General features: G+C 70.1%; 48 protein-coding genes (1 of these 48 only partly in view). 28 read left to right on the top strand and 20 right to left on the bottom strand.

What is annotated here, in order from left to right; translation table 11 throughout:
• Positions 1-167 carry the 5' portion of a hypothetical protein gene (locus ACFV9G_RS14845; protein WP_378728238.1) on the bottom strand. 157 nt of this gene lie to the left of the window's left edge, so the window shows 167 of its 324 coding nt (coding positions 1-167); the start codon lies at positions 165-167; its stop codon lies beyond the left edge, outside the window.
• Between the two features lie 188 nt (positions 168-355).
• Here ACFV9G_RS14845 and ACFV9G_RS14840 point away from each other — a divergent pair, with 188 nt between their 5' ends.
• Both ACFV9G_RS14840 and ACFV9G_RS14835 read left to right on the top strand, forming a co-directional pair.
• Positions 356-658 (top strand): hypothetical protein, encoded by a 303-nt coding sequence (locus ACFV9G_RS14840; RefSeq protein ID WP_378728236.1) that lies wholly within the window; start codon positions 356-358, stop codon positions 656-658.
• Complete coding sequence (locus ACFV9G_RS14835) at positions 655-1638, top strand: TerC/Alx family metal homeostasis membrane protein (protein WP_378728235.1); 984 nt, start codon at positions 655-657, stop codon at positions 1636-1638. The genes ACFV9G_RS14840 and ACFV9G_RS14835 overlap by 4 nt, the downstream gene beginning before the upstream one ends.
• Positions 1639-1650: 12 nt before the next feature.
• Here the strand turns inward: ACFV9G_RS14835 and speB are convergent, their stop codons facing one another.
• From speB to ACFV9G_RS14820, 3 genes are read right to left on the bottom strand one after another with little or no spacing between them, the layout of a single operon-like run.
• Complete coding sequence (gene speB / locus ACFV9G_RS14830) at positions 1651-2598, bottom strand: agmatinase (protein ID WP_378728234.1); 948 nt, start codon at positions 2596-2598, stop codon at positions 1651-1653.
• Between the two features lie 40 nt (positions 2599-2638).
• Positions 2639-4192, bottom strand: a complete 1554-nt coding sequence (locus ACFV9G_RS14825) for a purine-cytosine permease family protein (protein WP_378728233.1) — start codon at positions 4190-4192, stop codon at positions 2639-2641.
• A complete protein-coding gene (locus tag ACFV9G_RS14820; RefSeq protein ID WP_378728232.1) occupies positions 4189-4614 on the bottom strand; it encodes a nuclear transport factor 2 family protein in 426 nt (141 codons plus the stop codon). Before ACFV9G_RS14820 ends, ACFV9G_RS14825 begins: the two co-directional genes overlap by 4 nt.
• 193 nt (positions 4615-4807) lie before the next feature.
• Between ACFV9G_RS14820 and ACFV9G_RS14815 the strand changes: the two genes are divergently transcribed.
• Positions 4808-5737 carry an Lrp/AsnC family transcriptional regulator gene (locus tag ACFV9G_RS14815; protein ID WP_378728231.1) on the top strand — a complete coding sequence of 310 codons (930 nt, stop codon included), beginning with the start codon at positions 4808-4810 and terminating at the stop codon, positions 5735-5737.
• Between the two features lie 31 nt (positions 5738-5768).
• Here ACFV9G_RS14815 and ACFV9G_RS14810 read toward each other — a convergent pair whose 3' ends face one another.
• Both ACFV9G_RS14810 and ACFV9G_RS14805 read right to left on the bottom strand, forming a co-directional pair.
• Positions 5769-6122, bottom strand: coding sequence for a YciI family protein (locus ACFV9G_RS14810; protein ID WP_378728230.1), 354 nt, complete (start codon positions 6120-6122; stop codon positions 5769-5771).
• A 131-nt stretch (positions 6123-6253) separates the two neighbouring features.
• Positions 6254-7156, bottom strand: a complete 903-nt coding sequence (locus ACFV9G_RS14805) for a sulfite exporter TauE/SafE family protein (RefSeq protein WP_378728229.1) — start codon at positions 7154-7156, stop codon at positions 6254-6256.
• A 565-nt stretch (positions 7157-7721) separates the two neighbouring features.
• On the opposite strand from ACFV9G_RS14805, the gene ACFV9G_RS14800 reads away from it, so the two are divergent.
• From ACFV9G_RS14800 to ACFV9G_RS14790, 3 genes are all read left to right on the top strand, one after another.
• Positions 7722-9029 carry a DUF222 domain-containing protein gene (locus ACFV9G_RS14800; RefSeq protein WP_378728228.1) on the top strand — a complete coding sequence of 436 codons (1308 nt, stop codon included), beginning with the start codon at positions 7722-7724 and terminating at the stop codon, positions 9027-9029.
• Between the two features lie 109 nt (positions 9030-9138).
• Complete coding sequence (locus tag ACFV9G_RS14795; protein ID WP_378728227.1) at positions 9139-9474, top strand: DUF1048 domain-containing protein; 336 nt, start codon at positions 9139-9141, stop codon at positions 9472-9474.
• 185 nt (positions 9475-9659) lie between these two features.
• On the top strand, positions 9660-10547 hold the full coding sequence (locus tag ACFV9G_RS14790; RefSeq protein WP_378728226.1) for a bile acid:sodium symporter family protein: 888 nt from the start codon (positions 9660-9662) through the stop codon (positions 10545-10547).
• Between the two features lie 4 nt (positions 10548-10551).
• Here ACFV9G_RS14790 and ACFV9G_RS14785 read toward each other — a convergent pair whose 3' ends face one another.
• Positions 10552-11121, bottom strand: coding sequence for a TetR/AcrR family transcriptional regulator (locus ACFV9G_RS14785; protein WP_378728225.1), 570 nt, complete (start codon positions 11119-11121; stop codon positions 10552-10554).
• A gap of 61 nt (positions 11122-11182) precedes the next feature.
• Between ACFV9G_RS14785 and ACFV9G_RS14780 the strand changes: the two genes are divergently transcribed.
• A complete protein-coding gene (locus tag ACFV9G_RS14780; protein WP_378728224.1) occupies positions 11183-12334 on the top strand; it encodes an alcohol dehydrogenase catalytic domain-containing protein in 1152 nt (383 codons plus the stop codon).
• Between the two features lie 21 nt (positions 12335-12355).
• Here the strand turns inward: ACFV9G_RS14780 and ACFV9G_RS14775 are convergent, their stop codons facing one another.
• A complete protein-coding gene (locus tag ACFV9G_RS14775) occupies positions 12356-13852 on the bottom strand; it encodes an MFS transporter (RefSeq protein ID WP_378728223.1) in 1497 nt (498 codons plus the stop codon).
• A gap of 283 nt (positions 13853-14135) precedes the next feature.
• Between ACFV9G_RS14775 and ACFV9G_RS14770 the strand changes: the two genes are divergently transcribed.
• The 10 genes from ACFV9G_RS14770 to ACFV9G_RS14725 are packed head-to-tail and all read left to right on the top strand — an operon-like array spanning position 14136 to position 23911.
• Positions 14136-15101, top strand: a complete 966-nt coding sequence (locus ACFV9G_RS14770) for an ABC transporter ATP-binding protein (protein ID WP_378728222.1) — start codon at positions 14136-14138, stop codon at positions 15099-15101.
• Positions 15098-16099: an ABC transporter ATP-binding protein gene (locus ACFV9G_RS14765; protein WP_378728221.1), complete on the top strand. Its 1002-nt coding sequence runs from the start codon at positions 15098-15100 to the stop codon at positions 16097-16099. The genes ACFV9G_RS14770 and ACFV9G_RS14765 overlap by 4 nt, the downstream gene beginning before the upstream one ends.
• A gap of 4 nt (positions 16100-16103) precedes the next feature.
• Positions 16104-17066, top strand: coding sequence for an ABC transporter permease (locus ACFV9G_RS14760; RefSeq protein ID WP_378728220.1), 963 nt, complete (start codon positions 16104-16106; stop codon positions 17064-17066).
• Positions 17063-17950: an ABC transporter permease gene (locus tag ACFV9G_RS14755; RefSeq protein ID WP_378728219.1), complete on the top strand. Its 888-nt coding sequence runs from the start codon at positions 17063-17065 to the stop codon at positions 17948-17950. The genes ACFV9G_RS14760 and ACFV9G_RS14755 overlap by 4 nt, the downstream gene beginning before the upstream one ends.
• A gap of 25 nt (positions 17951-17975) precedes the next feature.
• The gene (locus ACFV9G_RS14750; RefSeq protein ID WP_378728218.1) at positions 17976-19622 is read left to right on the top strand and encodes an ABC transporter substrate-binding protein; all 1647 of its coding nucleotides are present in this window, start codon (positions 17976-17978) and stop codon (positions 19620-19622) included.
• Positions 19619-20500 carry an MBL fold metallo-hydrolase gene (locus ACFV9G_RS14745; protein ID WP_378728217.1) on the top strand — a complete coding sequence of 294 codons (882 nt, stop codon included), beginning with the start codon at positions 19619-19621 and terminating at the stop codon, positions 20498-20500. The genes ACFV9G_RS14750 and ACFV9G_RS14745 overlap by 4 nt, the downstream gene beginning before the upstream one ends.
• Before the next feature lie 11 nt (positions 20501-20511).
• Entirely contained in the window at positions 20512-20943 is a 432-nt protein-coding gene (locus ACFV9G_RS14740; protein WP_378728216.1) for a Zn-ribbon domain-containing OB-fold protein, read from the top strand.
• Positions 20940-22082 carry a thiolase gene (locus tag ACFV9G_RS14735; protein WP_378728215.1) on the top strand — a complete coding sequence of 381 codons (1143 nt, stop codon included), beginning with the start codon at positions 20940-20942 and terminating at the stop codon, positions 22080-22082. Before ACFV9G_RS14740 ends, ACFV9G_RS14735 begins: the two co-directional genes overlap by 4 nt.
• A 57-nt stretch (positions 22083-22139) precedes the next feature.
• The gene (locus ACFV9G_RS14730) at positions 22140-23054 is read left to right on the top strand and encodes an SDR family oxidoreductase (RefSeq protein ID WP_378728214.1); all 915 of its coding nucleotides are present in this window, start codon (positions 22140-22142) and stop codon (positions 23052-23054) included.
• Positions 23051-23911, top strand: coding sequence for a MaoC/PaaZ C-terminal domain-containing protein (locus tag ACFV9G_RS14725; protein WP_378728213.1), 861 nt, complete (start codon positions 23051-23053; stop codon positions 23909-23911). Before ACFV9G_RS14730 ends, ACFV9G_RS14725 begins: the two co-directional genes overlap by 4 nt.
• 21 nt (positions 23912-23932) lie before the next feature.
• Here the strand turns inward: ACFV9G_RS14725 and ACFV9G_RS14720 are convergent, their stop codons facing one another.
• On the bottom strand, positions 23933-24577 hold the full coding sequence (locus ACFV9G_RS14720; RefSeq protein WP_378728212.1) for a TetR/AcrR family transcriptional regulator: 645 nt from the start codon (positions 24575-24577) through the stop codon (positions 23933-23935).
• A 141-nt stretch (positions 24578-24718) separates the two neighbouring features.
• Between ACFV9G_RS14720 and ACFV9G_RS14715 the strand changes: the two genes are divergently transcribed.
• From ACFV9G_RS14715 to ACFV9G_RS14705, 3 genes are all read left to right on the top strand, one after another.
• Positions 24719-25891 carry an acyl-CoA dehydrogenase family protein gene (locus ACFV9G_RS14715; protein WP_378728211.1) on the top strand — a complete coding sequence of 391 codons (1173 nt, stop codon included), beginning with the start codon at positions 24719-24721 and terminating at the stop codon, positions 25889-25891.
• A complete protein-coding gene (locus ACFV9G_RS14710; protein ID WP_378728210.1) occupies positions 25888-28011 on the top strand; it encodes an acetate--CoA ligase family protein in 2124 nt (707 codons plus the stop codon). Before ACFV9G_RS14715 ends, ACFV9G_RS14710 begins: the two co-directional genes overlap by 4 nt.
• Before the next feature lie 89 nt (positions 28012-28100).
• The gene (locus ACFV9G_RS14705; protein ID WP_378728209.1) at positions 28101-28592 is read left to right on the top strand and encodes a hypothetical protein; all 492 of its coding nucleotides are present in this window, start codon (positions 28101-28103) and stop codon (positions 28590-28592) included.
• On the opposite strand, the gene ACFV9G_RS14700 is transcribed toward ACFV9G_RS14705, so the two are convergent.
• The 3 genes from ACFV9G_RS14700 to gabT all read right to left on the bottom strand — a co-directional run bounded on the left by ACFV9G_RS14700 (position 28589) and on the right by gabT (position 35030).
• Positions 28589-32041, bottom strand: coding sequence for an indolepyruvate ferredoxin oxidoreductase family protein (locus ACFV9G_RS14700; protein WP_378728208.1), 3453 nt, complete (start codon positions 32039-32041; stop codon positions 28589-28591). The two genes, ACFV9G_RS14705 and ACFV9G_RS14700, sit on opposite strands and share 4 nt — an antisense overlap.
• Before the next feature lie 179 nt (positions 32042-32220).
• Positions 32221-33696, bottom strand: a complete 1476-nt coding sequence (locus tag ACFV9G_RS14695; protein ID WP_378728207.1) for an NAD-dependent succinate-semialdehyde dehydrogenase — start codon at positions 33694-33696, stop codon at positions 32221-32223.
• Entirely contained in the window at positions 33693-35030 is a 1338-nt protein-coding gene (gene gabT / locus ACFV9G_RS14690) for a 4-aminobutyrate--2-oxoglutarate transaminase (protein ID WP_378728205.1), read from the bottom strand. The genes ACFV9G_RS14695 and gabT overlap by 4 nt, the downstream gene beginning before the upstream one ends.
• A 65-nt stretch (positions 35031-35095) precedes the next feature.
• Between gabT and ACFV9G_RS14685 the strand changes: the two genes are divergently transcribed.
• From ACFV9G_RS14685 to ACFV9G_RS14660, 6 genes are all read left to right on the top strand, one after another.
• Positions 35096-35806 (top strand): LysR family transcriptional regulator, encoded by a 711-nt coding sequence (locus ACFV9G_RS14685; protein ID WP_378728204.1) that lies wholly within the window; start codon positions 35096-35098, stop codon positions 35804-35806.
• Between the two features lie 53 nt (positions 35807-35859).
• Positions 35860-36633 (top strand): TrmH family RNA methyltransferase, encoded by a 774-nt coding sequence (locus ACFV9G_RS14680; RefSeq protein ID WP_378728203.1) that lies wholly within the window; start codon positions 35860-35862, stop codon positions 36631-36633.
• 145 nt (positions 36634-36778) lie between these two features.
• A complete protein-coding gene (locus tag ACFV9G_RS14675) occupies positions 36779-37825 on the top strand; it encodes a MerR family transcriptional regulator (protein ID WP_378728202.1) in 1047 nt (348 codons plus the stop codon).
• Between the two features lie 4 nt (positions 37826-37829).
• Positions 37830-39026: an MFS transporter gene (locus tag ACFV9G_RS14670; protein ID WP_378728200.1), complete on the top strand. Its 1197-nt coding sequence runs from the start codon at positions 37830-37832 to the stop codon at positions 39024-39026.
• 105 nt (positions 39027-39131) lie between these two features.
• On the top strand, positions 39132-40334 hold the full coding sequence (locus ACFV9G_RS14665) for an oxygenase MpaB family protein (protein ID WP_378728199.1): 1203 nt from the start codon (positions 39132-39134) through the stop codon (positions 40332-40334).
• Between the two features lie 37 nt (positions 40335-40371).
• Complete coding sequence (locus tag ACFV9G_RS14660) at positions 40372-41415, top strand: ATP-binding protein (protein WP_378728198.1); 1044 nt, start codon at positions 40372-40374, stop codon at positions 41413-41415.
• Between the two features lie 10 nt (positions 41416-41425).
• Here ACFV9G_RS14660 and ACFV9G_RS14655 read toward each other — a convergent pair whose 3' ends face one another.
• The 8 genes from ACFV9G_RS14655 to ACFV9G_RS14620 are packed head-to-tail and all read right to left on the bottom strand — an operon-like array spanning position 41426 to position 53413.
• A complete protein-coding gene (locus ACFV9G_RS14655) occupies positions 41426-43525 on the bottom strand; it encodes an iron ABC transporter permease (protein ID WP_378728197.1) in 2100 nt (699 codons plus the stop codon).
• The gene (locus ACFV9G_RS14650; protein ID WP_378728196.1) at positions 43522-44541 is read right to left on the bottom strand and encodes an ABC transporter substrate-binding protein; all 1020 of its coding nucleotides are present in this window, start codon (positions 44539-44541) and stop codon (positions 43522-43524) included. Before ACFV9G_RS14650 ends, ACFV9G_RS14655 begins: the two co-directional genes overlap by 4 nt.
• A gap of 24 nt (positions 44542-44565) precedes the next feature.
• On the bottom strand, positions 44566-45363 hold the full coding sequence (locus ACFV9G_RS14645) for an ABC transporter ATP-binding protein (protein WP_378728195.1): 798 nt from the start codon (positions 45361-45363) through the stop codon (positions 44566-44568).
• Between the two features lie 47 nt (positions 45364-45410).
• Complete coding sequence (locus ACFV9G_RS14640) at positions 45411-46625, bottom strand: nitrate/nitrite transporter (RefSeq protein ID WP_378728194.1); 1215 nt, start codon at positions 46623-46625, stop codon at positions 45411-45413.
• The gene (gene narI / locus ACFV9G_RS14635; protein ID WP_378728193.1) at positions 46622-47398 is read right to left on the bottom strand and encodes a respiratory nitrate reductase subunit gamma; all 777 of its coding nucleotides are present in this window, start codon (positions 47396-47398) and stop codon (positions 46622-46624) included. The genes ACFV9G_RS14640 and narI overlap by 4 nt, the downstream gene beginning before the upstream one ends.
• Complete coding sequence (gene narJ / locus ACFV9G_RS14630; RefSeq protein ID WP_378728192.1) at positions 47398-48069, bottom strand: nitrate reductase molybdenum cofactor assembly chaperone; 672 nt, start codon at positions 48067-48069, stop codon at positions 47398-47400. Before narJ ends, narI begins: the two co-directional genes overlap by 1 nt.
• Positions 48066-49760, bottom strand: a complete 1695-nt coding sequence (gene narH, locus ACFV9G_RS14625) for a nitrate reductase subunit beta (RefSeq protein ID WP_378728190.1) — start codon at positions 49758-49760, stop codon at positions 48066-48068. The genes narJ and narH overlap by 4 nt, the downstream gene beginning before the upstream one ends.
• Positions 49760-53413, bottom strand: coding sequence for a nitrate reductase subunit alpha (locus ACFV9G_RS14620; RefSeq protein WP_378728189.1), 3654 nt, complete (start codon positions 53411-53413; stop codon positions 49760-49762). The genes narH and ACFV9G_RS14620 overlap by 1 nt, the downstream gene beginning before the upstream one ends.
• A 186-nt stretch (positions 53414-53599) precedes the next feature.
• On the opposite strand from ACFV9G_RS14620, the gene pheS reads away from it, so the two are divergent.
• Positions 53600-54706, top strand: a complete 1107-nt coding sequence (gene pheS / locus ACFV9G_RS14615; protein WP_378728187.1) for a phenylalanine--tRNA ligase subunit alpha — start codon at positions 53600-53602, stop codon at positions 54704-54706.
• Positions 54703-57192 (top strand): phenylalanine--tRNA ligase subunit beta, encoded by a 2490-nt coding sequence (pheT, locus tag ACFV9G_RS14610; protein ID WP_378728186.1) that lies wholly within the window; start codon positions 54703-54705, stop codon positions 57190-57192. The genes pheS and pheT overlap by 4 nt, the downstream gene beginning before the upstream one ends.
• The last annotated feature ends 78 nt before the right edge of the window (positions 57193-57270 follow it).

The following is a 57270-nucleotide window of genomic DNA, read 5'->3' as shown; positions in this document are numbered from 1 at the left end:
GTCTCCCCGGCCACGGTCCGGGCGCGGTGCGCCTTCTCCTGGACACGCGGGTCGTGCCACAGTTCCTGTGCCTTGGCCACCATCGCGTCGTACCGCTCTCGTCCAGCGCGAGCGCCGAGGACGTAGCCGATACCGAAGGCGGCCAGCAATGCTGGTTTCTTGAACATGTGTTCCTCCTCCTCGCTGTAACTGGTCGGTACCCAGAAGGCGAGGAGATACGCGGACAACCTGGGTTATCATCTTTCTTGAAGGGGAGTACCTCCGTAGCCACGTGTCGTCATCCCGGCTTCCCGCCCGGCCCGTGGAGCGCCAGCTGAGGAAGACCTTCGTCGGACTATTCGATGGAGGTTCAGCGATGTCTATGACCCTGTGGGACCATTCGGTGCTCGGTGTGTGGCAGTCTCAGCCGCCGCCCGAGGCCGACGCGAACGGCACCGAACCGACCAGGCCGGAGCAGCCGTCGCTGCTGGCATCGGCCGAGGCGCAGGCCATCACGCTGGGCGAGGTCTTCGCCTGGGTCGGCCTCGCGATCTGGGGTGGCGCACTGGTCGCGTTCGTGGTGTACGACATCGCCCGGACCTACCAGCATCACCACCATCCGGCACTCCCGCACAAGCCGGGCCACAGCGATTCCGGGCGGCATCAGGACGCTAGGTGAGCACCGGGGCGATCGACTCGCTCGCGACGCCTACCCTGTGGCTGGTCACGGTCGGTGCCCTCCTGGTCCTGCTGGCACTCGACTTCGTGATCACTCGACGCCCGCACGAGGTGTCGATGCGCGAGGCGCTGCGCTGGTCGGTCTTCTACATAGCGCTGCCACTGGCGTTCGGTCTCTTCGTCTGGTGGCGCTACGGCTCCACGCGCGGGTTGGAGTACATCACCGGCTACCTGGTGGAGAAGTCGCTCAGCGTCGACAACCTCTTCGTGTTCATGCTGCTGCTGGCGGCGTTCGCCGTCCCGCTCGAACTCCAGCAGCGCGTCCTGTTGTACGGCATCGTCGGCGCACTGGCCCTGCGGGCGGTGTTCATCGCGATCGGCGCGGTCGCGCTCGCGGCCTTCGACTGGACGTTCCTGGTCTTCGGTCTGATCCTGATCGCCACCGCGGTGAAGGTCGTCGCGAAAGGAACCGGCGGCGGGACCGTCGACGTCGACACGTTGCGGAGCGTGCGGCTGGCCCGCCGCTTCGTCCCGGTCACGCCCGACTATCAGGGTCCGCGGATGCTCGGCCGGGTGGATGGCCGGCGGGCGCTCACACCGTTCGCGCTCGTGGTGCTGGCCGTACTGACCACCGATGTCGTGTTCGCCGTCGACTCGGTGCCGGCCGTGTACGGCATCACCGGCGACCCGTTCCTGGTGTTCGTCACCAACGCGTTCGCGCTGCTCGGGCTGCGGGCCCTCTACTTCGTGCTTCAGGGCGCGCTGAACAGGCTGGTGCACCTGGACGTGGGGCTTGCGGTGATCCTCGCGTTCATCGGGGTCAAGCTCGGGCTGCACTGGGCGCACCAGCGGTGGGAGGCGGTTCCCGAGATCCCCACGCCGGCCTCCCTCGCGGTGATCGCCGGGGTCCTCGCCGTGACCGCCCTCACCAGTCACCTGGCCACGCGTCGCCGCAGTCGTGACACCGCGGGGGCGCGCTGACCGCGAGGCCGGTCATGCCTGACCCGCGTGGCGCATCGCGAGCAGGGAGATCAGGTCGTAGGCGACATGCGATGCCGCGACACCGGTCAGCTCGGCATGGTCGTACGCCGGGGCGACCTCGACCACGTCCGCCCCGATCAGGTTCAGGCCGACGAAGCCGCGCAGGATCTCCAGCAGCTCACGCGAGGTGAGCCCGCCGGCCTCGGGGGTGCCGGTGCCGGGGGCGTGGGCGGGGTCGAGGACGTCGATGTCGACCGAGACGTAGACGGGACGGTTGCCGACCCGCTTCCGGATCTTCTCGACCACCTCGTCGACGCCCTGGCGGAAGACGTCGGAGGAGGTGACGATCCCGAAGCCGAAGCGACGGTCGTCCTCGAGGTCCTTCTTGCCGTAGAGAGGTCCGCGGGTGCCGACGTGGCACAGCGCCTCGGTGTCGAGGATGCCCTCCTCGACAGCCCGCCGGAACGGGGTGCCGTGGGTGTACTCGGCACCGAAGTAGGTGTCCCAGGTGTCCAGGTGGGCGTCGAAGTGCACCAGCGCGACCGGGCCGTGCCGCTCTGCGGCGGCACGCAGCAGCGGCAGGGCGATCGTGTGGTCGCCACCGATCGTCACCAGCCGGGTCCCGCCCGCGGTGAGCTCGAGCGCCGAGGCCTGCACGGTGTCGAGCGCCTCATTGATGTGGAACGGGTTGGCCGCGATGTCCCCCGCGTCGACCACCTGGGCCGAGGCGAACGGCGAGACGTCCAGCGCCGGGTTGTAGGGACGCAGCAGGCGCGAGGACTCCCGCACGTGCGAGGGACCGAAGCGGGCCCCCGGCCGGTAGGAGACGCCGGTGTCGAACGGGACCCCGACGACCGCGATGTCGGCGTGCTCCACCTCGTCTAGGCGGGGCAGCCGCGCGAACGTCGCGAAGCCGGCGTAGCGGGGGTTCTTGGAAGCGTCGAGGGGCCCGACGGGCATGGGTGGTTCTCCTTGCGTGGTGCGGTGCAGCGGGGGCGGGTCAGCCGACGACGGCAGCGGGCGCGGGCCCGTCCACCGAGGTGACCGGGGTGTTCGCGGCCGGTCCGGTCGGGACCAGACGAGCGCCTTCGGGCCCGTAGGCATCACGCGGCTCGGGGAAGACGAAGAGCAGTCCCACGTAGAGCAGCGCGGCCAGGCCCATCCCGAGCGGGATCGAGATGTCGACCCCGCCGGGGATCAGCGAGGCGGCCGGACCGACGAACTGGCCGGGCAGGTTCACGAAGGTGAGCGCGACGGCGGCCGCGACCAGCCAGGCGGCCAGGCCGCGCCAGTTCCAGCCGTGGGCGAACCAGTAGCGGCCACCGCGCTGGCGGCGGTTGAAGACCTGGAGTGCATCGGAGTCGTACCAGCCACGCCGGACGTACCAGCCGACCATCATCACCATCATCCAGGGGACGGTGCAGCTGACGATGAGGACGGCGAAGGTGGAGATGCTGGAGACCACGTCGAAGACGAAGCGGCCGATGAAGATGACCCCGATCGCGAAGACGCCGATCAGCACCGTGGACTGGACGCGGTTGAAACGCGGGAAGACGCTGGAGAAGTCCAGGCCGGTGCCGTAGAGCGCGGTCGTGCCGGTCGACATGCCACCGATCAGGGCGATCAGGGCGACCGGGACGAAGTACCAGCCCGGCGCGATCGCGAGCAGGCCGGAGGCGTACGCACCAGAGGCGAAGATCTCGGGCTCGCGGGTGGCGATGATCGTCATGGTGACCAGGCCGAAGCAGAACGGTACGAGGGTGGCGATCTGCGCCAGGAACGCGGCGGCCATCGAGGACCGTCCCGGGGTCTCGCGCGGGATGTAGCGCGCCCAGTCGCCCAGGAAGGCGCCGAAGCTGACCGGGTTGGACATCACGATCAGCGCGGAGCCGACGAACGCCGCCCAGAAGCCGGGCTCACCGAACGCCTCAGAACCGGCGCCGAACGCACCGGCGTAGCCGGGGTCGAAGTCGCCGGCGAAGGCGACGATGCCGAGCAGGAAGAGCAGGGTCGCAGCGATCACGGCGATCTTGTTGACCAGCAGCATGAACCGGAAGCCGTAGATGCACACGACCAGGACGAGCACGGCGAACAGGCCGTACGCCAGTGCCAGGGTCAGGTCGTTCTCCGGCAGCCCTACCGCGCGGTTGGCGCCGCCGACGAGCACGTCGCCCGAACTCCAGACCGAGATCGAGAAGAACGCGAGCGCGGTGAGCAAGGAGAGGAACGAGCCGACGATCCGGCCGTGGACGCCGAGGTGGGCCGAGGAGCTGACCGAGTTGCTGGTGCCGTTGCGCGGGCCGAACAGGGCCATCGGGGCGAGGACGACGGCACCGAGGAGCAGCCCGAGCAGCGTGGCCATCAGGCCGTGCGCGAAGGAGAGCCCGAACAGGATCGGGAAGCTGCCGAGCACCACGGTGGCGATCGTGTTGGCGCCGCCGAAGGTGAGCCGGAACAGGTCGATCGGCCGGGCGCTGCGCTCTGGGTCGGGGATCGGCTCGACGCCGTGCTGCTCGACCTCGGTGACCTTGGGAGGCTGGACCTGCGTGCTCATCTCACGTCCTCGCTCGGGTGGGCGGAGAGGTGCTCGTGCACGGCGAGAAGGTCGCCGTCGATGAGACGGAAGACGATCGTCTCCCGCTCCCGCGTGGTCTCGGCGGGTCCACTCGTCGAGGTCGTGGTGAGGACGTCGTGGCTGAAGACCGCGGTGTCACCGTGGACCTGGACGAGACGGGCGCTGCTCCGGCAGGACTCGACCCGCCAGCCCTCGGCGACCCAGGCGGCCCAGAGGCGCTGGTAGGCAGCGCGGTCGTCGAGCCGGCGCGGCTCTGTGTGGAAGACGAAGCTGGCCTCGGCGGCGAAGCAGGCGAAGTAGGCCGCGGTGTCGGTCGCGGCGAAGGCCGCGACGAGCCGGTCGGCGGCCTCGTGGACCTGCGACTCGGTCAGCGTGGCTGATGGGGCGGTGATCGTGGACACCGGGCCTCCTGGGTCTGTGGGTCGGCCGAGATCTGCGTCACTCTAAGAGCATCCCAAGAGGTGCCGCAATCGTTTCGTTCTTAACCTGGCCGTAATAGCTGTCGATATGCCTGCAAGACCCGGAGGATCCGTCATAATGGCAGTCGATCCCTGTCCTGGAGGATCGATCCGACCTTGGAGACGCTCCCAAAAAATGTCGAACGAAATCACGCCCGGCGTCCTCGACGGCACCGATGAGGCGATCCTCGTCCTGCTCGAGAAGGACGGCCGCCTCACCCACCGCGAGATCGCCGACCAGGTCGGTCTCTCCCGATCAGCTGCGGCCACCCGGGTCCAGCGGCTGCTGAGCGAGGGGCACATCGACGTCCGGGGCGTCGTTCACCCGGCCGTCCTCGGCCACGACGTGCTCGCCCACGTCTCGGTCACCGTGAACGGCCCCGCGACCCACGTCGCCCAGGCGGCCGCGGCGCGCGAGGACACCACCTTGGTCTCGATGACCAGCGGCCACCACGCACTCGTCCTCGAGCTGCGGGCGAAGGACATCGGCCGGATCGACGACGCCCTCGCCGAGGTGCGGACGATCGACGGCATCGTCACCACCGAGACACTGCTCTACACCGAGGTGATCCGCGACGTCGCCGCCCCGGTCGGCCCCGCCCCGGCGGCCGGCTCGCTCGACGAGACCGACTACGCCCTGCTGCGCGCGCTGCAGGCGAACGGCCGTGCCTCCTACGTCGACCTGGCCGCGAGCGTCGGCCTCTCCCCCGCCGGCGCGCGTCGCCGGGTGGTGCGCCTGCTCGACGGGAACGTCGTCCGGGTAGGGGCCGTCGTGCGCCACTCGGGGCAGGAGCGGCGTACGGCCACCGGGGTCGGCCTCCGACTCGACGGCGCCGCCCACCGCCCGATCGCCGAGCAGCTCGCCGAGCTCCCGTCGGTGACCTTCGTGGCCCGGACCCTCGGTCGCTACGACGCCCTGCTCACGGTCAGCACCGCCACCTCCGGCGACCTCGTCGGCGTCCTCGACCACATCCGCGAGCTCACCGGCGTCCGCGAGGCGGAGACCTGGAGCCATCTCCGCTTCGTCAAAGAGACCTACGCCTCCCTGCACCTCGGCGGCGGCTGAGCAACCGCCGAAGCTTCAGCCCGGCAGGTTCCTAGTCGGGGATCTGGCGCAGGGTGGCGACGATCTTGCAATCCGGCCAGTACGTCGCGTGCAGCTGCGCGAACTCGCGCTGCCCGGCGATCGCCTCCTCGAGCGTGTCGTAGCGCATCAGCGCCCAGCCGCCGACGACCTCCTTGGCCTCGGCGTACGGACCGTCGACACGCGTGACCTCGCCCTTCTCCACCAGGAAGTTCACCGCGTCCTCGCTGCCGTAGAGACCGCCGCCGTCGAGGAAGTGTCCAGCCGCCGCCTGCTCGCCGATGTAGTCGTCCATCGCCTTGAACAGGGCCTCCGGCGCCGGGCCGATTCCCTCTTCCATCCTCACGAAGCCCATGAAACGGGGCATGATGTGCTCCTCAGTTCGGGGCCAACCGCTTTTCGGTGGCCGACACATGTGCGTCGAACCACATCGTTCTCCTTCGACATCGACATCGGAAGAACTTTCCACCGGTCGCGCGAGCGCCGATGCGTGCGCGGTCAGGCGTTGGCTGCCTCGGACTCGGCTGCCGGCTCCCCCTCCGGGGCACCTGCGGGCGTGCCGCGGGACTTCCGCACCGCGATGGCGACGATCACGGCGGCCACGGCGAAGAGCGCGCCGTAGGCGGCGACCGACTCCGCGTCGAAGTTGCGCAGCAGCGTACGTCCGTTGGTGATCAGGATGATGCTGCCGACCAGGCCGCCGAGGATGGGTAGCGAGAGGTGCTTGACGAGGTAGGCGGCGAACGGGGCGGCGATCACGCCGCCGACGAGGAGGCCACCGATGACGCGCCAGTCGAGCGCCTCCCCGGCCAGTCCGACGAGGAACCCGACACTCGCCGAGAGGGTCGTGACGAACTCGGCGGTGGAGACCGATCCGATCACCTTGCGCGGATGCAGGGTGCCGCTGGAGATCAGGGTGGGCGTGGTCACCGGACCCCAGCCGCCACCACCGGTCGCGTCGATGAAGCCACCGAAGAGACCGAGCGGCGCGAGCAGACCGAGCCCCGGGCGACGTCCCGGGATGAAGACCGGCGGCTTGCCGAAGACGAAGCGGGCGATGATGTAGAGGCCCAGGACGAGCAGGAGACCGGAAACCCAGGGAGTGGCACTCTCGGTGGAGAGGCTGGAGAGAACGGTTGCGCCGACGAACGCGCCGATGCCGCCCGGGATCGCGATCTTGGCCACGACCTTCCAGTCGACGTTCCCGAGCCGCCAGTGGGACACGCCCGAGGCGAACGTCGTCCCGACCTCGGCCAGGTGCACCGACGCCGAGGCGACCGCTGGCGCGACCCCTGTCGCGACCAGCAGGGTGCTCGAGGTGACGCCGTACGCCATGCCGAGCGAACCGTCGACCGCCTGGGCCGCGAGACCGACGAGAGCAAAGATGAGGAGCCGCTCCACGCGTACCTCCTAGGTGCGATCGAAAATGGCGAAGTAGTAATGTAACGCTATTTACTGTACATAGCGCATCGGGGTGTTTTGGGGTTTCTCGATGGGCGGATGGGTCGAGCCGTCGGAGCCGCTTCCGCGCCGCTGGTCGAGCCGCCCGGGGGGTTTCCGCTGGTCGAGCCGCCGGAGGGGTTTTCCGCTGGTCGAGCCGCCGGAGGGGTTTTCCGCTGGTCGAGCCGCCGGAGCCGCTAGGCGGAGGCGTGTCGAGACCAACACAGTCCTCTTGCGTCGGGAGTGCTCGCTTGGCGACTGTTCTTCGTTTCGGGGTTCGCCGCCGACCCTTGCTTTGAGTGTTTCTCGATCACGTGCCGCGTCAAGGACGCCCTTCGGGCGCCGGCTTCGCCGGCCGCTTCGCGGTCCTTGACTCGGCACCCGATCGAGAAGGATTTCGCCTATATCGGGGCGGCGGCGAGGGAGTGGCGCGGAGTTCACGTTGCTTGTTCGCTGACTGCATAACTGTCATTTGACCAGCACAAATAGGTCGCGCTGTGGTGCTCGATCGCATATAATAACGGCCATGTACGAGACCATCGACCGCCTCCTCGACGGGCCACCTCCCGGTGCGTCCGAGGGTGAGCTGGTCGACTGGATCAGTCGCCTCGAGGCCGTGAAGTGCACCGCCGAGGCTGTGCAGGCAGAGGCGGCGGTACGTCTGGAGGAAGCCGTCCGCGAGCGTCAATCAGCGGCTGGTGTTCCTGCTCGCAAGCTTGGTGAAGGGGTGGCCTCCCAGGTTGCGTTGGCGCGGCGGGTCTCACCCGAGAAGGGCGCCAAGCTCCTCGGGTTGGCGAAGGTCCTGATCGCCGAGATGCCGCACACCTTCGCGCTCATGAAAGCCGGGTTGTTCTCGCAATGGCAGGCCACCATCCTGGCCCGCGAAACGGCGTGTCTCTCGGTGGAGGATCGGCGGGTCATCGACCACCGGCTCTGCGCCCCCGGGCCCGACGGTGAGGCGCCGCAGGTGGTCGTGATGGGGCTGCGGCAGCTCGAGAACGCCGCCAAGAAGCTCGCCATCAGTCTCGACCAGACATCGGTCGTGGCCCGGGCCGCCAACGCCGTCAAGGACCGTCGCGTCAGTGTCCGGCCGGCACCGGACACGATGACCTGGCTCGGTGCGCTGCTGCCGGTCAAGGACGGCGTCGCCGTCTTCGCGGCCCTCGACCAGGCAGCCAAGGCGGCTGCGGCAGCAGGTGACCAACGCACTCGTGGTCAGGTCATGGCCGACACCCTCATCGACCGGATCACCGGCCGCAGCGCCGCCGGGGCCAAGCCTCGGATCGAGGTCAAGATCGTGATGACCGCCGACTCCCTCACCAACGACACGGACCAGCCCGCCATCGTCGAGGGCTACGGCCCCGTCCCCGCCGCCTGGGCACGCGAAGCACTCAACGACGCCGAGGTCTTCGTCCGCAGACTGTTCACCGACCCGGCCGGGCCACTGGTCGCGATGGAGTCCCGCTCACGCAAAGCACCCGACGGGCTCGCGGAGTTCATCACCACCCGCGACGGCGGGACCTGCCGCACCAACGGCTGTGATGCCCCGATCCGCAACATCGACCACATCCAACGCCACACCGACGGTGGCGAAACCACCGCCCAGAACCTCCAAGGTCTGTGCGAACGATGCAACCAAGCCAAAGAAGCCCTCGGCTGGCAAGCCAGACCAGGACCCGACGGCAGCATCATCACCACCACACCCACTGGGCACACCTATCTCAGCCCACCACCCGACACCTGGAAACCAGACCCACCACCACTCTGGCCACCGCTGTCCCGGGGAGAACTCCGACTGCGCGATCTGATCCTCGGGCGCCGCCTCGCGGCGTGATCACAAACTTTCTTCGGATCAGTGCTTGACCTTGACGCTGCGTCAGGGCCGCACGCTTCTTCCATCGGCCCCACCAGGGACCGAACAAAACCACAGAAGGAGCACCACCATGAACAACCTCCTCAACCGCCTCGTGGGTGACAAGAAGGACTGGAAGCGCATGGAAGCCCGCGCCGCCGAACTGCCCGCCGACTACCGCACCGTCTACAGCGAGATGAAGAGCTACATGTGGCGCTTCACCGCCGGCGACGGCATGGACATCGTCGAGATCCTGCGCGAGGTCCTCGACCAGTTCGAGACCGAAGCCGCCGCCGGACGCCCGGTCCTCGAAGTCACCGGCCCCGATCTGGCCGCGTTCTGCGACGCCCGGTTGCCCGAGCAGCACGACGCCTACCGCGCCAAGCTGCGAGCCAACCTCAACGAGGTCGCCCAGAAGCTCGTCTGATGCCAGCGATGCCCACCCGCATATCCCCTGTCGCGAGCCGAGAAGGCCGCTCGCGACAGGGGATACGTTCTTCGCGGGTCGAAATGTCCGGATAAGACTGTGGTTCACCTCGTCCGCGTGGTCCACTGTGACGCACATCTCATACGGCCGATCGTGGCGGCTGCCCTGCATGCTGGAGGAACACAGTGAACGACTCGGCCCTGCTCTCGGTTGGCCTCCCCATCGCCTTGGCCATCATCATGTTCGGGCTGGGCCTGAGCCTGACCCCGGGAGACTTCCGCCGGGTCGTACGCACTCCACGAGCCGTCTTCGTCGCGCTCACGCTCCAGATCGTGGTCCTGCCGATGATCGCGTTCGGGCTCGTCGTGGTCGCGGACGTGGATCCGCTGATCGCCGTCGGGGTCATGCTGCTGGCAGCGTCGCCGGGCGGGACCACGGCGAACCTGTTCAGCCACCTGTTCCGTGGCGACGTCGCGCTCAACGTGACGCTGACCGCGGTCAACTCGGTGCTCGCGGCGGTGTCGATCCCGTTGATCACCAACGCGGCGATCAGCTACTTCGACGCGGGCGACACCTTGGGACTGCAGTTCGGCAAGGTCGTCCAGGTCATCGCGATCGTTCTGATTCCGGTCGGCATCGGGATGCTGGTGCGGAGCCGGTCGGCGACGTTCGCCGCCCGAGCGGACCGTCCGGTGCGGATCTTCTCGATCGTCGTACTGGTCATGGTCTCGGTCGGCGCGATCCTCGGGGAGCGGGAGAACATCGCCGACTACCTCCGCGAGATCGGCGTGGTCGTGACGCTGTTCTGCTGTGCGAGCCTCTGCCTCGGCTACCTCGGCGCTCGGGTGTTCCGGCTCAGCCAGGCGCAGGCGATCGCCACCTCGATGGAGGTCGGGATCCACAACACCACCGTGGCCCTCACCATCGCCCTCAGCGTGCTCGACAACACGACCGTGGCGATCCCGGCCGCGGTCTACAGCATCGTGATGTACGTCCTCGCCACCGCCTTCGGCTTCCTCATCACCCGGTCGCGCATCGCCCGCAGCTCCACCCCGCAGGACATCACCACCTGAACTCCTACTCCCCCGCGAGCAGCGGAGCGATCCGGTCGACGACCACGTCGATCGGCGCCGCCGACCTGGTGACGCGGGCCATCATGATCGCGCCCTCGAGCGAGCTGATGGCCAGCACAGCGAGATCGTCGGCCTCCCGCTCGGCGTGACCCGCGCTGACGAGCAGGGCCGCGAGCGCGCCCTGCCAGTCGGCGACGATGCCGCTGACGACAGGCGCCAGGTCAGCGTCGTGGTGGGCCTCCTGCATCGCCGCCCCGACCGGGCATCCGGCCGCGAAGTCGGTGTCGACGAGCTGCGTCCGGTAGTGCTGGCAGATCGCTGCGAAGACTCTCTCGGGGCCGACGCCGGCAGTGACCGCGTCGCGCAGGTTGCCGGTAACGGTCTCCCCCGCCCAGGTGAGCGCGTCGGTGATGAGCTCGCGACGACCTCCGGGGAAGTGGAATCCCACCGAGCCCCGGGGACCGTTGCTGTGCGCCAGCACCTTGGCCACCGACGTACCGGCGACGCCGTGCTCGCGCAGCAGGAGCGCCGCGCTGGCGACCATCCGCTGCCTGGTGTCGGTCCGCAACCCCATGTACTCATCCTTCGAGACTCGCTACTATGCTACGCCACATAGCATATCAAAGGAGACGGGCATGCGAGAGCTCAACCTGATCAAGCCCGGCCAGATCGGCTGGGTCGAGAAGCCCGACCCGGTGCTGGTCGACCCCACCGACGCGCTGGTGCGGCCGTTCGTCGCGAGCCGCTGCGACGGCGACGCGCTCCCCCTTCACCTCCATGGGATCAAGCATCGGGCGATGCAGGCCGCGATGAGGTCGGGAGTGATCGACCCGACCGTTGCCGACATCATCGGCAAGGAGCCGTTCGCCGGCCCGTTCGGCATCGGTCATGAGGCGATCGCCCAGGTCACCGCCGTCGGCGAGGCGGTGACCGACAAGCGGGTGGGCGACATCGTCGTCGTCCCCTGGGCCGTGTCCTGCGGCACCTGCTACGAGTGTCGCCTCGGCCTGACCGCGAAGTGCTCGACCTTCCTGCCCACCAGCCCGGGACGTACGCTCTCGTGCTTCGGCTTCGGGCCGATGTCAGGCTCCTGGGGCGGCGTCATCTCCGACACCCTCCGCATCCCGTACGCCGACCACATGCTCGTCCGGGTCCCCGCCGGCGTCGACCCACTGCGGGTCGCTTCGGCCGGAGACAACCTCACCGACGCCTGGCGCGGGGTCGCCCCGACTCTCGCCCAGCGACCGGGTGGTCGCGTCATCGTCATCGGCGGCGGCGCGCAGAGCATCGGCCTCTACTCCGCCGGTCTCGCCGTGCTGCTCGGCGCGGAGCGGGTCGACTACTTCGACGATCGCGACAGCCGCCTGGAGATCGCCGAGAGCTTCGGGGCGACCGCGCACAAGATCGACGGGACCCGCCGTAGGTCGCAGATGCCCCGGATCACGCAGCGCTACGACGTCGCCGTCGAGGCCTCCTCGACCGGCCAGGGTCTACGCGACGCGCTGCGCGCGCTTCGTCCCGGCGGAATCTGCACCGGCAACGGCTACTACCTGGGGGCGAACACCCTGCTCCCGGTGATGGACATGTACGCCACCAGCGCGACCCTCCAGGTCGGCGTCTCCCACGTCCGACCGCACCTGCCGGAGATGCTCGACTTCATCGCCCGCACCGGCTTCGAGGCCGAGCGTGTCACCAGCCTGCTCGCCGACTGGGACGACGCCGTCGAGGCCTACCCGGCGCACACGACCAAGGTCGTGCTCCACCGCGACCCCCTCGACCTCGCCTGACACCCGGCCGTCCTTCGGGACTCAGTCGAGCATCTCCTTCGGCAGTCCGACCTGTCGGCAACCAGCGACCGAAACCTCGGGCGGCGGCCGGATCGCGTCCTCGGCGTCGGCCCGACGCGGGAACGAGTACCAGACTCCGACCGCGCCGAGGGCAAGGAGGAAGAGGCAGACCAGCGTGAAGGCCGTGTTGACCGCACCGACACCGTCGGCCGGGACGCTCGCAGCGAGCACAGACTCACCGAGTCCGGGCGGAAGGATCGCGGTGAGAAGGGTGAGGGCGACGGCGAGACTGAGTACGTTGCCCGTGTTCTGCAGCATCAGACGCGTGGCGTTGACGACACCCAGCGCGTCCTCGGGCGCCCGCTCCAGAAGGACCGTCGCGTTGGTGCCGATGAAGAGCCCGGTCGCCAGGCCGACGATCGCGAGCGTCGCCATCACCATCCAGGTCAGCTCGAGATGGATCGCGAGCGCCACCAGAGCGACGCCACACGTGCCCACCACCGATCCTCCGGACATGATCTGATGTGGCGTCCAGCGGCGCGAGAGCCAACCGAGGGTCAGTGAGGCACTGATCATCCCGATCGGCATCGGCAGCAGCATCATCCCCGCCGTCCCCGGGGCGACGCCGACGACGCTCTGGAAGTAGAGGCTGGCCAGCACGACCAGCGGGAACCTTCCGGCCCCCGTGAAGAAGCCCGCGAGGAAGAGCTTCCCGACCCGGCGCATGACGGCGACGTCGAGCACCGGAGCCGTCGCCCGCCGCTCGACGAACAGCAGGACCGGGACCAGGACGACCGATCCCACGACGCATCCGATCACCAGGGGATGCAGCCACCCGAGGTCGGTCAGCGACGTGATCCCGAGGGTCAGCATGACGACGCCGACCATGATCACCAGGTTGCCGGGGAGATCGAGCCCGACGGCGCGCTTGTCCACCACAGGTCGCGGCAGCAGCAGATGTCCCGCCACCAGCGCGGTCAGGCAGACCGGCACGTTGAACCAGAACACCCACTGCCAGCCGACGTGGTCGACGATCAGCCCGCCGAGCGTCGGCCCGAGCAGGTTGGCGGTGGGGAACGAGGCGGCGTACAGGCCCATCGCGCCGCCCAGGGACGAGCGCGGGAAGGCCTGGTGGATGAGGGTGGCGCCGTTGCCGATGAGCACCGCGCCGCCGATCGCGGCGACCACCCGGAGCCCGATGAGGACCTCGACGTTCGGAGCGAAGCCGGCCAGCAGGCTCGCCAGCGAGAAGAGGACCAGCCCACCCAGGTAGAGGCTCCGCTGCCCCCAGACGTCGCTGAGGCGGCCGAAGAGGAGCAGGCAGGCGGTGTTGGCGACCATGTAGGAGAGCAGGAGCCAGCTCCCCTCCGCCGAGCTCACCTCGAACTCCCGGCTCAGCGTCGGCAGCGCGACGTTGAGAGAGCTCGCGTTGAGTGCCATCACCGCGCTGACCAGGCAGACCACGATCAGGGTGGAACGCGCAGCGGCACTCACCTCAGTGGGTTCGGACTCGCTCATTCCACCTCCTGCGCCGTCCGAGACGGCGCCGCCTGCGTCGTACGCCACGGCACGACCCTGCGCCGGACGAGGTGTCACGAGAAGAAAGTCCGATATCCGGATTGTGACCCTTGACACACTCGTTTGGCGACCCAATGATGAATCTCATCCTAGAGCGTGATTCTAGATTGAGCCACCAACATCGGCGACCGACACCCGGTCGCGGACACGAACTGGAGGGTCCGACATGAGAGCACCAACTGGGTCCGCGAATGAGCCGCTTCTGCGCATCGAGGACCTCCACGTGGAGTTTCGGACCGGGGGCGGAACGGTCGAGGCGCTCAACGCCGTCGACCTCTGGATCGACGCGGGCGAGACCGTCGCCGTCGTCGGCGAGTCCGGCTCCGGCAAGAGCGTCACGGCGCTCGCCGTGCTCGGCCTGCTGGGCAACGGCCGGGTCAGCGGCGGTCGGATCACCTGGGACGGCAGGGACATCACCGGAGCCGACAACCACGACATGCGCGGCGTGCGGGGCAAGGACATCTCGGTGATCTTCCAGGACCCGATGACCTCGCTCGACCCCCTCTTCACGATCGGGCACCAGCTCGTCGAGGCCTACCGGATCCACCACGCCGTCTCGAAACGGAAGGCACGCGAGCGCGCGGTCGAGCTGCTGGACCTCGTCGGCATCCCCGAGCCCGAGACCAAGTTCAAGGCGTACCCCCACCAGCTCTCGGGCGGCCAGCGGCAACGGGTCATGATCGCCGGCGCGCTGGCCTGCGACCCACGCCTGCTCATCGCCGACGAGCCGACCACCGCCCTCGACGTCACCGTGGAGGCCCAGGTCCTGGCGCTGATCCGCGACCTCCAGGACCGAACCGGGGTCGGGCTGATGCTGATCACCCACGACATGGGCGTGGTCGCCGAGATGGCCGACCGGGTGGTCGTCTTCTACGCCGGGCAGGTCGTCGAGACCGGCACCGCGGACGAGATCCTCGACCGGCCGCAGCACCCCTACACCCAGGCGCTGCTCGATGCGATCCCGCGACGCGACACCCCGCGCGACCAGGAGATGCCGGCGATCCCCGGCGCCGTGCCCGCCCTCAACGAGATGCCCAGCGGCTGCCGCTTCGCCACCCGCTGCTCCGAGGCCGGCCCCGAGTGCGAGACGTCCCAGCCGCTACGGGACATCGCCGGCCGACAGGTCCGCTGCTGGCGTCCGGACGAGGAGCGCGGCGCCCTCGCGCCGATGGCGGAGGTGGCCCGATGATCGTCCCCGGCGCCGCTCCCCTCGTCGAAGCACACGGTCTGGTCAAGCACTTCGGCGACGGCAAGGGCCTCCTCACTCCGCGTCGTCCACCCGTACGCGCCGTGGACGGTGTCTCCCTGACCATCAAGCGCGGCGAGACCCTCGGACTGGTCGGAGAGTCGGGCTCCGGGAAGTCGACCCTCGGGCGTCTGATCCTCCGGCTGATCGAGCCGACCAGCGGCTCGGTCACCTTCGACGGTCAAGACATCGCCGCGCTCTCGAAGAGCAGCCTGACGCAGCTCCGCAAGCGGATGCAGCTCGTCTTCCAGGACCCGTTCAGCTCGTTCAACCCACGGATGACCATCGCGCAGGTGCTGACCGAGCCGATGATGGTCCACGGCATGAGCGACAGGGCCGGCCGCATCAAACGCGCCAAGGAGCTGCTCGACCTGGTCGGCCTCCCCTCGTTCGCGCTGGAGCGCTATCCCCACCAGTTCTCCGGCGGCCAGGCGCAGCGCATCGGGATAGCCCGAGCACTCGCCACCGACCCCGACCTCATCGTCTGCGACGAGGCGGTCAGCGCACTCGACGTCTCCGTCCAGGCGCAGGTGCTCAACCTGCTCAAGGAGGTCCAGCGCGAGCTCGGGCTCTCCTATCTCTTCATCGCGCACGACCTCAACGTGGTGCGCTACATCTCCGACCGCGTCTGCGTGATGTATCTCGGCAAGCTCGCCGAGGTGGCTCACGCCGACGACATCAGCGAGCGGCCGAGACATCCCTACTCACAGGCTCTGATGGCGTCGATCCCCTCCCCCGACGCCCATCACCAGCTGCGTACGCCGCTCGCCGGCGAGATCCCCAGCCCGCGGCGGCCCCCGGCTGGCTGCCGGTTCCACCCACGCTGCAGCCAGCGCGTCGACGGCTGCGACCGCAACGAGCCGGAGCTGCTGACCATCGGCAGCTCGAGCGACGCCCGAAGCGTCGCCTGCCACCTCTTCGACCCCACTCCCGCGAGGTGATCGCATGCTTCTCTACGCCGGACGACGCCTGACCTACGGCCTGCTCGTGCTCGCCCTGGTCGCCACTCTGGTCTTCCTCATCATCCGACTGATCCCCGGCGACGCGGTGCGGCTCCAGCTGGCCGACGCCCCCGGCGTCACCCAGGCCCAGATCGACCAGCGCACCGCCGAGCTCGGTCTGGACGAGCCGCTCCTGACCCAGTTCGGCCACTTCGTGGGCGGGCTCGCCCAGGGCGACCTGGGCGACTCGTTCGACGACGAACGCCCCGTCACGACCAAGATCCTCGAGCGCCTTCCCGCCACCCTCGAGCTCGGTCTGCTCGCCATCCTCTTCGGCATCCTGCTCGGCGTGCCGTTCGGCATGCTCTCGGCGATCCGGCATCACAGCGTCGTCGACAACGTCATGCGGTTCCTGGCGGTCATCGGCATGTCGCTGCCGAACTTCTGGCTGGCTCTCCTCCTGATCACCTTCCTGGCGCTCTGGTTCGGCTGGTCCCCACCCCTGGTCTACGCCTCTCCCACCGAGGACCTCGGCCAGAACCTCGTCCACATGGCGCTCCCGGCGATAGCCCTGGGCGCTGCGACGATGGCGAGCATCGCCCGGATGCTGCGCTCCTCGCTGCTGGAGGTGCTCGGCTCCAACTTCATCCGCACCATCCGCTCCCGCGGCGCGTCCGAGCGCGTGGTCGTGCTCAAGCACGCCGGCCGCAGCTCGCTGATCCCGGTCTTCACGGTGCTCGGTCTGCAGGTGGGTCACATCCTCGGCGGCACCGTCATCCTCGAAAGGATCTTCGCGATCCCGGGGATGGGGTCGCTGATCTTCGAGGCGGTCGGGCAGCGCGACTACCCGGTCATCCTCGGCTGCGTCATCTTCTACGGCGCCATCTTCATCCTCGTCAACGTCGTGGTCGACCTGCTCTACGCGGTCATCGACCCGCGGATCCGTTACGAAGGAGCCTCGGCATGAGCATCGCCATCTCCGGGACCGCGCGCGCGGCCCGCCGACCACGAGCCCGCAGCGGCCTGCGCCGGTTCACCAGGGAGCAGCCCCTCGGCGCCGTCGCCCTCTTCCTGATCACGCTCTTCGTCGTGGTGGCCGTCCTGGCGCCCTGGATCGCCCCGTACGACCCGCTCGCCCAGGACCGGGTGAACCTCCTGACCGCTCCGGGGGTCGGAGGTCATCTCGCCGGCACCGACGAGCTCGGCCGGGACGTCTTGAGCCGGTCGCTCTACGGCGCCCGGACGTCCCTGTTGATCGCGGTCGCCACGCTCGCTCTCGGCGGTGCGATCGGCCTGGTCGTCGGTGTCGTGTCCGGCTACTTCGGCGGCACCTGGATCGACTCCGTGCTCCAGCGCATCATGGACGCGCTGATGGCGATCCCCTCGATCGTGCTGCTGCTCTTCGTGGCCGCCCTGCTCGGCCCGAGCGTACGCAACACCGTGATCGCCCTCAGCCTGCTGGTGATCCCCTCGATCAACCGCGTGGCCCGGGGCGAGATGCTCCGCATCCGCGAGGAGCCGTACGTCGAGGCCGCCCGCTCGGTCGGCTGCGGAACCCCACGGATCCTGATCCGCTACGGCCTGCCCAACCTGATGGCACCGCTCTTCGTCATGGGCTCGCTGCTCTTCGCGGTCATCCTCATCGCCGAGTCCGCGCTCAGCTTCCTGGGCATCGGCACCCCGCCGCCGACACCCTCGTGGGGCCGGATGCTGAGCGAGGGCCGCAGCCAGCTCGAGATCGCCCCGTGGATGACCGTCGTTCCCGGCCTGATCCTCTCCGTGTCCGTCCTGGCGTTCAACCTGCTCGGCGACGCCATGCGCGACTTCCTCGACCCCAAACAGCGCCGCTAGCCCCATCCCACCCAAGGAGTCCGTGATGTCCCACCCCATGCTTCGCCTCACGAGATCACAGGCCCGGACCGCCGGTGCGGTCGTGGCCGCTGCCTGCCTCGCCCTGACCACCGCCTGCGGCGCGGGCGGAACCGCCTCCGGCAAGGGCAAGATCGTCGAGGACGCCGGACCGCCCCAGGACGGCGGCATCCTGCACACCGCGGCCACCGCCGACGCGCCTTCGCTGGACATCCAGAAGGAGGCGTCCTACATGACCCACGTCGCGGTCGGGACGGTCTACAGCCGCCTGGTCGCGCCGAAGACCGGCAAGGACGTCACGTACGGCTCGAGCGAGCTCGAGGGCGACCTGGCTGAGAAGTGGTCGAAGTCGGAGGACCTGAAGACCTGGACCTTCAACCTGCGTCAGGGCGTCAAGTTCCACGACAAGCCCCCGGTCAACGGCCGCGAGTTCACCTCGGCCGACGTCAAGTGCACCGTCGACCGGATCAAGACCCTGCCCGGCCACCAGCTCGGACTGGTCGCCGGCGTCACGAAGGTGGGGACCCCGGACCCCTACACCGTGGCCTTCACGCTCGCGTCGGCGAACACCGCCTTCGACCAGACGATGGCCAACCCGTTCATGGCGATCCTTCCCTGCGAGGGCACCAAGGGCGAGTTCAACCTGGCCGAGGAGGCGATCGGCACCGGCCCGTTCGTCCTGAAGAGCTGGAAGCGCGACCAGGAGCGCGTGATGGAGAAGAACCCCGACTACTTCATCGAGGGTCTCCCCCACCTGGACGGCATCCAGACCACCGTGCTCCCCGACGCCCAGGCCCAGATCGCCGCGCTGCGCAGCGGCAAGCTCGACATGATCGCCTCGCTCTCCACCGAGAAGCGCCAGGTCGACCAGCTCCTCAGCCAGATCGACGGGCTGCAGCTGCGTACGGAGAAGGGGATCACCCAGACCCGGGTCTTCATGAACGCCGAGAAGGGGCCGTTCAGCAAGCTGGAGGTCCGCCGCGCCGTCGCGCACGCGATCGACAAGGAGGGGATGATCAAGGCCCTGAGATCGGGCGGGACGCTCACCGGTCCCATCTCGCCGACCCTCTTCGGGGCTCTGCCCCAGGACGAGGTCGACGGGCTGCTGGAGTACGACCCCGAGAAGGCCAAGAAGCTCCTGGCAGACGCCGGCTACCCCGACGGCTTCTCCGCCGACCTGGTCGCCACCGACGGCTACGGCGAGACCATCCTGCGCGAGGCCCAGTGGGTCCAGGAGGACCTCGCCAAGATCGGCATCAAGCTGACCATCGACCAGCAGGACTACGCCACCTACGTCAGCTCGACCTGGCCCGAGACGAAGTACGACATCATGTACGGCCTGCAGACCCCGATGCTGACAGCCGACGAGTACCTCACCTCGGAGTACACCAGCACCGGCACCCGCAACTGGTCGAAGGTCAACGACCCGGAGCTCGACAAGATGGTCGCCGCCCAGCGCGTCATCACCGACGAGGCACAGCGGGAGAAGGCGCTGCAGGACATCGAGCGCTACATCATGGAGAACGTCTCCACGCCGCTGCCGCTGTACGCCTACGACACCCAGACGCTCTACTCGGGCAAGGTCCACGACTACTACCCGCACCCGGACTACTCCTCCCGCGAGCTCCAAGACGTCTGGATGGAGCAGGAGTGAGCAGCGGCCCTCCCGTCCAGGATGAGCACCGCCGGGACGACTCCTGCCGCATCGACGCGATCTGGGACGTCGGCGGGGCCCCGCCTCGACCCGGGGAGCCGGTGGAGGTCACCGGTGGCGTCCACCTGCTGCTCGCGCCGAACGCCAACCACTGGACGTACGAGGGCACCAACACCTGGATCGTCGTCGGGGAAGGTCGGGCCGTGGTCATCGACCCCGGTCCGACCGACCCCGAGCACCTGGACCGGATCGACGAGGTGGTGCGCGGGGCGGGTGCCCGCGTCGAGACGATCCTGCTCAGCCACCATCACGGCGACCACTCCCAGGCCGCGCATGCGGTGGCCGAGCGCTGGCAGGCCGCCATCAGGCCACGGGTCCAGCACGGGATCATCCCCGACGGGACCCGGATCGACCTGGGCCGACGCACCGAGATCCGCACTCTCGCCACCCCCGGGCACACCTCGGACGGGGTGAGCTTCTCGCTCGGCGACCGCCGCGTGATGCTCACCGGGGACACCGTGCTGGCCCGGTTCAACCCCTACATCTCGCACCCCGACGGCACCATCGCGGACATGCTCGGCTCGATGGCCCGGATCGCCGAGCTGGTCGACGACGACTGGATCCTCCTGCCGGGGCACGGGCCGGCGGTGCGTGAGCCCACGACGTACCTGCGTGCTCGGATCGCCGACCGGCAGCGACGGATCGACCAGGTGGCCGCGCTGCTGGCCGACGGCGTCGCCCGCGAGCACGTCTCCGACCACGTCTACGCCAAGGTCGACGACCAACGTCGTCCGGCCGCCAGGGCCTCGGTCGAGGCCATCCTCCATTACCTCGACACCCGCGCACCGCGGAAGCGGGAGAAGGGCAGCACCAGATGAGGCAGCACACCATGAGAACGGCAACTCCCGAGGTCTCCCCGCAGGCGCGGTTCGCGCCACGGGCGACACCGGAGACCCAGCCGTACTGGGACGCCACGGCCGCCGGCAGGCTCGATCTGCCGAAGTGCCGTCCCTGCGACCAGGTCTTCTTCTATCCGCGCTCCTCCTGCCCGCGGTGCGGATCCACCGATCTCGAGTGGGTCACCTGCTCGGGCAGGGGCATGCTGCACACCTACATCGTGTCCCACCGTCCCGCACCGGGCTTCCCGGTGCCGACAGTGATCGCCGTGGTCGAGCTCGACGAGGGGCCACGGATGATGACCAACCTGGTCGATGCGGATCCGGACGAGCTCGAGCTCGACATGCCGGTGGAGGTCCGCTTCGAGCAGCGCACGGACGTCGCCGTGCCCGTCTTCGCCCCGATGAAGGAGAACGCGCGATGAGCCGCGACGTCGTCATCATGGGTGCCGCCGAGACCGACATCGGCAAGCTGCCCACCACCTCGACCCTCGAGCTGCACGTCGAGGGCGCCCGCCGGGCCCTCGCGGACGCGAATCTGACCAAGGACCAGGTCGACGGCATCGCCTCGGTCTCCGTCCCCGGCCCGATCCAGGTCGCACACAGCCTGGGGATCACTCCGACCTATGTCGACGGCACCGGCGTCGGCGGCGCCTCGTTCCTCTTCCACGTACGTCACGCGACAGCGGCGATCAAGGCGGGCTACGCCGACGTCGTGCTGGTGACCCACGGCGAGTCCGGCCGGTCCCGGGTGGGCGCACCGATGCACCCCCGCGCCAACGACTCGGTGATGGCGCAGTTCGAGATGCCGTACGGGATCACCGGTCCGCCGACGAGCTTCACCGTGCCCGCCCGAAGGTTCCTGCACGAGACCGACAACACCCTCGAGCAGCTCGCCGAGGTCGCGGTCGCGCAGCGGCGCTGGGCCGCCCGCAACCCTCGGGCGATGTTCCGCGATGAGATCAGCGTCGACGACGTCCTCGGCGCCAAGATGATCGCGGACCCGTTCACCCTGCTGATGTGCTGCCTGGTGACCGACGGCGGCGGCGCCCTGGTCGTGGCCTCCCGCGAGTTCGCCGAGGCGCACGGGAGCGACAAGCCGCTGGTCCACATCCTCGGCACCGGCGAGGCGGCGACGACGCCGCTGATCTCGCAGATGGAGGACATGACCCGCTGCAAGCAGTTCACCCTGTCCAGCCAGGCGGCGTTCAAGGAGTCGGGCACCTCCCAGGCCGACATCGACCACCTGATGATCTACGACGCCTTCGCCCACGTGCCCCTCTACGGCCTGGAGGACATGGGCTTCGTCGGCCGCGGGGAGTCGGGTGCGTTCGTCGCCGAGGGCAACACCTCCCCCGGCGGGTCGCTGCCGCTGAACACCAACGGCGGCGGCATGTCCTACACCCACACCGGCATGTACGGGATGTTCGCGATCCAGGAGTCCGTACGCCAGCTGCGCGGCGAGGCCGCCGCGCAGGTCGACGACGTCGCCACCAGCCTCGTGCTCGGCAACGGCGGCATGTTCATGAGCGCGGCGACCCTGATCCTCGCCAACCGGCCCTGAACCGGCCCTGAACCGGCCCTCAACCAGCACTGACCCACCACCCGAAGGAGCAGACCTATGGCAAGCACCGACCGACAGGTAGTCATCATCACCGGCGCCGGCCGCGGCCTCGGCCGCGCACATGCGCTCGAGTTCGCCCGCCGGGGCGCCGCCGTCGTCGTCAACGACCTCGGCGCCGGACTCGACGGCACCGGCAAGGCCGACGACCCCGCGCAGCAGGTCGTCGAGGAGGTACGCGCGCTCGGCGGCGAGGCGATCGCCAACGGCAGCGACATCAGCGACCCGGAGGGCGCCCAGAAGCTGTTCCAGGACGCCCTCAACGAGTGGGGCAGGGTCGACGTACTGGTCAACAACGCCGGGATCCTGCGCGACCGGATGCTGGTCAACATGTCGATCGACGAGTGGGACGCGGTCGTCAAGGTCCATCTGCGTGGCACGTTCGCGCCGATGAGCGTGGCCGCCCAGCACTGGCGCGAGCTGTCCAAGCAGGGTGAGGACGTGGACGCCCGGATCATCAACACCACCTCCTCCTCGGGCATCTACGGCAACCCGGGGCAGATCAACTACGGCGCCGCCAAGGCCGGCATCGCGGCGATGACCGTCATCGCCGCCCAGGAGCTGCGCCGCTACGGCATCACCGTGAACGCGATCGCCCCGGCGGCGCTGACCCGGATGACCGAGAACCTCAACCCCAACCAGCCCCAGGTGGCCGAGGGTGAGTGGAACCCGGGCGCACCGGAGAACGTCTCCCCCGTGGTGGCCTGGCTGGCCTCTCCGAACGCGCGCCAGGTGACCGGTCGCGTCTTCAACGTACGCGGAGGGCACGTGAGCGTGGCCGAGGGCTGGGTCGCCGGCCCGACCGAGGAGAAGGAGGGCCCCTGGACGGTCGACGAGCTCGATGTCGTGCTGCCCAGCATGATCGCGGGGGCCCGGGCGAACTCGCTCACCAGCGGAAGGACGCCGGAGGCATGAGTCTCGACCAGTCAGTCATCGGCATACGTTCCGAGCCCGAGGAGCGGTCCTGGACCGGTGCCGACACGCTGTTGTACGCCCTCGGCGTCGGCGCCGGGCACGACGACCCGCTGAGCGACCTGAGCTACACCAGTGAGCACGGGGACGACGCGTGCCCGGAGCAGAAGGTGCTGCCGACGTTCGGGGTGATGGTCACCTGGGGCGCCAGGCGTGGCGGGAGGAGGATGGGCGACTTCAACCCGGCCATGCTCGTCCACGCCGAGCAGGAGGTCGTCCTGCACCGGCCCCTGACCGCCGAAGGCACCGTCTCGCTCACGTCCCAGGTGACCGGCATGTACGACAAGGGCTCGGGAGCCCTGGTCGCGAGCGAGGCCCAGGCGGTCGATCCGGCGACGGGCGAAGCCGTCGTGACCACGCGCAGCTCCGTGTTCATCCGGGGCGAGGGCGGGTTCGGAGGTGACCCGGGCCCCAGGGTCGCCTCACCGATCCCCGAGCGCGACCCCGACGAGCTGGTGACGATGCCGACCTGGCCCGGCCAGGCCCTGCTCTACCGGCTCAGCGGCGACCGCAACCCGCTGCACTCGGACCCGCGCTTCTCCGCGCGAGGCGGGTTCGAGCGCCCGATCCTGCACGGTCTGTGCACCTACGGGGTCACCGGCCGGGCGCTGATCGGCACGATCGCAGGTGGCGACGGGGACGCGATGGCCTCGATGGCCGGCCGGTTCTCCTCGCCGGTCCTTCCCGGCGAGACCCTGCAGGTCGCGATGTGGCGGGTCGATGAGGGGACGTCCGCCTTCCAGACCCGGAAGGAGGACGGCACCGTGGTCATCGACCGCGGGCTGGCCACATGGCGCTGATCCTCGAAAGCCCTCCGGGAGCTACTCGGCCGCCTGAGCCGCGGGCTCGGCGACCTCCCCGACGAAGAGCCGTTGGGCCAAGGCGATCGCGTGCCGAGACACCCGCCGCGCCTGGCGCTTGGTCTCGCACGCGGCCGTCATCCGGGCCGCCTCGCCGATGAGCGCGGTCAGGATCGCACCGAGCAGCTGGTTCTCTTCGCTGACGCCGAGGCCGAGCACCTGCAGGTTGCGGCGGATCCACTCGATGTTGCGGCGGCGGCGCATCATCTCGAAGCCTGGCGGGCCGTCGCCGGCGTAGAAGACGGGCAGCAGCTCCCGGTCCTCCCAGACCGCGTCGAGGTAGGCCAGGGCACCTGCCTCGAACTGGTCGAGCGGGGCCTCGACGCCGCTCTTGCGCGCCTTCGCGACGCTGGCGGCCGCCGCGGCGGCCAGCCGGTCGACGTACTCCTCCCACAGGGCGAGGTAGAGCTGCTCCTTGCCACCGAAGTGGTGGTAGACGCTCCCGACGCTGGAGCCGGCACGGGCCACCACGTCGGAGACGCTGGCCACGGCGTAGCCCTTCTCCGCGAAGACCTCGCGCGAGGCGTCCAGGAGCTGACGGCGCGTCTCCTCGGTCTTCGCCCAGCGACGCCCTCCCGGGCGCTGCGATTCGACCTCTAGGGCCATCGTTCACTCCTCGTCGTGGTGCCGGGATCTTCTCACAATATGCGCAATTCCTCTTGACGACGAACCGCTACTGCGTGACTCTTCTCATAGTCCATTCTAGAAAACGATTCTAGAAACTCACTCTAACCGAAGGAGCGGGCAATGATCGACTTCGCGCTGGGAGAAGAGCATCGAGCAGTCAAGGAGGCCGTGCGCCAGTTCGTCACCAAGGAGGTGATGCCGCTGGAGGACCAGGTCCTCATCAACGAGCGCAACGGCCGTCCTGCGCTCGAGCCGGGACAGCTCAAGGACCTGCAGGCCAAGGCCCGCAAGTACGGCTACTGGGGGATCAACACCCCGGAGGAGTACGGCGGCATGGCCGCGGGAGCGGTGATGTCGGCGATCATCGCGGGTGAGGCCGGCCGCACCTACGTGCCGTTCCGCTTCGGCGGCAGCGCGGACAACATCCTCTACGCCGGTACCGAGGAGCAGAAGCAGGAGTACCTCATCCCGACCATCGAGGGTGAGCGCCGCAGCTGCTTCGCGATCACCGAGCCCGGTGCTGGCTCCGACGCCCGCAGCATCCGGTCCAGAGCGGTCCGTGACGGCGACGACTGGGTGATCAACGGCGAGAAGGTCTTCATCACCAACGGCAACGAGGCCGACTTCGTGATGGTCTTCGCCGTCACCGACCCGGAGAAGGGCGCCGACGGCGGCGTCACCTGCTTCCTGGTCGACCGGGCGATGGGCTGGGAGTCCACGCCCATCCCGACCATGGGTGAGTGGGGCCCGGCGGCGCTCAGCTTCCAGGACGTACGCGTCCCGAACGACCACATCCTCGGCGAGGAGGGCAAGGGCTTCGAGCTGGCGATGCAGTGGATCGGCAACGGTCGCTTCATGATCCCGGCCGGGGCGATCGGGGCCGCGGAGCGGATGCTCGAGATGGCGATCGAGCACGCCAACAACCGTCACTCGATGGGCCAGCCGATCGCCAACTACCAGTTCATCCAGGGACACATCGCCGACAGCGCGGTCGAGCTGGAGGCCGCCCGCTGGCTGACCCTCCATGCCGCCTGGCAGGTCGAGAACAAGATGGACGCCCGCCATGTTTCGTCCATCGCGAAGCTGTACGGCACCAACATGGCCAACCGCGTCGTCGACCGCGTCCTCCAGATCCACGGCGGGATGGGCTACACCAAGGAGCTCCCGCTGGAGCGCTGGTACCGCGAGCTGCGCCTGCTCCGCATCTTCGAGGGCACCGACGAGATCCAGCGCCGCACCATCGCCCGAAACCTGCTCAAGGGCAACGTCAAGGTGGGAGCGTCGTTGGCATGAGCATCCTCGACGCCGACCGGCTGCAGGAGTTCTTCCGCCCGAAGTCGGTCGCCCTGGTGGGGGCGACCGACAAGTCGGGCTGGTCGCTGAGCACCTACAACAACCTTCTCCAGCACGGCTTCTCCGGTGACGTGCATCTGGTGAACCCCAAGACGCCTGTCGTCCACGGTGTCGAGACCCACCGCAGCCTCTCCGCCATCCCGGGGCCGGTCGACCTCGCCTACGTCATGACGCCGATCGAGGTCGTACCGCTGGTCCTGGAGGAGGGTGCGGCTCGCGGCATCCGGAACTACGTCATCCTCACCGCCGGCTACGGAGAGGTCGGTGAGGAGGGCGCGATCCGAGAGCAGGAGGTCGCCGACATCGCCCGCAGGCACGACCTGACCGTCCTCGGCCCCAACGGGAACGGGTTCATCAACGCGGCCGACTCGATCACGCCGTACGGGCTGCCCATCCCTCCGCCGCTCCTGGGTGGTTCCGTCGGGGTCGTGCTGCAGAGCGGTGCGCTGGCCAGCAACGTGCTGGCCTTCGCCCAGGCCCGCAACATCGGGATCTCGCTCCTGGTCTCGATGGGCAACGAGACCGCGATGTCGGTGACCGACGTGATGAACGCGCTGGTCGACTCCCCGAGCACCAAGGTGATCGCGCTCTTCCTGGAGAGCATCCGGCACCCGGACGAGTTCGCCGACATCGCCCGGCGTGCGCTGGCGGCGGGCAAGCCGATCGTGGCTCTCAAGATCGGCCGTAGCGCCAAGGCTTCCCGGACCGCCCAGGCCCACACGGGGGCGCTGGTCGGTGACGACAGGACCGTCGACGCCGCCTTCCGTCAGCTCGGTGTGATCCGCGTGGGCTCGTTGGAGGACCTGATGGTCACCGCCGGCATGCTCGCCGAGACCGGTCCGCTCCCGGGCAACCGGATCGGCGTCGTCACCCCCTCGGGCGGCGCCTCCGAGATCATCTCCGACCGGGCCGAGGACGAAGGGCTCGACCTGCCGGAGTTCGCCGAGACGACCACGGCAGCGCTCCGGGAGGTGCTGCCGCCCTTCGCCACGCCGAACAACCCGCTCGACGTCACCGGCTACGTGCTGCTCGACCGGCAGCTCATGTCGAAGGCGCTCGGCGTCGTCGCCGCCGACCCCGGTGTCGACGTCATCATGCTGCTGCAGGACATGCCGCGGACGACACCCGACTTCGACCTCGCGGTGGAGACCTACCGGCACACGGGTGGGGTGATCCGTTCCTCGCCGAAGCCGGTCGTGATCGTGGGCAACGTCCTGATCGACGTGAGCGAGACCGGACGGGCTCTTCGGGAAGCGGCGAGCTACCCGCAGATCGCGGGTGGCATCGAGCACGGGATGACGGCGCTGGGCCACGCGGTCCGCTGGTCGCAGACCTACCGGCACCATCAGGCCGGCGCGGATGCGCCGGTCGAGGTCGAGGTGACCGTCGAGGACGGTCTGCCACCGCGCACCGGGACGTGGACCGAGCGTCCTGCATCCGCGTTCCTGGCGGCCAACGGCATCCCGATGGTGCCGTCCCGGGTGGCCACCTCCCCCGACGAGGCCGCGCGCCACGCCGAGGAGGTCGGCTTCCCCGTGGTGCTGAAGGCGGCCGCCGACGATCTGGAGCACAAGAGCGACCTCGGTGGCGTGGAGCTCGGCCTCCACGACGCGGAGTCGGTCCGCGCCGCGGCAGCACGGATCGCCGACTCGCTCGCGAAGGCCGGCCACGACGGCACCACGACCGTCGTCCAGCCGATGCGCTCAGGTGGCACGGAGCTGCTCGTCGGTGTCGTCCGCGATCCGTCGTGGGGGCTCACGCTGGCGGTCGCGATGGGTGGGATCTGGGTCGAGATCCTCGGCGACTCCCAGCTCCGCCTGCTGCCCGTCTCGGAGGCCGAGGCCCGGCGGGCCGTCGAGTCGCTGCGCAGCGCCTCCATTCTCCGGGGCGCTCGCGGCCAGGCACCGGTCGACCTGGACGCGCTCGCCGGCGTGGTGGCCAGGATCGGCGCGATCGCCGTCGCTCTCGGCGACGACCTCGAGGCGCTCGAGGTCAACCCGCTGCTGGTCTCCGGGGACCGGATCGAGGCGCTCGACGCGCTGATCACCTGGCGGAGCTGATCCGCCTCACCGGGCCCCGGGGTGCGTACAGCATCCCGGGGCCCGGTCCGCTAGGTTGCCTCCCAATCACCCCTCGAGAAGGAGCTCAGATGCCCACACCCGCCCTGCGTACGGCTCAGATGATGGCGCTCGCGTTCATGAGCATGGTCGTGGTGCTGGGGGTGGTCGTCTACCTCAGCGTCCCCGACCCCGACCTGGCGCTGCCGTCGACGTACGTCATCGGGGGTCAGGTCGTGGCCGGGGTCGTCATCGCCCTGATCCTCTCGACGATCGGGTTCCGGGCCGCCCCGATCACCCCGGGCACCGCCCCGGAGAAGGCGAAGGGCGAGGCGCTGCAGAAGCACCAGACATCGCTGATCCTCCGGCTCGCGCTCAGCGAGCTGGTCGCACTCGTCTCGATCACCCTCGCGTTCGTCCTCACCGAGGGCCAGCTGATGACGTACGTCATCGGCGGGCTCATCTCCCTGGCACTGATGGCGCTCTTCGCCTACCCCTCGGCCGGCAACGTACGCCGGGTGGAGGCCAGCCTCGACAGCGCTGGTGCGCAGTCGAGGCTGGCGGACACACTCGGCGTGATCTAGACCGTCAGGTCGATGCCCTCGGCGGCGAGCGCCTCGCGATAGGCCTCGACGTTGCGCATCTTCACGTTCTCGTAGCCGCGCACCATGTCCGGGAGCTCGGCGAGGCGAACGGCCCGGGCGTAGGACTCCTCGGTGAGGTCGGCCGCGAGGCCGGTGACCAGCGCGGAGTAGTGCGCGAGCAGGGCGCGCTCGGTCCGGCGTACGTGGGCGTGACCGAAGGGGTCCAGGAAGGTGCCGCGGAGGAACTTCAGCGTCGCCAGGAGGCGCAGGATGAAGTGCGAACGCGGGCCGAAGGTCATCTTGCCGCCCTTGAGGAACGCCCCGAAGATCGGCGGGGAGAGCTTGAAGCTGATCTTGCCCTGGACCTCGGCGCGGACGCCGTCGAGCGCGGCCGGCGCGGTGAGGAGCCGGGCGACCTCGTACTCATCCTTGTAGGCGGTGAGCTTGAACAGGTAGCGGGCGACGGCCTCGGAGAAGCGGGTGTCCTCGGTCACCGAGCGCTCGGCGGTCCAGATCCGGTCGACGGTCTCGACGTAGTCACGAGCGGTCGCCTGGTTCTGGAAGGCGACGAGCTTCGGCGCGCGGACCTCGGCGAGGCGGCGCACCTCGCCCTCGAACGTCGCGGCGTCCAGCGCCGGCACGAGGATCGGCTCGACCGGAGCGGTGGCCGTGCCGGTGACCTTGGCGAACTCCTCCGGCATCGCGACCGAGGCGCGGCCCCAGCGGAAGGCGGCGACGTTCGCGCTGACCGCGACACCGTTGATGCCGATGGCCTCCTCGATCGCCTCGGCCGGAATCGGCAGAGCGCCGGCCTGGTAGGCGGCGCCGACCAGCAGGAAGTTGGCCGCGGCGGTGTTGCCGAAGAGGGTCTCCGCCGCCGCCAGCGCGTCGAAGGCACGCAGCGAGGACGTCGCGCTGTTCACCCGGGTGAGCAGCTCGTCGTCGGCCGGGTAGGCGATGTCCTTGTCATAGACCATCGGCCCGGTCGGCGTCTTGCTGGTCGACACGACGGCGCGGGTGTGCGCCGGGTCGCCGTAGGCGAGATTCTTGCCCTCGGCCAGAGTGAGCAGGTCGAAGCCGAGCAGCGCGTCAGCCGAACCCGGGGTGACCCGGTTGGAGGGATCGATCGCTCCCGGCCCGAACCGCAGGTGCGCCGTCACCGGGCCCGCCTTCTGGCTCATCCCGACCTGGTCGAGCGACTCCACGCCGAAGCCGGCACGCAGCGCCGCCGTCGCGAGCACCTGGTTGACGGTGACGATGCCGGTGCCGCCGATGCCGGCCATGAACACGCCGTAGGTCCGCTCCAGCTCGCCGTAGCCGGGGTCCGCCACCGTCGGCGGCTCCGGGGTCGACTTCTTCGCCTTCTTGACCGTCGGGTCGGTCTCGACCGCCATGAACGAGGGGCACTCGCCCTCGACGCAGGTGTAGTCGGTGTTGCAGGAGGTCTGGTCGATGCGGGTCTTGCGGCCCAGCTCGGTCTCGACCGGCTGCACGGAGAGGCAGTTGGACTTCACGCCGCAGTCACCGCAGCCCTCGCACACGGCCTCGTTGATCACGATCCGGGTGTTGCGGGCCTCGATCGTCCCGCGCTTGCGCTGACGCCGCGCGTCGGCGGCGCAGTGCTGGTCGTAGATCAGAACGGTCACGCCCTCGACGTCGCGCAGCTCCCGCTGGGCGTCGTCGAGGCGGTCGCGGTGCCACAGGCGTACGCCTGCGGGGAAGTGGGCGCGGCGGTAGCGCTTCGGCTCGTCGGCGACGACGATGATCGCCTTGACGCCCTCGTTCATCAGCTTGTGGGTCAGCTGCGCCATCTCGACCTCGCCCTGCCGCTTCTGGGCACCGGTCATCGCGACGACGTCGTTGTGGAGCAGCTTGTAAGTGATGTTGACGTTGGCTGCCACGCAGGCCTGGATGGCCAGCTGCGCGGAGTGGAAGAAGGTGCCGTCACCGACGTTCTGGAACGTGTGGCCGGCGTGGCTGTAGGGCGCCTGCCCGATCCACTGCGAGCCCTCGCCACCCATCTGGGTGATGCCGACGACCGCGCTGTCCTCACGCTGCGAGGCGGTCACCAGGGTGTGGCAGCCGATGCCGCCACCGCCCAGGCTCCCGTCGGGGAGCGCGGTGGAACGGTTGTGCGGGCAGCCGCTGCAGAAGTAGGGGGTGCGCGAGGTCGAGAGCAGCGGCAGGTCGATCCGGGCCGGACCGGCGGCCTTCAGCTGGGCGTGGCCCTTCAGCGCGCGGCGCAGCGGCGCGAGCAGGCGGCCGGCGGTCAGCTCGCCGTCGAGCGGCACCAGCGGGACACCGTTGCGGTCCTTCTTGCCGATGATGACGGGAGCCGACGGCTCGCCGTAGAGGATCTCGCGGATGCCCTGCTCGATGAAGGAGGTCTTGTCCTCGACGACGACGATCTCCTCGAGCCCGTCGGCGAACTCCGAGACGATGGTCGGCTCGACCGGCCACATCATGCCCAGGCGCAGCACCCGGATCCCGGCGGACACCAGGTCGTCGTGGCCGAGGCCGAGGTCCTTCAGGCCCTGGCGCATCGAGTCGTAGCACGAGCCGGAGGCGACGATGCCGACCTTGGCGTTCGGTGCCTTGACCTCGATCCGGTTGAGGTGGTTCTCGGCGGCGTACGCCTTCACGACACCCATCCGGGGGCCGTAGAGCTTCGCCTCGGCGCCGACGATCCGGTCGGGGAAGAGCTCGATCTTGGTCGGCTCGTAGGTGTAGGGGACGCCGTCCCACTGGGTCTTCGGCATGACCGGGTCGAGGACGCCGATCTCCGGGTTGACCACCCAGGCGCCGTCGGCGACGTCGGCGACGATCTTGAGCGCGACGACGCAGCCGGAGGCGCGGGAGAGGGCGATGCCCTCCATGCCGTACTCGACGATCTCGGAGGCGTTGCGCGGGAACAGCACCGGGATGCCGAGGCTCGCCAGGGTCCGCTCGCTCACGGCCGGCACGGTCGAGGACTTCGCGGCCGGGTCGTCGCCGACCAGCATCAGCATGCCGCCGGTGGGGTGGGCACCGTACATGTTGGCGTGGCGCATCGCGTCGAGCGCGCGGTCGACACCGGGGCCCTTGCCGTACCAGACGCCGGTGACCCCGTCGTAGCGCTCGGTGTCGAGGGTGACCGCGGACTGCGAGCCCCACACCGCGGTGGCGGCGAGCTCCTCGTTGAGGCCCGGGACCACGGTGATGTCGGCGTCGGCCATCTCCTTCGGCAGACCCAGCAGCAGCTGGTCGAGACCACCGAGCGGGCTGCCCGGGTAGCCGGAGATGAAGGTGCCGGTGCGCAGGCCGCGGCGCTGGTCGAGGGCACGCTGCTCGACGAGCATCCGCGCGATCGCCTGGATCCCGGTGAGCAACACCGGGCCGGCTCCGACTCGATAGCGGTCTGCCAGGTCATAGGCCTCGAACGAGGTCCCGGGCTCGAACACTGCGGTCATAGGTGTGACTCCTCAATCTGCCGGGCGGCGCTGGTGGTCCGTCTGGAGTGTTGGTCGGGACCGCCCGGGTGGGGGCTGTCCCAATCGGCCACCCGCAGGGTGTGCGGGTGGCCTGGGTCACATCATCGTTGATAGAGCCGACGTGGTGCTAATTCCTGGGGCGCCGTCCTGGGGCGCAATCACCAGGCGACGCTGAGGTACTGCGTCTCGAGGTACTCCTCCAGCCCGGCCCGTGCGCCTTCGCGCCCGATGCCGCTCTGCTTCACCCCGCCGAACGGCGCCGAGGGGTCGGAGACGAGGCCACGGTTGACCCCGACCATCCCGGCGTCGATCCGCTCGGCGACGTGCAGCGCCTCGCCCATCTCGCCGAAGACGTACGCCGCCAGGCCGAACTCGGTGTCGTTGACAGAGGCCAGCAGCTCCTCGGTGTCGTTCCAGACCACGATCGGGGCCACCGGGCCGAAGATCTCCTCGCGCAGCAGCGGCGAGTCGGCAGGTACGCCGGTCAGGACTGTCGGCGCGTAGAAGTAGCCCTCGGACTGCGGGGGCTCGGCGCGATGCGCGACCACGGCTCCCGCGGCCACGGCGGCGTCGACGAGGCCGGTGACTCCTGCGTACGCCTTCGCGGAGATGAGCGGGCCGATGTCGCTGCCCTGCTCGGCGGGACCGACCTTGAGAGCCTCCACGGCAGCACCGAGGCGGGCGGTGAACTCCTCGGCGACGTCGGCGTGGACGTAGAGCCGGTTGGCCGCGGTGCAGGCCTGTCCCCCGTTGCGGAACTTGGCGACCATCGCGCCCTCGACGGCCGACGCGACGTCCGCGGTCGAGGTGACGACGAACGGCGCGTTGCCGCCGAGCTCCATCGAGGTGTTGACGACGCGGTCGGCGGCCTGGCGGAGCAGGACGCGGCCGACGCCGGTCGAGCCGGTGAAGGAGATCTTGCGGACCCGGGCGTCGGCGAGCCAGGTGCTGACGATCCCCGGGGCGTCGAGGCCGGGCACCACGTTGACGACGCCATCGGGGATGCCGGCCTCGGCGATCAGCCGGGCGATCGCGAGCGCCGTCAGCGGCGTCTCGGCGGCAGGCTTGAGCACGACCGTGCAGCCGGCCGCGAGAGCCGGGGCGATCTTGCGGGTGGCCATCGCGGCCGGGAAGTTCCACGGCGTCACGAGGGCGGCCACGCCCACCGGCTTGTGGGTGACGATGGTGCGGGTGCCGCCGGCCGGCGAGGGACCGAAGTCGCCGTGCGGGCGCACGGCCTCCTCGGCGTACCAGCGGAAGAACTCGGCGGCGTAGCCGACCTCGCCGCGGGCGTCGGTCAGCGACTTGCCGTTCTCCAGCGCGATCAGGGCGGCGAGCTCGTCGGCGTCGCGCAGCATCAGGTCGCGGACCCGGCCGAGCAGGTCGCTGCGCGTACGCGGCGGCAGCGCCGACCACGTGGGGAGCGCCGCCGCGGCCGCGTCGACCGCCGCGGTCGCGTCCTCGGGGGTGCCGTCGGCGACGTCGGCGACGAGCTCGCGGGTGGCGGGGTTCTCGACGGCGAAGACGCCGGCGCCACCCGGGCGCCACCGGCCGCCGACGAGGACGCCGCTGCCGGGCTCGAGGGCGTCGAGGTAGCTGGTCTGGGTGCTCTTGGGCGGGGTGCTCGTGGTCACTTGGTCTCCTCCAGTGCGGTCGTGAGTACGTCCAGGGCCTCGTCGAGCAGCTCGTCGGAGATGCTCAACGGGGGCAGGAAGCGGATGACGTTGCCCCAGGTGCCACAGGTCAGGGTGATGACACCCTGGCTGTGAGCGTAGGCTGCGACGGCCTTGGCCGTAGCGCCGTCCGGGTCGCCGGTGGCCGGGTCGACGAACTCGGCGGCGATCATCGCGCCCCGGCCGCGCACGTCGCCGATGCGAGCGTCGCCGGCCTGCAGGTCGCGGAGCCTGCCGAGCAGGCGTGCCTCGATGTCCCGGGCCCGGGCGAGCAGGTCCTCGGCCTCGATGGTCTCGATCACCGCCAGCGCCGCGGCACAGGCGAGCGGGTTGCCGCCGTAGGTGCCGCCGAGGCCGCCGGGGTGGACGGCGTCCATGACCTCGGCACGGCCGGTCACCGCGGAGAGCGGCAGGCCGCCGGCGATGCCCTTGGCGCTCACGACCAGGTCGGGGACCACGTCGTCGTGCTCGACGGCGAACCAGGTGCCGGTGCGGCCGAAGCCGGACTGCACCTCGTCGGCCACGAAGAGCACGTCGTTGGCGCGGCACCAGTCGGCCAGCGCGGCGAGGAAGCCGGGCGCCGGGACGATGAAGCCGCCCTCGCCCTGGACCGGCTCGATCACGATCGCGGCCAGGTTGTCGGCACCGACCTGGGTCTCGATCAGGGAGGTCGCCCGGGCCGCCGCGAGCTTGCCGTCGATCTCGGCGGCGTCGCGGAACGGGTAGGACATCGGCGCCCGGTAGACCTCGCCCGCGAACGGCCCGAAGCCGTGCTTGTAGGGCATGTTCTTCGCCGTCATCGCCATGGTGAGGTTGGTGCGCCCGTGGTAGGCGTGGTCGAAGACGACAACTGCGTCCTTGCCGGTGAACGAGCGGGCGATCTTGACCGCGTTCTCGACTGCCTCGGAGCCGGAGTTGAACAGCGCGGTGCGCTTCTCGTGATCACCGGGGGTGAGCCGGGCGAGCTGCTCGGCGACGGCCACGTAGCCCTCGTAGGGCGTGACCATGAAGCAGGTGTGCGTGAAGGCCGCGACCTGATCGGAGACCGCGTCGACCACCCGGGCGGCGCTGGAGCCGACTGTGGTCACCGCGATGCCGGAGCCGAGGTCGATGAAACGGTTGCCGTCGACGTCCTCGACGATCCCACCGGCCGCGCGCGCGGCGAAGACGGGCATGGTCGTGGCCACGCCCTGGGGCACGGCCGCGACCTTGCGGGCCATCAGCTCCTGGGAGCGGGGGCCGGGGAGCGGCGTACGCAGGAGGCGGGACTGTTCGACGGTCGAGGGCTCGGTCATGGGTTCAGCATGAGCCTCCGCGACACATGTCGTCCAAGACCTTTTGACTACTACAATCATGCCCCATGAGCATGGATCTGCGCCTGCTGCGCTACTTCGTCGCCACCGCCGACGCGGGCTCGGCGACGCAGGCCGCCGAGGTGCTGCACGTGACCCAGCCGGTGCTGTCGCGGCAGCTTCGTCAGCTCGAGGCCAACCTCGGGGTGCCGCTCTTCGCCCGCGAGGGCCGGCGGCTGCGGCTGACCAGGACGGCCGAGGACCTCCTCCCCCGCGCTCGCGACCTGCTGGCCCACGCCGACGACCTCGATCGCGCCGTGGCCGTGCTCGCCTCGGGCCACCTCGACGAGCTCCATCTCGCCGTGCCCACGACGACGCTCACCGACGTGCTCGCCCCGTTCCTGGCGACGCTCGGACCCGACGACCCGGTCGCGATGGTCCGCGAGCTCGATCCGCGCGGCGCGGCGGCGGCCGTCCGGGCCGGCGCCGACCTGGCGATCGTCACCCGGCCGCCGGCCCGGTCCCTGGCCTCGCGGGCCCTCGCCGTGCTGCCGGTGTGGGCCTATGTCCGGCCCGAGGACCCGTGGGCGGGGCGGGGGTCCGTGGACGTACGCGACCTGGTGACGCGGCCGCTCGTGCTGCTCACCGACGACCTGCGTCCTCGACCGCTCCTGGACGCGGCGGGGGCGGGGGGCCGCGGGGGGGGGGGGGGCGGGGGCCCGTCCGTCGGGGGCCCATTCCCCCCCCGGGCGTCCAAAACCCCCGCCGCGAACGTCTAGCAAGCAGTTCCTTTCCCCGCCGTGGCGGGGAAAGGACTCATGAAGGAGACCGGATGACGCCGCTGGCAGCAGGTAACGCCCGCCTCAAGGAGATTCGGAAGCTCGCTCGCCGAGCCGTCCGGACCGAGAGACGGCAGTTCCTGGCCGATGGGCCCAAGGCGGTCGAAGGCGCCCTCGGCGTCCCTGGTTGCGTGCAGGAGATCTTCGCGACCGAGGCGGGTGCCGAGACGTACGCCTCGCTGCTGGCCGATCAGCAGGTGACCCTGGTCGAGGACCGAGCGATGGCCGGTCTCTCCGACTCGGTCACCCCGGCCGGTGTGGTCGCGCTGTGCCGCTTCCTGGACTTTCCGCTGTCCGACATCGCCGGTCCGCTCGTGGTGATCTGCGCGGACGTACGCGATCCCGGCAACGCCGGCACCGTGATCCGTTGCGCCGACGCGGCCGGCGCGTCCGCGGTGATCCTGGCCGGCGACTCGGTCGATCTCTACAACCCCAAGACGGTCCGCGCCTCGGTGGGCTCCGCCTTCCACCTCCCGGTCGCGATCGAACGCGATCCGCTGGTCGCCGTGAAAGCGGCCAAGGCCGCCGGCCTGACCGTCCTGGCCGCCGACATGCACGGCACCGCCGACCTCTTCACCGCCGACGCGCTCCTAGCCCGGCCCACCGCCTGGCTGATGGGCAACGAGGCCTGGGGTCTGCCGCCCGAGCTCTCCGCCGAGGCCGACGAGATCGTGAGCATCCCGATCTTCGGCAAGGCCGAGTCGCTCAACCTCTCCACCGCCGCCGCGCTGTGCCTCTACGCCTCGGCGCGGGCTCAGCGTGGGTGAATGCTCACCGAGGTAACTCGGTGGACGGTCACTGCCCTCGTGGAACTCGGCGAGGGCAGTGAGCAGTCGGTGAGTTACCTCGGTGAGCATCCCGCCGCCTCGCCGGGCTTGACCTTCATCTCACCCGAAGGACGATGGTTGCGGGATGGATGAGCCATTGTTGACGATCGGGGCGTTCGCGCGGGCGGTTGGCCTGACCGCGAGCGCGCTGCGGCACTACGACGAGTGCGGGCTGCTGGTGCCGGCGGAGGTCGACTCCGGGACGGGCTATCGCTACTACACGCCCGAGCTCGCCGACCGGGCCCGGCTGATCGTGGGCATGCGCGAGGCGGGGGTCCCGATCGGGACGATGCGGGTGGTGCTCGACTCGCCGACCGCGGAGGCCCGGGCCGCGCTGGCGGAGTTCCTCGAGGACCAGAGCGCGCGCACGGCGCGGGCCGAGGAGGCCGTACGCGGTGTGCTGGCCGCCGTCGACGCCGGGCCGGCAGCCAGGCCGGCGCTCGTCGAGCTCCCCGGTCCCGTGCTGGCCGCGGGGATCCGGCAGGTGCGGCACGCGGCCGAGTCCGACCCGGCCTCCGAGCTGGCCTCCGTCCTCGTCGACGTCAGCGGCGGAGACGGCGCGGGTGTGGACGTGGTGGCGACCAACCGCTACTGGATGGCGGTACGGGAGCTGCCGGCGGTCGCGGAGGGGGACGGCGGCCGGGCGGTGCTGTCCCTGCCCGATGCGGGCGCGCTGGCCGACCGGCTGGATGCGATCACCACCGCCGAGCTGCGCATCGCGGACGGCACCCTGACCCTCGCCGGGCAGGCGCTGGGCCGCGACACCACCTACCCAGCACATCGGCTCGTGCTGGCCGGCCTGGAGCCGGCCGTCACCCGGGCGGTGCTCACCAAGGCCGACCTGCTCGCGGGGCTCGACGCGGCAGCCTACGCCGAGGTCGACCTCTTCCTCGGGGACCGGACGCGGCTCCGCTCCCCGCACACCGCCGAGCAGAGCGACGTACGCGGCGTGGTGACCGGTCCGCCCAGCCGGCTCCGGCTCGGCACGGCACTGTTCGGCCGTGCGCTGGCAGCGTGCCTGGGTGACGAGGTGCAGCTGGCGATGACCGCGCCGGACCGGCCGGTGGTGGTGACCTCGCCCTACCAGCCCGGGTTCACCGCGCTGGTCATGCCCGTACGTCACGAGGACTGAGCCGGTGGTCAGGACCACAGGCCGGGGGTTCCGCCCCTGGCTGGCAGCGTCGACCGCATCGGTCTTCGGTGACTCGGTGACCTTCTTCGCGATCGGCTGGGCGGCAGCGGGGTTCGGTGCCGACGCGGCCAGCCTGGTGCTGACCATCGAGGGCATCCCGCTGGCCGTGCTCGTGCTCGCCGGTGGAGTGCTGGCCGACCGGATCGGGATCCGGCGGACGATGGCCGCGTGCGACGCCGCGATGGTGCTGGTCATGGCCGCGTTCGCCGTCGGCGCGATCGGCGGCGCGGGACTGTGGATGCTCGTCGCGCTCGGTGTCCTCTCGGGCACCATCCAGGCTCTGCGGCGACCAGCCGAAGGTGTCTTCCCGCGACTGTTCGGGGCCGAGGATCTGGATCGGCGGATGGCGTTGGTCGGTTCGGCCCATCAGATCGCCCGCGCCGCGGGGCCTGCGGCCGGCGGCTTCCTGATCGGCCACGGCGGCCTGCCGCTGACCGCCGGCCTGGACGCGGCCACCTATGCCCTGGTGCTGGTCGCGCTCCTCCTCGTCCGGCCGCCGCACGAGCCGGCCCCCGAGTCCGGCCAGGGATCGGTCTGGCGCAGCCTGGCCGACGGCGCCAGGACCGCAGCCCGCACGCCCGGCGTCGTGCCGGTCCTGGTCGCCATCACCGGCCTCGCCGCCTCGGTCCTCCCGCTCGTCATGCTCGCCCTGCCGCTCGCCGGCCGTGAGCGCGGCTGGACGGCCGCCGAGACGGGTCTCGTCGCCGGTGCCTGGGTGGCCGGGGGACTGGTGATGACCCTGGTCGTCGCCCGCCGGGGCGCACCGCGCGCCCCGGTCGCGGTCGCCGGCCCGGTGCTGGCTGCCGGTGGGGTGGTCCTGCTGGGGCTGCGTACGGAGGTCTGGGCGGGGATCGTCGCGATCGGCCTCGTCGGCGTCGGCACCACGATGCTGACCACCTACCTCCTCCCGGCCTACGTCGCCCGCACCCCGCCGGAGATGCTCGCCCGGTTCTCGAGCCTGACCCAGCTGGCCCAGACCGGCCCGGTCCTGCTCGCCACGCCGCTGCTGGGGGTGGCGGCCGGGGTCGACGTACGGCTGGCGCTCGCCGTCATCGCTGCACTGCTCCTGGTCACCGTTCCGGCGGCCGTCCGGGTCGCGCGGTTGCCTCAACCCCGCGAGCTGGCGGAGATCAGCGGGTAACGGACACCGCGCGCCGCCGATACCCCCGAGGGTCTGATACACGAACGGCAAACCTGTTTCACTCGGGACGCGGAAGTTCTCGAAGGCGTTGCGAAGGAGCACGGCATGACGAACCTGAGCAGACGACGGCTGCTGGCCTCGGGCGGCGCGGCGGCGGCCGCGGGCGCGACCTTCCCGCTGTGGACGTGGTCGCCGAGCGCGTCGATCGCGGGCACGGGGGAGGGGCTCGATCCCGATCACGTCTGGGACGTCCGCGCCGACCCGGTCATCGAGCGTCTCTACGGCGAGGGCACCGACAAGGTCGCCGAGGTCAACGAGATCCTCAAGGGCTGGACCACCAACGACCAGCCGCTCCCCGACGGCCTGCCCGGCTATCTGGTCGACTTCATCGAGGAGGCCAGAGGCCTCCCGACCTGGGCCGACCAGGGCAAGCTGCAGCTGGCCGGCACGTTCAACGAGGAGAGGTACGGCTTCTTCCTCGCGCTCCTCTACACCCTCGGCAGCGGTCTGATCAGCTGCGCGATCAAGCGCGAGGCGTGGTCGGTCTACTACTCCTACGGCGGCGCGAACATGCGTGACCGGATCGCCAAGACGACCGTGCTCGGCTACGACGTGATGGACGCCCAGGGCTGGACCGCGTCCGGGCGGTTGATGGTCGACTCGGTCAAGACCCGGATGGTCCACGCCGCCGTACGCCACCTGCTGCCGCAGTCCCCGCACTGGTCGGGCGTCGGCGCCGGCCAGGACGTCCCGATCAGCCAGGCCGACATCCTGGTCACCTTCCACAGCCTCGGCACCTGGGTGATGAAGAAGTTCACCGAGTGGAACGTCGCGCCGAGCAAGGAGCTCGCCGACGCGTTCCTGCACGCCTGGAACGTCGACCTCCATCTCCTCGGCGTGCAGGACCAGTACCTGCCGAAGGACTGGGATGCGGCGTACGCGCAGTACGACCAGGTGATGGGCCCGGCCACCGGCGGCACCCGGGAGGGCGTCGAGCTCGCCCAGGCCCTGCTCGACTCGGTGATCGGCGAGGGCAACCCGCTGCTGCGCCACGAGCTGGAGTCGCTGGGACGCTACGTGATCGGGGACGCGTACGCCGACATGATCGCCTTCGACAAGGACCCGCTGCTCGCGCCGGTCTGGGCGAGCGCCGTGCCGCTGCTGGTCACCTCCTACCAGAGCACCGTCCCGAACATCCCGCTCGTCTCCAACCTGCTCCCGGAGGCGGTGCACACCTTCATCAAGATCTACTTCTCGCCCGGCGACCCGGCGCCGATCACGCTGCCGCTGAGCAATCGGCCGGAGTAGCGGCCCCGAGGCGGCGCTGTCGGTCTAGGGTGTCGACGTGGACGCCCGAGAACTCGCCGATGCCCTGCCCGACGGTGTCGTCGTCGCCGACGCTGATGGCGCGGTCGTCCTGGTCTCCGCCCTGGCCGGGCGGATGCTCGGTGTGGACCCGGTCGCGAGCCTGGGGAAGCCGCTCGGTGACGTACTCACGCTGAGCAACACCGAAGGTCAGACCTGGGCCGAGGCCAACCGGCCCTACGACACCCTGCGGACGGTCACCGGTACGCCGGAGCAGGCCTGGCTGCTGCCCGACGGCACCGAGGTGCTGGTCGTCTCGACGATCCGGCGCCCGTCGCTGGCTGCCGACGTCGACCAGGTCTCGATCTCGCTGCGCTCGGGGCGCGGCCGCAAGCGGCTGGACCGGGAGCGGTCCGACCTGGTCGCCACCGTCGCCCACGAGCTGCGCTCGCCGCTGACCGGGGTCAAGGGGTTCGTCCAGGCGCTCCTGAACCGGTGGGACCGGCTCAACGACGATCAGAAGAAGCTGATGCTCAAGACCGTCGCCTCCGACTCCGACCGGCTCTCGAGGCTGATCGCCGAGCTCCTCGACGTCGCCCGGATCGACACCGGCAGGCTGCAGCTCTACCCGCGCGCCAGCGACGCGACGGTGCTGGTCACCCGGGTGGTCGAGTCGGTGCGCTCGGCCACCTCGCGGCCGATCGAGCTCGACGTCTCCGCCGGGGAGGACGAGCTCGAGATCCACGCCGACCCGGACAAGTTCACCCAGGTCGTGACCAACCTCGTCGAGAACGCCGTACGCCACGGCGACGGTGTCGTCACGGTGAGCCTGGTGGTGCGTCCGGATGATCCCGACCAGGTCCTGCTGGTCGTCGAGGACCGCGGCGAGGGCATCCCGGCCGAGCTGCGCCAGCGCGTGTTCACGAAGTTCTGGAAGCACGGCGCCCGCGGTGGCTCAGGCCTGGGCCTCTACATCGTCGGCGGCCTCACCAAGGCCCACGGCGGGTCGGTCAGGATCGCCGACGCCGACGGCGGCGGGGCCCGCATCGAGGTCGGCTGGCCCCGGAATCCGCCGTCGGCCTGAGGTCATCGCCTCATGGCCTGGACCGGGCCAGGAGGAAGATGAAGTACGGCGCGCCGATGAGCGCGACGACGAGACCGGCGGGGATCTGGGCGGGGCTGATCGCGGTGCGGCCGATGGCGTCGGCGACCACGAGGAGCAGCGCCCCGACCAGGATGGCGACCGGTACGACCCGCGCGCTGCGCCCGCCGACGAGGGCGCGCGCGATGTGCGGCGCGACCAGGCCGACGAAGCCGACGACACCGACCGCGGAGACGGCCATCGCGGTGAGGACGGCGGCGGTCAGCAGGATGAGCAGCCGCACCCGCTCCGAGGAGACCCCGACCAGGCGTGGGGTGTCGTCGTCGAGGGTGAGTAGGTCGAGCTCGCGGCGCACCATGAAGGCGACCGGGATCGCGAGAGCCAGCGCGACCGCGACCGGGACGACCTGCTCCCAGCTGCGACCGTAGGTCGAACCGGACAGCCAGGTGTAGATCCGCGGGGTGTCCCACGGGTTGGAGCGCACCAGCAAGAAGGTGCTCAGCGAGGCCGATCCGTACCAGACGCCGATGCCGATGAGCACCAGCCGGTCGGTGTCGATCCCGCCGCGCCAGGCCAGACCGTAGACGAGCCCGAAGGCGACCAGCGCTCCGACGGTCGCCGCGATGAGCATGGTGGTCGTCGAGGCTGCTGCCGAGGACTCGCTGCTCCACCCGGAGGACAGCCCGGTCACCACGACGACCGCGCCGACCCCGGCGCCACCGGTGATGCCGAGGATCCCGGGCTCGGCCAGCGGGTTGCGGCAGGTGGCCTGGACGAAGGTGCCCGCCAGGGCGAGCGCACCGCCGGCAAGGACGGCGGCGCCGACACGTGGCGCCCGCTCGTCGAGGGCGAACTGGACCAGCGGGATCCCCTCGCCCTGCAGCCAGGCGACGATGTCGCCGGTGTAGAGCCACTGGTGGCCGGCCAGCAGGCCGACGACGGTGGCCCCGACGGTCAGGGCGAGCAGGAGGACGAGCACGATCAGGAACCGGACCCGGCTGCGGATGGTGACGGTGGCGCCCGGCGGCCGGCGGGTGGGGCCGGAGTCGCGTCCGCCACGGGCGAGGAGCACCATCACGATCGCGCCGGCGATCGTCGTGGTCACGCCGGTGGGCACGGACATGGCCTCGTCCGCGCCGAGCACGGCCCGGACGAGCACGTCCGCGCCGACGACGACGAGAGCACCCACGAGACCGGCGGCCGGCAGCAGCACCGCGTGCCGGTTGAGCGCGGGGAAGATCCGGCCGAGCAGGCGGACGAGCACCGGGGCGCACAGACCGACGAAGCCGATCGGCCCGGCCAGCGTCACCGCCGCCGAGGTGAGCACGACGGCCAGGACGGTCCCGATCGCCCGGGTGGAGCGGACCGGGACGCCGAGGACCGAGGCCGCGTCGTCACCGGCCGAGAGCAGGTCGAGGCGGCGGGCGAGCATCAGGCCGCAGACGGTCGCCACCACGACGACCGGTGCCACCTGCCAGAAGGCCTGCAGCCCGAGCTGGCTCAGCGAGCCGCTGCCCCAGGCGAACAGGCTCGTGGTCTCCTCGGAGTAGAGGATGAGCAGGGTCGAGGTGCCGGCCTGGAGCGCGAGCGCCACCGCCGAGCCGGCCAGGATGAGCCGGGTCGTCGACGTACCTGCACCGCCGGCGAGTGCGAGCACGAGCCCGGCGGCCGCGAGGCCGCCGAGGAAGGCCGTGATGCCCGAGGCCCACAGCGGGACCGAGAGCCCGAACGCGGCGACCACCGTGACCGCGAAGTACGCTCCTCCGGTCACTGCCAGGGTGTCCGGGGAAGCCATTGCGTTGCGTGCCAGCGACTGCAGGAGCACGCCCGCGACGCCGAGGGCGAACCCGACCGCGATGCCCGCGGCGAGCCGGGGGATCCGCGAACCGGTGATGATCTCCATCGTCGACGCGGTCGCGCCGTGCACCTGCTCACGTCCGAGCAGCGCGTCGAGGAAGTCGGCAGGGCCCACCCCCGAGGTGCCCTGGGTGAGGTGCCAGCCGGCAGCGAGAAGCAGCCCGGCGAGCAGGCACAGGAGGACGACTGACGCGCCTCCTGCACCCGCTCGCGGGGCCTTGACGGCTTCGGTCACTTGGTGAGCAGGTCGACGTACGCGTCGAGGATCTGCTCCGCCGAGCGCGGACCACCGAAGGTCCAGATGGCAGCGGGGAAGGCGTGGGAGCGGCCCTCGCTGACCGCGGGGATGGACTTCCAGACCTTGTTCTTCGCGAGCTCGGCGTTGACGTCGCCGACGGGGTCGACGGTGCCGGTATAGAAGAAGGTGGCCTCGCCGAGGGTGGTCATGCCCTCGATGTCGGTCTGCCCGAGGCCGTACGCGGGGTCGACCTCGCCGGTCCAGGCGTTCTTCAGGCCGAGCTCCTCGCCGAGCTCACCGATCAGCGAGCCCTGGCCGAAGGGGCGGATCGCCACGTTGGCGCCGTCGATCCAGCCGTCGAAGTAGACGAACTCGGTGCCGGCGACATCGGCGTCGGCGAGCGCCTTCTTCGACTCGGCGAGCTTGTCCTCGAACTCGCCGACCACGGCCTCTGCCTGCTCCTCGCGGCCGGTGGCCTCGGCGATCATCTCGAAGGTGGTCACCATGTTGGCGACCGGGTCCTTGGCGTCGGCGCCCTTGGTGGCGAGCACGGGGACGTCGTACTTGGCGAGCTGCTTGAGGATCTCGTCCTCGGCGGTGTAAGCCTCGACGACGATCAGGTCGGGGTCGGTACCGAACAGCGTCTCCAGGTTGGGCTCGCCCCGGGTGCCGACGTCGGTCGTTCCCTCATCGAGCTTCTCGGCGGTGTCCCAGGTGTTGTAGCCCTTGACGTCGGCGGCCGCCACCGGGGCGACGCACAGGCTGAGCAGGTCCTCGGTCTGCTGCCACTCGAGGACCACGACCTTCTCGGCGGGCTTGTCGAGCTCGACCTTGTTGCCGAAGGCGTCGGTCAGGCTGACCGGGCCGGTCGAGGTCTCGACCCCCTCACAGTCCGCGGAGGCCAACTTCTCGGGCTCGTCGGTCTCGGCGGCGGTGGTGGTCTGGCCGCACGCGGCGAGCAGCAGGGCTGCGCCGGCCGTCGCCAGGGCAGCCGTCGTCGTACGTCGATTCATGATTCCTCTTCGTGTCCACCGGCGTCAGCGCCGGGCGTGATGCCTGCCGCGTGGCTCGACCCGGACGCGCCCGGTCTCCAGATCGGAGGTCACCTCGATCGGGAGCCCGTACACCTCGGAGAGGTGTTCGGCGGTGAGCACATCAGCAGGTTCGCCGGTGGCGTGCACAACGCCGTGGTGCAGCAGTACGACCTGGTCCGCCACGGCGGCGGTCTGGTTCAGGTCGTGCAGGACGACGCCGATGGCCGTCCCGTGGTGGTCCGCGAGGTCGCGGACCAGGTCCAAGATCTCGACCTGGTAGCGCAGGTCGAGGTGGTTGGTGGGCTCGTCGAGCAGCAGTACGCCGGTGTCCTGGGCCAGGCAGCTGGCCAGCCAGACGCGCTGCAGCTCGCCACCGGAGAGCTGGTCGACCGGACGGTCCGCCATCGGCGCCGTGCCGGTCAGCTCCATCGCGCGGTCGATACTCGCCAGGTCGTCCTCGGTCATGGAGGCGAAGCGCCGGCGGTGAGGGTGGCGGCCGAACCCGACGACGTCGCGGACGGTCAGGCCGGAGGGGTGCGGGCGCGACTGGGACAGCAGCGTCACCTTGCGCGCGAACTCGCGTGCGCCCAGGGGAGCGCTGTCGTCGCCGTCGAGGGAGACCGAGCCGGAGGTCACCTTGTGCAACCGGGCCAGGGACCGCAGCACGGTCGACTTTCCCGAGCCGTTCGGCCCGATGAGCGCGGTGACCCGCCCCGGCTCGAGACCGATCGAGACTCCATGGACGACGGTGGCACGGGCGTAGCCGAGGACCAGGTCGTGACCGGAGAGCGCAGGAAGCATGAGGTGAGGCTAACCTAACCGATTCCCGGACGCCCTCCGGGGTTCCGTTATTCGGGCGTGCGCGACTTCTCGGGCGCGCGCGTCTGCTCGGACGTACGCTTCGGCACGATCAGGAACTCGGTGAGGATCAGCGCCAGCCCGGTCACCACGGCGAGCAGGATGAGGCCGGTGGTGTAGCTGTGCTGGACCTCGTTGTACGTCGCCCCCATCACCAGCGGCGGGAAGAAGCCGCCCAGGCCGCCCGCGGCGCCGACGATGCCGGTCACCGAGCCGACGCGTTGTGGTGGCGTCAGCTGGGCCACCCAGGTGAAGACCGCCCCGCTGCCCAGGCCCATGAAGCCGGCGATCAGCACGAACGAGAGCCCGGCGCGCCACTCCAGGGCGGGTCGGGTGGCGAGGATGGCGGCCATCACCATGGCGCCCAGGAACGAGATGAAGAGCACCTTCCGCGGCCCGATCCGGTCGGCGAGGATGCCGCCGAGCGGTCGGCAGATGACGGCGGCGACGGCGAAGCCGGCGGTGCGGGTGCCCGCCTCGGCGAGATCGAAGGCGTAGACGTCGTGGAGATAGGTCGGCAGGTAGGTCGAGAAGGCGACGAAGCCACCGAAGCACGCGGCGTACAGGAAGGCCATCTCCCAGGTGATCGGCAGCCGGGCGGCGCCGATGATCTTGGGGACGAACGGTTCGCGCTGCGGCTTCCAGGTCGAGGAGTCACGCAGGAAGAGCCAGACGACCACCGCCGTGACCGCCAGCGCGGCCGCGATGATGACGTGCGTGGTGACGTAGCCGAACCAGGTGACGAACCGCGAGGTGAAGTACGCCGAGAGAGCCGTGCCGCCCATGCCGGCGCCGAACACACCGGTCGCGAACCCTCGCCGCTCGGGCGGGAACCAGGCGTTGAGGAAGGGGATGCCGACCGCGAAGGTCGTGCCCGCGACGCCGAGGAAGAACCCGCACACCAGCAGCAGGGGATAGGAGTTCTGGGTGCCCGCGAGCGCCACCAGCAGCACGGCGGGGATGGTGAGCACGGTGAGCGCCGGGAACATCAGCCGGGCACCGAAGCGGTCGGTGAGCGCACCCGCCGGAATCCGGCCGAGCGACCCGACGAGCACGGGGATCGCGACCAGCACCGACTTCTCGGTCGAGTCGAGGCCGAGGTCGGTGGCGTAGCGGACGCCCAGCGGGGCGATCATGTTCCAGGCCCAGAACGTGATCGTGAACGTCCACGTCGCGAGCACCAGGTTCTTCATCCGCTCACTCATCGAACACGTCCTCGGTCTCGGTCGGTGGTGCCGACGGGCGACCAGCCCGGACGGGCGGGTCGGGAGCTGGGTTGCGGGGCCGCGTCGCGGCTGCGATAGACGATGTAGGGACGGAACAGGTAGTGCACCGGTGCGGTGAAGGCGTGCACCAGCCGCGTGAACGGCCAGATCGTGAAGAGCAGCAGGCCGACGAGCACGTGGACGTGGAACTGGATGGGCGCGGCGGCCATCGCCTCGACGTCGGGCTGCAGGACGAACAGCGAGCGGAACCAGGGCGAGACGGTCTCGCGGTAGTCGTGCGCCTCGTGCCCCGCGGCGAGGGCGACCACGGTGGTCCACAGGCCCAGGACGATCGCGGCCACCAGGACGACGTACATGATCTTGTCGTTCTTGGTGGTGGCCATGAAGACCGGTCCGGTCGTACGCCGCCGGTAGACGAGCAGGACCAGGCCCGCGAGGGTGCAGACGCCGGCGATCAGGCCCCAGAAGAGCGCGTTGCCGTGGTAGACGTCCTCCGAGATCCCCAGTGCCTCGGTCCAGGACGCGGGGACGAGCAGCCCGGCGGCGTGGCCGACGATGACCACGAGGATGCCGAAGTGGAACAGCGGCGAGCCGATCCGCAGCAGCCGCGACTCGTAGAGCTGGGAGGAACGTGTCGTCCAGCCGAACTTGTCATAGCGGTAGCGCCACCAGGTGCCGACGACGAGGACGGCGATGGCCAGGTAGGGGAGCACGCCCCACAGCACCACGTCCCACCCCGAGGATCCGGTCATCACCGGGCTCCCATCATCGTGGCCGCGGATCCTGGCCGGGTGGTCGGGAACGGGAGCATGTCGAGTCCGACCGACTCCGCGGGCGGCCCGGCCTGCGCCATGGCGAGGGCCTCGCGCCGGTCGCGTGCCGAGGGCCCCGGGAGCGTCGCGCAGACCGCAGCGAGCACGTCGGCGTAGGCCGAGCCCCGCTCGAGGAGGGCGAGCCGGATCAGCTCGAGCGCCGACCGGTTCTCGATGAGCAGCCGGCGACCGCCCTCGGGGTCGGCGAGGGCGGCGTACTCCAGCACCATCGGCAGGTGGTCGGGCAGCTCGCCGTGAGTGTCGACGACCCAGCCCTCGCCCTTCGTGGTGCCGTCGCGAAGACGGGTCTTGAAGTCCGTGAGCGACTCGCCGCGGCGCCGGGTGTCGCCGTCGCGCCAGTAGGACAGGTGCAGCGTCTGCCGGCGGTGGAGGTCGAAGAGCTCGACGTAGACGTGCTGCAGGGCGTGCGGGTCCTGGCGGGCCAGGGTGTCCACGAAGCCGCGGAGAAGCGTGACCGGCTCGGAGGCGGGCTGCTCCTCGAGCGCGCCGCGCAGCAGCGGGAGCTTCGCGATCAGCTCGTCGTCGGGGTAGCCGAGGCACCAGGCCGCGACCTGGTGGACGACTCGCCAGTCCTGGGTACGCCGCCTCATGACCGCTCCTGCCTGTCCGGGCTGTGCTTATCAGGGCTGTGCTTGTCCGGGAAGAGCCCGTCCGGGGTCCCGTTGCCGTCCCAGTTGAGCAGGTTGACCCGGCCGCGCAGGGTGTCGTCGGAGGCCGCGGCGTCGGTGGTCTGGCGCTGCTTCAGCGCGTGGTAGGTCTCCACCGCGACCGGGACGGGACGTCCGCTGGCCTCTCCGAGCGGGCCGGAATCGTACATTCCGGGGCCGTCGTCGAAGTCGAGGGAACAGCCCATCTCCTCGAGGTCGTGGGCCTGCTCGGCGTGGGCGGTGGGGATGACGTACCTCTCCTCGTACTTCGCGATGCCGAGCAGGCGGTACATCTCATAGACCTCCTCCTCGCTCATCCCGACGGCCGCGGCGATCGAGCCGTCCGGGTCGCGGCCGAGGGTGACGTCACGCATGTAGGCGCGCATCGCGGCCAGCTTCTTGAGCACGAGGTCGACGACGGCGGTGTCACCGGCGGTGAACAGCTCGGCCAGATACTCGACCGGGATCCGGAGCGAGTCGATCGCGCCGAAGAGGTTGGGCGCGGCCTCGGCGTCGTGGCCCTGCTCCTTGAGGAGGTCGACGACGGGGGAGAGCGGCGGGACGTACCAGACCATCGGCATGGTCCGGTACTCCGGATGCAGCGGCAGCGCGACCCGGTAGTCCTTGATCAGCGCGTAGACCGGCGAACGGCGGGCGGCCTCGAGCCAGTCCTCGGGGATGGCCTGCTTCCTGGCCTCGGCGATGACGTCGGGGTCCTTCGGGTCGAGGATGACGGCCAGCTGGGCGGCGTAGAGGTCCTCCTCGGACTGGGTCGAGGCGGCGGCGGTCACCGCGTCGGCGTCGTAGAGGACCAGGCCCAGGTAGCGCAGCCGCCCGACGCAGGTCTCCGCGCACACCGTCGGCAGCCCGACCTCGACGCGCGGGTAGCAGAGCGTGCACTTCTCGGCCTTGCCGGAGCGGTGGTTGAAGTAGATCTTCTTGTAGGGACACCCGGTGACGCACTGGCGCCAGCCGCGGCAGCGGTCCTGGTCGACGAGGACGATGCCGTCCTCCTCGCGCTTGTAGATCGCACCCGAGGGGCACGAGGCCATGCACGAGGGGTTGAGGCAGTGCTCGCAGATGCGCGGCAGGTAGAACATGAAGGTCTGCTCGAGCTCGAACCGGATCCGTTCGTTCGACTCCTCGCGGATCTTCGCCACGATCGGGTCGAGGTGTCCGTGCTCCATCGAGCCGCCGAGGTTGTCGTCCCAGTTGGCCGACCAGGTGATCTTGGTGTCCTCGCCGGTGATCAGGCTCTTCGGCCGGGCGACCGGGAAGTCGTCGCCGAGCGGGGCGTCGATCAGGGTCTGGTAGTCATAGGTCCAGGGCTCGTAGTAGTCGTCGAGCTCGGGCTGGACGGGGCTGGAGAAGATGGTGAGCAGCTTCTTGACGCGTCCGCCGGCCTTGAGGCGTAGGTTGCCCCTCCTGTCCAGGGTCCACCCGCCGCGCCATCTCTCCTGGTCCTCGTAGCGACGCGGGTAGCCCTGGCCGGGGCGGGTCTCGACGTTGTTGAACCAGACGTACTCGGTGCCGGCCCGGTTGGTCCAGGCCTGCTTGCACGTCACCGAGCAGGTGTGGCACCCGATGCACTTGTCGAGGTTCATCACCATCGCCATCTGAGCCATCACGCGCATCAGTAGGTCACCTCCTGCGATCGCTTGCGGACGGTGGCCACCATGTCTCGCTGGTTGCCGGTCGGGCCGAGGTAGTTGAACGTGTAGGAGAGCTGCGCGTAGCCGCCGATCAGGTGGCTGGGCTTGACCAGCAGCCGGGTCGCGGAGTTGTGGATGCCACCGCGTCTGCCGGTGGCCTCCGACTTCGGTACGTCGATGGTGCGGTCCTGGGCGTGGTGCATGTAGACCACGCCCTCGGGCATCCGGTGGGAGACGACCGCGCGTGCGACCACGACGCCGTTGGCGTTGGTGGCCTCGACCCAGTCGTTGTCGCGTACGTCGATCGCGTCGGCGTCCTGCGGTGACATCCAGACCGTGGGACCGCCACGGGAGAGGGAGAGCATGAAGAGGTTGTCCTGGTACTCGGAGTGGATCGACCACTTCGAGTGCGGCGTCAGGTAGCGGACGGTGACCTGTGCGGAGCCGTCCGCGCCGATCCGGGGCTCACCGAAGAGCCGGTGCATGTCCAGCGGTGGACGGTAGAGCGGAAGCGCCTCGCCGATGTCGGTGAGCCAGTCGTGGTCGAGGTAGAAGTGCATCCGCCCGGTGAGCGTGTGGAACGGCTTGAGGCGCTCGATGTTGACCGTGAACGGGGCGTAGCGGCGCCCGCCGGTCTCCGAGCCGGACCATTCCGGGGAGGTGATCACCGGCACCGGTGCCGCCTGCGTCTGGGCGAAGGTGATCCGCTTCTCCTCCGAGCCCTCGGCGAGGTCGGCGAGCTTCTTGCCGACGCGCTCCTCGAGGCTCTTGAACCCCTGGACGGCGAGCTCGCCGTTGGTGGTGCCGGAGAAGAGCAGGATCGCCTCGGCCATCTTCTCGTCGGTGTCGATCGCGGGGCGTCCCTCCGCCGGACCGCTCGGCATCACGCCGGTCTGCGCGGCGAGCTTCGCGGTCTGCTCCTCCATCCGGTAGGTGACGTTCTTGACCGTGAAGCCGAGGGTGTCGGCGAGCGGCCCTACCGAGGCGAGCTTGTCGGCGATCGCGGTGTAGTCGCGCTCGACCACGGCGATCACCGGTCGGGTGCGGTCGGGGTCGGCCGGGGTCTCGCCGGGGGTGTCGTGCTGGAGCGGGAGGCTGACGATGTCCTGGCGGGTGCCGAGGTGCTTCCGCGCCAGCTCGGAGAGCTTCTCGGCCAGCCCGTGGAAGAGGTCGAAGTCGGTGCGCGCCTCCCACGGTGGGTCGATCGCGGGGGTGAAGGCGTGCACGAACGGGTGCATGTCGGTGGAGGAGAGATCGTGCTTCTCGTACCAGGTCGCCGCCGGGAGGACGACGTCGGAGAGCAGTGTCGTCGAGGTCATCCGGAAGTCGGCGGAGACCAGCAGGTCGAGCTTCCCCTCGGGCTGCTGGTCGTGCCAGCGCACGCTGCTCGGCCGCGGGGTGTTCGGGTTCTCGGAGCCGAGGACGTTGTGATGGGTGCCGAGCAGGGTCCGCAGGAAGTACTCGTTGCCCTTGGCCGAGGAGCCGAGCAGGTTCGAGCGCCACAGCACCAGCGTCCGCGGCCACGCGCTGGGTGCGTCGATGTCGGCGATGGCAGGCTGGAGGGTGCCCTCGGCCAGGGCGGTCGAGACGTACGCAGCGGGGTCCTCGACGTAGCCGGCGGCGACCGCCTTCGCCGCCTCGTCGGCGACGTCGAGCGAGCTGCGGTCGAACTGCGGGTAGAAGGGCATCCAGCCCTTCGCCGCCGAGGTGGCGATCACGTCGGCGGTGTGGCCACGCAGGTGTCCCTCGGCCAGCGGCGAGGCCAGCGAGTCGGCGCTGTAGCCGTCGTTGCGCCACTGCCCGGTGTGCATGTACCAGAACGAGGTGCCGGTCATCGTCCGCGGTGGACGGGACCAGTCGAGGCCGTTGGCCAGCGAGATCCAGCCGGTGATCGGGCGACACTTCTCCTGGCCGACGTAGTGCGCCCAGCCACCGCCGTTGCGGCCCATGCAGCCGGTGAGGATCAGCAGCGAGAGGATCGAGCGGTAGATCGTGTCGCCGTGGAACCACTGGCACACGCCCGCACCCAGGATGATCATCGACCGGCCCTGGGACTCCTCGGCATTGGTGGCGAACTCGCGCGCGATCCGCAGGCACGCCTCGGCCGGCACCGAGGTGATCTCCGCCTGCCAGGCCGGGGTGTAGGGCACATCCGGGTCCTCATAGCCCTCGGGCCACACGCCGGGCAGCCCCTCGCGGCCGACCCCGTACTGGGCGAGCATCAGGTCGAAGACCGTCGTCACCAGGTGGCCACCGACCCGGGTCGTGGGCACCCCGCGGCGCAGCACCTCGCCGGCGCCGTCGGCGCTGGTGAACGCGGGCAGCAGCACCTCGACGGCCTCACCGTCCTCGTGGAGGGTGAGCTTGGGACGTACGCCGTCCAGGTCGAGGTTCCACCGGCCCTTCCCGGACTCGGCGTAGCGGAAGCCCATCGAGCCGTTGGGGACGACCGGCTGGCCCGTGCGCTCGTCGAGCAGGACGGTCTTCCAGCGGTCCTCGGGTGGGCCGTGCTCGGGGCCGAGGGCATCGAGCTCGGCGGCGGTGAGGAACTTCCCGGGGACGTACGCTCCGTCCTTCTCCTCCAGGCGGACCAGATGCGGCAGATCGGTGTAGGTGCGGACGTAGTCCTCGAAGAACGGCGTCTGCTTCTCGACGAAGAACTCGCGCAGGATCACGTGACCCATCGCCATCGCGAGCGCGGCGTCGGTGCCGGCCTGGGCGGGCAGCCACTCGTCGGCGAACTTGGTGTTGTCGGCGTAGTCGGGGCTGACCGTGACCACCTTGGTGCCGCGGTAGCGGACCTCGGCCATCCAGTGCGCGTCCGGCGTGCGGGTGACCGGGACGTTGGAGCCCCACATCATCAGGTAGGTGGAGTCCCACCAGTCACCCGACTCCGGCACGTCGGTCTGGTCGCCGAAGACCTGCGGCGAGGCGACGGGGAGGTCGGCGTACCAGTCGTAGAAGCTGGTCATCACCCCGCCGATGAGCTGGGTGTAGCGGGTGCCGACGCAGTGGGAGACCATCGACATCGCCGGGATCGGCGAGAAGCCGATGTTGCGGTCGGGGCCGTGCGTCTTGATGGTGTGGACCTGCGCGGCGGCGGCGAGCTCGAGCGCCTCGTCCCAGCTCGCCCGCACGAGACCACCCTTGCCGCGGGCCTGCTGGTAGCGACGGCGGCGCTCGGGGTCGGCCTGGATGTCGGCCCAGGCCTCCACCGGGTCTCCGCCGGTGCGACTCTTGGCCTCGCGGAAGAGATCGAGGAGCACGCCGCGGACGTAGGGGTAGCGGACCCGGGTGGGGGAGTAGGTGTACCAGGAGAAGGCTGCGCCGCGAGGGCAGCCGCGGGGTTCGTACTCCGGCCGGTCGGGGCCGACCGAGGGATAGTCGGTCTGCTGGGTCTCCCAGGTGATGATCCCGTCCTTGACGTAGACCTTCCATGAGCACGACCCGGTGCAGTTCACCCCATGGGTGGACCGGACCACCTTGTCGTGGCTCCAGCGGTCGCGATAGAAGACGTCACCGGCTCGACCTCCCTTGCGGAAGACCGCGCGACCGTCGTCGGTCTCGTCCCACCTGGTGAAGAAGCGTCCTGCCTTGAGCAGGAGATCGCTGGCCGGGCCGTCGACTCGGGGCATGGCTTTACTATCACCTGGTAACGGTAGGGATACAAGGACCACAGGTCCCCAACAATGTCGCGTCGGAGGCTGGTCGCCGAGGGAGCGCGTGGTCCCGGGGGATGTCCGGTTCGCGCGAGGAGGTGCGAGGTTCCTAGACTGTCGTCCATTCATGACAACTGAGTCATCAGACGACGAAAGCCAGTGATGTCCGGTCCCAACACCGACTATGACCCGGTAGAGGTCACCCCCTTGAAGGCTGAGGAGGTCGAGGCCGCGCGCGATGCTGCGCTGGTGGCCATCGACGCCGCGAACAGTCTCGAGGAGCTCAAGCAGACGCGGCTCGATCACGCCGGCGACCGTTCGCCGCTGGCCCTGGCCAACCGCGAGATCGGCGCGCTGCCTCCGGCCGCGCGCAAGGACGCCGGCCAGCGCGTCGGCAAGGCCCGTGGCGCGGTCAACCAGGCGCTCGCGGCTCGGCAGAAGGTGCTCGAGGCCGAGCACGAGGCGCGGATGCTGGTCGAGGAGACCGTCGACGTGACGCTCCCGACCGACCGGGTCCCGGCCGGTGGGCGGCACCCGCTCACCACCGGCGCCGAATACATCGCCGACATCTTCGTGGCGATGGGCTGGGAGGTTGCCGAGGGTCCGCTCATCGAGGCCGAGTGGCTCAACTTCGACGCGTTGAATCTCGGTCCTGACCACCCTGCGCGCACGATGCAGGACACCTTCTGGACCGAGCCCGCCGAGAACCACGTGGTTCTCCGGACCCACACCAGCCCCGTCCAGGCGCGGACGATGCTCACCCGCGAGGCGCCGATCTATGTCGTGTGCCCGGGCCGGGTCTTCCGCACCGACGAGTACGACGCGACGCACAGCCCGATGTTCCACCAGGTCGAGGGGCTGGCCATCGACGAGGGCATCTCGATGGCGAACCTGAAGGGCACCCTGGACCACTTCGCCACGCAGATGTTCGGCGAGGGCATCGTGACCCGGTTCCGACCGTCGTACTTCCCCTTCACCGAGCCTTCGGCCGAGGTCGACCTGACCTGCTTCGTCTGCCGTGGCGCTCAGGTGATCGACGGCGTGGTGTGTCGGACCTGCAAGGGCGAGGGCTGGATCGAGTGGGGCGGCTGCGGGATCGTCAACCCGCGCGTCCTGGTGGCGTGCGGCGTCGACCCGGAGAAGTACAGCGGCTTCGCGTTCGGGATGGGCATCGACCGCACCCTGATGTTCCGCACCGGCCTGTCCGACCTGCGCACCCTCTTCGAGGGTGACGTCCGGCTTACTACTGCATTCGGGAGTGAACTGTGAAGGCCCCCCTCTCCTGGATCAAGGAGTACGTCTCGCTGCCGGCCGAGCTCGGGGTCGAGGAGATCACCGACCGGCTGACCGCGCTCGGCCTCAAGCTGGAGGCGATCGAGACCTCCGGTGCCGGCATCGAGGGTCCGCTGGTGGTGGGCCAGGTGCTCACCGCCGAGAAGGAGCCCCAGAAGAACGGCAAAGTCATCAACTGGTGCTCGGTCGACGTCGGCGATGCCAACGGCACCGGGGAGCCCCAGGGGATCGTCTGCGGCGCGCACAACTTCGTCCCCGGTGACAAGGTCGTCGTGATCCTGCCCGGTGGCGTTCTGCCCGGCAACTTCCAGATCTCGGCGCGCAAGACCTACGGCCACATGAGCGCCGGGATGATCTGCTCCGCCCGCGAGCTCGGGCTGGGGGAGGAGGCCGACGGCATCATCGTGCTTCCGGCCGATGCTCCCGCGCCCGGCACCGACGCCCGCGAGGTGCTCGGGCTCGGCGAGGAGATCATCGAGTTCGAGATCAACCCGGACCGTGCCTACGCGCTCTCGATGCGTGGCATCGCCCGGGACGCGGCGTTGGGCTTCGACGTACCGTTCCGCGACCCGGCGCAGATCGACTTCCCTGTCGCCGACGGGTCGGGCTACCCGGTCCGGCTCGAGGACGAGGCGTGCGACTACTTCGTCACCCGCGTGATCACCGGCTTCGACCCGGCCGCGCCGACGCCCGAGTTCATCAAGAAGCGGCTCGAGGCCACCGGCGTACGCTCCATCTCGCTGGCCGTCGACGTCTCCAACTACGTGATGATGGAGCTCGGCCAGCCGACCCACTGCTACGACCGCGCGAAGCTGTCCGGCGACATCGTGGTCCGGCGGGCGAGCGAGGGCGAGAAGATCACGACCCTCGACGACGTCGTGCGTGTGCTCTCGCCCGAGGATCTGCTGATCACCGACGACTCCGGCCCGATCGGTATCGCTGGTGTCATGGGCGGGGCGTCCACGGAGATCTCGGAGACGACCACCGACATCGTGGTCGAGGCCGCGCACTTCGACCCGACCACCGTCTTCCGCTCCCAGAAGCGTCACAAGCTCGGTTCCGAGGCCTCCAAGCGCTTCGAGCGCGGCGTCGACCCGCTGCTGCCGCCCGCGGCGGCCGAGCGTGTCGTCGAGCTGCTCGTCGAGCACGGTGGCGGTCAGGCCGTCGGCGTCTCCGAGGTCGGGCCGACGGCCTCGCCGCAGACGCGTGCGCCGCTGAAGACCATCACCATCCCCGTCGACCTGCCGGCCCGGATCATTGGGCTCGACATCGACGAGGCGACGGTGGTGAAGTCGCTCGAGCTGATCGGTGCCGGCGTCACGGTGTCGGGTGACTCGCTGACCGCGACCGTCCCGACCTACCGGGTCGACCTGACCGACCCCTACGACCTGGTCGAGGAGGTCGCCCGGATCGTCGGCTACGACCAGGTCCCCTCGGTGCTGCCGCGCCGGGCGACCGGTGGCGGCCTGACCCGCGCCCAGCAGCTGCGCCGCCGGATCGGGCGCGCCTTGGCCGGTGCCGGGCTGGTGGAGGTCGTCGACTTCCCGTTCGTGGGCGAGGCCGACTTCGACCGCCTCGGGCTGCCCGCCGACGACGTGCTGCGGCACACCGTCAAGCTGGCGAACCCGCTCAGCAGCGAGGAGCCGGGCTACACCACGACGCTGCTCCCGGGCCTGCTCAAGGTCGCCGCGCGCAACGTCTCCCGAGGTCAGGACGGGGTCTCCCTCTTCGAGACCGCGACCGTCGCCTTCCCGGTCGACCAGGCCGCGCCGATCTACGGTGTCGACCGGCGCCCGACCGAGGAGGAGCTCGAGAAGCTGCTCGCCGCGATCCCGCGCCAGCCGCTGCACCTCGGAGTGGTGCTCGCCGGGGAGCGTACGCGGGGTGGCTGGTGGGGTGCCGCCGAGACCGCCTCGTGGGCCGACGCCATCGACGTCGTACGCCGCCTGGGCACGGAGCTCGGGGTGAGTGTCGAGGTCGCCTCGGCCTCGCGGGCGCCGTGGCACCCGGGTCGTTGTGCGGTCGTCTCGGTCGACGGGGTCGAGTTCGGCCACGCCGGCGAGCTGCACCCCAACGTGTGCAAGGCGTTCGGGCTGCCTGCTCGTTCGGCAGCGGTCGAGATCGACCTCGACTTCCTGATCTCGAAGGTGCCCGCCACCGCCGCCGGCCCGGTCTTCTCGACCATGCCGATCGCGAAGGAGGACGTCGCGCTGACCGTGTCGACCGACGTCACCGTGGCCGCCGTCGAGGCCGCCCTGCGCGAGGGCGCCGGCGAGCTGCTGGAGACGGTGCGGCTCTTCGACGTCTACGAGGGCGACCAGGTCGGCGAGGGCAAGAAGTCGCTCGCCTTCGCGCTGCGCTTCCGGGCTCCCGACCGCACGCTGAAGGCTGAGGAGACCGCGGCCGCACGCGATGCGGCCGTGGCGAAGGCGGCCGAGCTCACCGGGGCCGTCCAGCGCTGAGGCTTGTCTGAACCCAGGAGGGGCCGGCCCGGGACGGCGCCGGCGCGCCCCCCGTGGGTGGGGGGGGGGGGGAGGGGC

It is taken from the genome of Nocardioides sp. NPDC059952, from assembly GCF_042730435.1.
In the GTDB taxonomy this organism is placed as follows: domain Bacteria; phylum Actinomycetota; class Actinomycetes; order Propionibacteriales; family Nocardioidaceae; genus Nocardioides.
This window is presented reverse-complemented; position numbering and strand designations above follow the sequence as displayed.

Coding starts and splice junctions, on each gene's coding strand:
- ACFV9G_RS14795 (WP_378728227.1), top strand. CDS start 9,139: ATGAACAACCTCCTCAACCGCCTCGTGGGTGACAAGAAGGACTGGAAG.
- ACFV9G_RS14645 (WP_378728195.1), bottom strand. CDS start 45,363: ATGCTTCCTGCGCTCTCCGGTCACGACCTGGTCCTCGGCTACGCCCGT.
- ACFV9G_RS14760 (WP_378728220.1), top strand. CDS start 16,104: ATGCTTCTCTACGCCGGACGACGCCTGACCTACGGCCTGCTCGTGCTC.
- ACFV9G_RS14815 (WP_378728231.1), top strand. CDS start 4,808: ATGTCGAACGAAATCACGCCCGGCGTCCTCGACGGCACCGATGAGGCG.
- ACFV9G_RS14685 (WP_378728204.1), top strand. CDS start 35,096: ATGAGCATGGATCTGCGCCTGCTGCGCTACTTCGTCGCCACCGCCGAC.
- ACFV9G_RS14825 (WP_378728233.1), bottom strand. CDS start 4,192: ATGAGCACGCAGGTCCAGCCTCCCAAGGTCACCGAGGTCGAGCAGCAC.
- ACFV9G_RS14750 (WP_378728218.1), top strand. CDS start 17,976: ATGTCCCACCCCATGCTTCGCCTCACGAGATCACAGGCCCGGACCGCC.
- ACFV9G_RS14720 (WP_378728212.1), bottom strand. CDS start 24,577: ATGGCCCTAGAGGTCGAATCGCAGCGCCCGGGAGGGCGTCGCTGGGCG.
- narH (WP_378728190.1), bottom strand. CDS start 49,760: ATGCGCGTGATGGCTCAGATGGCGATGGTGATGAACCTCGACAAGTGC.
- ACFV9G_RS14620 (WP_378728189.1), bottom strand. CDS start 53,413: ATGCCCCGAGTCGACGGCCCGGCCAGCGATCTCCTGCTCAAGGCAGGA.
- narI (WP_378728193.1), bottom strand. CDS start 47,398: ATGACCGGATCCTCGGGGTGGGACGTGGTGCTGTGGGGCGTGCTCCCC.
- pheS (WP_378728187.1), top strand. CDS start 53,600: ATGTCCGGTCCCAACACCGACTATGACCCGGTAGAGGTCACCCCCTTG.
- ACFV9G_RS14800 (WP_378728228.1), top strand. CDS start 7,722: ATGTACGAGACCATCGACCGCCTCCTCGACGGGCCACCTCCCGGTGCG.
- ACFV9G_RS14675 (WP_378728202.1), top strand. CDS start 36,779: ATGGATGAGCCATTGTTGACGATCGGGGCGTTCGCGCGGGCGGTTGGC.
- ACFV9G_RS14810 (WP_378728230.1), bottom strand. CDS start 6,122: ATGCCCCGTTTCATGGGCTTCGTGAGGATGGAAGAGGGAATCGGCCCG.
- gabT (WP_378728205.1), bottom strand. CDS start 35,030: ATGACCGAGCCCTCGACCGTCGAACAGTCCCGCCTCCTGCGTACGCCG.
- ACFV9G_RS14650 (WP_378728196.1), bottom strand. CDS start 44,541: ATGAATCGACGTACGACGACGGCTGCCCTGGCGACGGCCGGCGCAGCC.
- ACFV9G_RS14640 (WP_378728194.1), bottom strand. CDS start 46,625: ATGAGTGAGCGGATGAAGAACCTGGTGCTCGCGACGTGGACGTTCACG.
- ACFV9G_RS14725 (WP_378728213.1), top strand. CDS start 23,051: ATGAGTCTCGACCAGTCAGTCATCGGCATACGTTCCGAGCCCGAGGAG.
- ACFV9G_RS14765 (WP_378728221.1), top strand. CDS start 15,098: ATGATCGTCCCCGGCGCCGCTCCCCTCGTCGAAGCACACGGTCTGGTC.
- ACFV9G_RS14665 (WP_378728199.1), top strand. CDS start 39,132: ATGACGAACCTGAGCAGACGACGGCTGCTGGCCTCGGGCGGCGCGGCG.
- ACFV9G_RS14700 (WP_378728208.1), bottom strand. CDS start 32,041: ATGACCGCAGTGTTCGAGCCCGGGACCTCGTTCGAGGCCTATGACCTG.
- narJ (WP_378728192.1), bottom strand. CDS start 48,069: ATGAGGCGGCGTACCCAGGACTGGCGAGTCGTCCACCAGGTCGCGGCC.
- ACFV9G_RS14775 (WP_378728223.1), bottom strand. CDS start 13,852: ATGAGCGAGTCCGAACCCACTGAGGTGAGTGCCGCTGCGCGTTCCACC.
- ACFV9G_RS14740 (WP_378728216.1), top strand. CDS start 20,512: ATGAGAACGGCAACTCCCGAGGTCTCCCCGCAGGCGCGGTTCGCGCCA.
- ACFV9G_RS14680 (WP_378728203.1), top strand. CDS start 35,860: ATGACGCCGCTGGCAGCAGGTAACGCCCGCCTCAAGGAGATTCGGAAG.
- ACFV9G_RS14780 (WP_378728224.1), top strand. CDS start 11,183: ATGCGAGAGCTCAACCTGATCAAGCCCGGCCAGATCGGCTGGGTCGAG.
- ACFV9G_RS14715 (WP_378728211.1), top strand. CDS start 24,719: ATGATCGACTTCGCGCTGGGAGAAGAGCATCGAGCAGTCAAGGAGGCC.
- ACFV9G_RS14705 (WP_378728209.1), top strand. CDS start 28,101: ATGCCCACACCCGCCCTGCGTACGGCTCAGATGATGGCGCTCGCGTTC.
- ACFV9G_RS14735 (WP_378728215.1), top strand. CDS start 20,940: ATGAGCCGCGACGTCGTCATCATGGGTGCCGCCGAGACCGACATCGGC.
- ACFV9G_RS14755 (WP_378728219.1), top strand. CDS start 17,063: ATGAGCATCGCCATCTCCGGGACCGCGCGCGCGGCCCGCCGACCACGA.
- speB (WP_378728234.1), bottom strand. CDS start 2,598: ATGCCCGTCGGGCCCCTCGACGCTTCCAAGAACCCCCGCTACGCCGGC.
- ACFV9G_RS14730 (WP_378728214.1), top strand. CDS start 22,140: ATGGCAAGCACCGACCGACAGGTAGTCATCATCACCGGCGCCGGCCGC.
- ACFV9G_RS14785 (WP_378728225.1), bottom strand. CDS start 11,121: ATGGGGTTGCGGACCGACACCAGGCAGCGGATGGTCGCCAGCGCGGCG.
- ACFV9G_RS14710 (WP_378728210.1), top strand. CDS start 25,888: ATGAGCATCCTCGACGCCGACCGGCTGCAGGAGTTCTTCCGCCCGAAG.
- ACFV9G_RS14840 (WP_378728236.1), top strand. CDS start 356: ATGTCTATGACCCTGTGGGACCATTCGGTGCTCGGTGTGTGGCAGTCT.